Raw genomic sequence first — 41,393 nt, forward strand, 5'->3', positions numbered from 1 at the left:
CTAGGGGCATAGTTTAAAGGTAGAACAAAGGTCTCCAAAACCTTTGGTGTGGGTTCAATTCCTGCTGCCCCTGCCACTTTTTCTCTCTTGATAAACTTTATATTATGGCGGTCGTGGCGAAGGGGTTAACGCACCGGATTGTGGCTCCGGCATTCGTGGGTTCAAGTCCCATCGATCGCCCCATTTCTTTCTCAATCAAATATAGTGGGGATTAGCCAAGCGGTAAGGCAACGGACTTTGACTCCGTCATGCATAGGTTCGAATCCTATATCCCCAGTTTAAGCGGACGTGGCTCAGCGGTAGAGCATCGCCTTGCCAAGGCGAGGGTCGCGGGTTCGATTCCCGTCGTCCGCTCCATTCTATATTATGGCGCCATAGCCAAGTGGTAAGGCACAGCTCTGCAAAAGCTTTATCCCCAGTTCGAATCTGGGTGGCGCCTCCATTGATAATTCGCGGGAGTGGCGGAATCGGCAGACGCACAGGACTTAAAATCCTGCGGTAGGTGACTACCGTACCAGTTCAAGTCTGGTCTTCCGCACTTTTAATTCATTTTATATGTGCCGGTGTGGCGGAATTGGCAGACGCGCGCGACTCAAAATCGTGAGGGAAACCGTGGGGGTTCGAGTCCCTTCACCGGCATTACAATTAACAGAACAGTTCATTAGATCCAAGATCTAGTGAACTGTTTTTATTTTGCACTTGTAATCCTCTTCCTTGACAGCCTAGAGGCAGAATCAACAAATTTGGAGCTAACGGTGGTTCAACCTTAGTTTTGAAAAAAAGCCCATCCCACGTCTCTTGTTCAGACATTGTGTGATGGGCTGATTCATTACCTTAAGGAACAAGTTAGTTTGAAGCACTCCGATACTTGTTTAAGAACTCCTGCACTTTCGCTGGATCCGCGACCAACTCGTTGCCGGTCTTCACCAGCGGGCTAACCGTAGAGGTCGCTTTGATCTTATTGCCATTGTAGAAGGCTAGAATTTCATCCTGGTTGATGGAATAAAGCACGGCCTTACGCAGATCTTCGCTTTCGGCAACAGGACGTCCTTTGGTATTAAAGAGCAGGTAAGTCACACCGTTACTTTCGATAGTTTGCAGCTGCAGTTTACTGTCGCCTTTAACAATGTCATACTTCGTTTCCGGTACGCCGTAATACAGATGGATTTCGCTGTTGCGCAGTGCGGACAGGGCGCTGTCGGCATCGGCGATAAAGCGAACTTTTACCGTAGAGATTTTAGGCTCATATTCGCTGCCTTTCCGATATCCCGGATTTTTATAGAAGGTGGCCTCGTAGTCGTTCTTGGATGATAAAATGTACGGTCCGCTGGCATACAAAGTGTTGTTGTATTGAGGGCCTTCCGTCACAGTGTTCTGATCCCCGTATGGAACGTCCTTGTTCACGTCGAAGGTAGCTACGTCATACGTATTGATGCTCTCGACTTGTTTCTTGGACACGATCCCTGCCGACTGGTGACCCAAGTAGTTCAGAACTTGCGGGAATGGCTCTGTGGTGGTCAGTTTGACGACCTGGTATTTTCCAGCTTTATTGTCAGCTTGGTTCTTATCAGCAACGAGCTCTTTGATTTTCGTTTCCAATCCAGCCTCGAGCGCTTCTCTGACACTTCCGCCGCCGCCGGCTTGTTGGATCTTATCTAGGGAAGACAAGTCCGTGACGATCTCTACGTTCTTGATATGTTCATGTAAGCTGTAAGTGCGATGATCGGGTACCGAATTTTTGTCTTTTGCTCGCAGCAAGGAGAAGACGACGTCGTCAGCGCCTACACGCTCGCCTGTGTCGACGGCCTTTTTGTCTTCGATCTTCGCAAAATTAATGTCATCCCGAAGCAGGAAATAGTATTCCGAGTTCCCTTCGGCGATGGTGTGGTTATGGGACAGGGAACCTTCGGAAGTGATTTGATCATCGTCGGTTAAATTGATCAGGCGAACGTACATATTGGTGTTCAGTTGGTTAATGGAACCATCGTTGCCTTTGATGGGATCCAGGGATGTTAACACGGAAGCCGCTTGCGTAAGCAGCAGCGGTTCTTTATCGCGTTTGGATGTATCGTTGAAGTCGATGCTCTCCCAGGCCAGGGCACGGGATTTAGACAATCTAACGCTAGCTGGATTCAGAATGTTTTTGTTAATGGCTTGGCTCTTCAAAGAAATGTAAAGTGGTGCGATATAGGCTTTGTCAAAGACCAGCCGTTGTTCAAATTGCTTATAAGTCTCTTTGTATTGCTCCGGTGTCTCGGTTGCAGCTTTGTCGATCAATTGATCAATTTCCGGATCGGCTAAGATGCTGTAATCACCGCCGGTCTTGAACAGCGATCTCACGGCGTAATCAGGGTTGCCAGTTACAGTCGTCCAGCTGGACAAAGCGATGTCAAAGTTGCCGGCATCTTGTTGGGCTTTAAAGCTGCCGTAATCCGGTTGAAGGTTCAGTTTCACGTTAAAGCCGTTTTTGGTCAACTGGTCCCGGATGATGTTAACATCCGATTCGCTGGAGCTGGAAGCAAGGAGCTCGATCTCTACTGGAGTTTGATCTACCGCGTTTTCTGCCTCCGCTTTTGGGGTACTTTGGTTGCCGGCTACATCCGATTTGGTCTTCACAGAGCATCCGCTGGCTACCAAAATCAAAGCGATCAGCAAGATAAGTAATGGTTTTCTCTTCATTCTATAATTCCTCCCTCAATCAAGTAAAAAATAATATGTTCATTCATTTTCCGCGGACGAAAAACGAAAGGATAACCACACCAAAAAAGTGTAAATGACGTTAGCCAAGTTTAGGATCTAACGCATCCCTGAGCCCGTCGCCCAAGAAGTTAAAGGACAAGACCAGCGCAATGATGGCAAGCCCAGGATAAACGGCTAAGTAGGAATGGGATTCGAGATACGTGCTTCCCAGCTTCAGAATATTACCCCATTCCGGTATATGCGGCTCCACGCCAAGCCCAAGAAAGCTGAGACTGCTGGTCGAGATGACGGCGGTGCCAATCGTTAAGGTTGACTTGACAATCATCGGTGCCAGCGCTCCCGGAACGATATGTTTGAAAATGATCGCGGCGTTGGAAGTTCCCAATGCCCGGGCGGCTTCCACAAACTCAAAAGTGGATACGAGCAGCACGTTAGCCCGCATCGTTCTCGCATAGGTTGGAATCGCACCGACACTCAGCGCTAAAATAAGGTTCACCGTATTAGCACCAAAGGCCGCGATGATTGCAATCGCCAGCAAAATCCCTGGGATGGCGTAAAGAATGTCTAATAACCGCATGATGATATTGTCGGTATGCCGTCCGTAGTATCCGGATATCGCCCCCAGCGCACCGCCGACTATGAATGGCAGAACGGTCGAAAGGAAGCCAACAACTAATGATATCCGAGCGCCAAACACGATTCGTGAAAACAGACATCGGCCGAAATTATCCGTACCAAGCGGATAGGCCAAACTTGGGCGTTGCAGGATGGCACTGTAGTTGTTTTCGGTTGCCATCGCATAGTCAAACGTAAAAAAGCTGCATACCGAAAGCGAAAATAAAAAGATGATGAAGAACAGTCCAAGCATGGATGGTGTGCTTCGGGTTAGCTTGCTCCAAACTTCCTCCCACTTGTAGGTCCCTGGATTCCCATGATTCCGTAGTTTGATCAGCAGATTCACCCCAAGCAGTAAAGCAAATAGATTGCCTGTCACAGAGGCTAAAATCAAGAAGACCGCGATCCAGACTAATCCAGGAGCTGCGCTACGGTCATCGGTATACCGGGCTACGAGCACAAGCGCAATCAAGTGAAACAACGCGATGAGCATTAGCACGATCATTGATGGAAGGAAAGTGTCTGAAACATAGGGTTTGAACAAGTTCAGGGCGGACAGCGCAATCACAAACACATCTGTGAACAGGGTGTACACTGCGAGCTTCACTTCGGTGTTAAATTTTCGGGTTGAGGAAAAAAGGGCTTTGGCCATATCTCATTTGCACCTGCTTCAGTATTGTTTCATTTTCGTCCGAATTCGCGGATCGAAGAAAGCGTACAGAACGTCAACAATTACATTGATGATCGAGATCGTTATCGCGGTATAGACCACGCCGCCCATGATACTGGGGATATCCGGTACAAACTGCTTATCTACGATGTAACTGCCGATGCCGCTGATATTAAACACCTTCTCCGTCACGGCCGAACCGCCTAACATTCCGCCAAATTGCAAGCCGATTACGGTTACGATCGGAATGAGGGCATTACGCACTGCATGTTTGAGCAACACCTGCCGCTTGTTTAATCCCTTCGCTCTGGCGGTAAGGATGTAGTCCTCGCCAATGACTTCCAGTGTAGAGGACCTCGTCATCCTGGCGATCGCCGCTGTGAGTCCGGTACCCAAGACAAGGGTGGGCATGATGATCGACAACGCGTTTTGCGGATTGAAGGTCGCCGGCAACCAGTGGAGCTTGATCGAGAAATTCAAAATGAAGATCAGCCCCTGCCAAAAGCTCGGAATCGATAAACCAATTAGCGCGATGAACATCAATGTATAGTCCCACAGTGAATTGCGTTTGACGGCGGACAGGATCCCCGCAGGAATGGCGATCAGAATGGCCAGCGACAACGAGATTGTAGTTAACGTCAGTGTAATCGGAAATTTACGGGCAATCGTCTCCGTCACCTGTTCATTGCCGGCGAACGATTTGCCAAGGTCAAAGGTCGCGATCCCTTTGATCGTGTTCCATAATTGCACGAGGTAGGATTGGTCGAGTCCATAGATTTTGTTGAACTGTGCAATCTGCTCTTCCGTTGCCGTCTCTCCAAGAATATTGGCGGCAGGATTCATCGGCGACAAATAAAGGATCGTGAAGACCACGATGGATACGCCCACAATAACGAACAGGGCCATGACACATCGCTCAAATATGTATTTCAGATAAGGACTGCTATAGAAAAACATCAACAAATACATCAGGATGCCGGGAATAAACGAAAGGGCAAGAAACCAGGAGCGTTCGGCCAAGTCCTGAAACGTCCCAACGAAATCGGTTCGTACCAGCTGCAGTTGGATTCTTTTTTGCTCTGCGGCATCATGAACGGCTTCCTGAAATTTACCCTCTGCTTCTTTCACTGCGAGCAGCTCTGTTTTTTTCGGTGATACGGCTGCCCCGAAGAAACGCTGCTTCTGACGCAGTTGCTCCAGAATTTCCGCTTTCAGCTCATCCTTGTACCCGGAAGCAAGCAGTTCCTTTCTCGTATCCGCTAGCAGCAGCCGGTAAGCATCATTACGCTTCCGGAGCCAGTACACGAAGAAGACGAAGAGATTTACCGGAGCTCCTAAGAGAAGCAAGAAATATTTATAGGAGGAATCTAACATCATTTTGGCATAAATGGACCCGACTCTCCGATTGAAACGGGGCTTTGCATTCACTGGTTCAGCATTAGCGGCTCTCGCCGCGGGTGCGGCTTCCATGGATGATCCACCTTTCTTATTCACAAATTGCATTATTCCGATCGTTATAGTATATATTATTTTAGGAGTTATTTGATGTCAACGGTAGATTTCACAGAGATGGACGGGAGGAAGTTGTAAAGATGGAGACGATACTGCGGGTAGGCAATTTATCCGTATCCTTTCGGACACGGGACCAGGAAGTTGAAGCTGTTAAGGGGGTTAGTTTCGAGGTTAGAAAAGGGGAGACGCTTGGCATCGTCGGCGAATCCGGCAGCGGGAAGAGCGTAACAGCCCGCGCAATCATGCGTCTGTTGCCTACTCCACCTGCGGATATTAAAGAGGGCGAAATCTTTTTTCTAGGGAATAAGATAGCAAATTATTCGGAGAAAGAGATGGAGAGCATCCGCGGCCGGGATATCGGGATGATCTTCCAGGATCCAATGACTTCACTGAACCCCACGATGAAGATCGGGGAACAAATTGCCGAAGGGCTGATCAAACATCAGAAGCTGTCCAAGAAAGAGGCTAAATTTCAAGCGCTTGAAATGTTGAAGTTGGTTGGAATTCGAAACAGCGAGCTGCGGTATAACCAATATCCCCATGAGTTCTCCGGAGGGATGCGCCAGCGCGTGATGATCGCTATTGCCTTGGCTTGTCGGCCTGCTTTACTCATTGCCGATGAACCTACGACAGCACTCGATGTCACCATTCAAGCGCAAATTCTTAGCTTGATGAAACAAATGCAGGAGCGTTTTGGCACCTCCATCATTCTGATCACCCATGACTTAGGAGTGGTTGCCGGGATGTGTGATCGGGTTGTGGTGATGAAGGAAGGCGCCATTGTGGAGAGCGGGACAACGGAAGAGATCTTTGCGAATCCGCAGCATCCATATACCCTCAAGTTGCTAAACGCCTTACCGCGTTTGGATGAACCCAAAAGGGCAAAACCCGCATCATTAATTCTGAACAACTCGAATTTAGAGCGTCCGCTGATCGAAGTGAAGTCTTTGAAACAGTATTTTGATTTGGGGAAGGGAAATATTTTGAAAGCTGTCAACGATATCAGCTTTCACATTCGCGAAGGGGAGACCCTGGGGTTAGTAGGAGAATCGGGAAGCGGGAAATCCACAACCGGCCGCGCCATCCTGCGCCTTCATCAACCAACGGGAGGGGACGTCCTTTATCAAGGGATTGCGGTTAATCGATTATCTGCACAAGAAATGAAAACGATGCGCCGGTACATGCAAATGATCTTTCAAGATCCTTATGCCTCTCTGAATCCACGCCTTCGAGTCGCAGATATTATCGGGGAAGCCCTGGATGTGCACCGTTTGGTCAGCAGCGGGACGGAAAGGAAGAAGCGGATCGAAGAGTTGCTCGATATGGTGGGGCTAGAACCGGCTTTCGCGGAACGATATCCTCATGAGTTCTCCGGAGGTCAGCGTCAACGAATCGGCATTGCCCGGGCGCTTGCGGTGGACCCGAAGTTTATTGTATGTGATGAGCCGCTTTCTGCTTTAGATGTATCGATTCAGGCCCAGGTGGTTCAATTGCTAGAAGAGCTTCAGCAGCGATTAGGACTGACTTATTTGTTTATTGCGCATGATCTATCGATGGTAAAGCATATTAGCGATCGTGTTGCCGTCATGTACATGGGGAAAATCGTTGAGCTTGCCGAAAGCGAAGAACTGTACGCCAATCCGCAGCATGAGTACACCAAATCGCTGCTCGCTGCGGTTCCGGTTCCAGATCCGAAGGTTGAGTCGCAGAAGAGGCGGACTATCGTGGAAGAATCCACGGAAGTGGACAAGTATGATCTGGAGAACTCCCAACTGGTCGAAGTGTCCAAGGGGCACTGGGTGGCTTTGCCAACGGAAGGCAAGAAGGTTGCGATTTAATAATTTGGAGAAAATCAAAAGGTCTGCATATCAGCTGACATCAGCTGGCTATGCAGACCTTTTTGAGGTTTAAAAATTATTGTACCGCAGCTGGCTCTTCGTCCATTTCCAGCGAATGCGGCTTCACGGACAACCCGTTAGACTGACGAATGAGGGTGAAGTAATGATCGCCTCGTACCACTTCAAATTCCGGTCCGAGGGCTTCCGTCATGGCGACCACATCCGAAGGCGTCAGGCTCCAAGCCAGCAACCCCAGCGATACGAACAGCGGGGACTTACCGTCCCAATTCGCTTTCGCTTGTTCCAGGACGCGCAGGCCGTCTTGGACGGTACTGATGCCTTGAATCGTGGATACCGGCAGAGAACCGTTAACGATTTCCACGCCGTGGCGATCCTCCCAACTCAGGAACAAGCCAGGGGCTTTGTAGTAGCGCTCATAGGCGTTCGCATAAGAGGAACCCAGTGGCACGTTATTGCTGTCAATCCGGTTCAAGACATAGGTGAGAGTCATGCCGGATTTCTGTAAGTATTTATAGGACTTCTTCAAGAATTCAGCAAACGTCGCTTCCGGCCAAGCCTCCGGATAGAAGTATCCGGCACCGGACGGTCCGGCAATGATCAGATCGTTATCGGTGGCCGACTGGCGATAATAGTTCAGCATTGCTGGAGCGGCATCGTACAGCAGCGGGCTGGACGTCCAGTTGATTGGCACCTGACCGCGGGCCGGATCATCCCACAGAATCCGCATCCGGTGCTGGTTATATTGGAAGTTGTCGCCCTCGCTGAAGGTGTACGTGACATAGATTTTATTTTCTAATGGCGGAGCAGCAGGGGCTTTGGTTTTAACCTGCTTCGCTTGGGTGCCGGAGAAAACGGTCAAGTTGCTGAACCAATCGGCAGCCAAGACGTAAACACCATGGTTCGAGGTCACTTCGACAGAGCTGAACTCACCTGCAACGTCGTTGCTGAACCATCCGAGATAAGGGGTTCCGGGCTCGACGTCCGATAAGATTTTCTCAAACAGTTCTCTTTGCTCCGGATCATTAACTTCCAACCAGAACACCATCGCTTTGTTCGCGACGGCATAATCCCGCAGGTAACCGTAAGGCTCCTTCTGTTCGGAGGAGAGCGGTTGAACGTTGCCGGCAGAGACCTTGAACTGGTTCCACATAACCACAGAGGCTGTCAGCTCTTGCGTACCTGCAGGAGGAACGAAGCGATAGACGAAATAGCGCCCGTTGTCGGCAAACCGGTGCCCGCCGTCACCCGCAGAAATTTGCGAATCCTGCCGATCGTATAAAAATTCTTCTTCTTCCGGTGTACCCGGAATGAACTGAGCGATCGTTTGACCATCGGCCTTGATCACGACTTCATGTACGGCGGAGCCCCAGCCGTCTTGGATAAACGCATCATCAAACCGCAAATAGACGGCATCTCCCCCTAGAAACGACGTCAAATCTAGCTCGTAGGTGCCTTTGTTGCTGGCATCACGAATCTGCCGGGTCTCTTCGGCGATCACCTCAAACGATTCGGGGAGTCCCGGAGGGATTTTGATGGAGACGCTGGGACTAAGCCCGATCAGCATACGATGCGTCGTTTCTTTCCACAGATGTTCATATTGCCATGTATAAGCATCCATCCGATCCTCGAACCGGCCGCGCAAATCCTCAAGCACCTTCAAGCGATAAGGAGCAGCTTGGAGTTGCGGAGCGAGGTCCGGACTGACGACCATCCCGTTTTTAAGCCCGGCTAAGGTGGTCGCGACATTAATCGAATCGGGAACCTCCGGATCGTAGATGATGATACCTTTCACTTCATTTTTGTACTTCTTCACAAGATCCCAAGCTTCATTATGCAGTTGATAAGGAACCTTGAGATCATTAAGCCAAGTCAGCTTGCCTTCTTCTTCATTCTCCAGCAAATAAATGCGCGGCTCCGAACGGTTGACCACACCTTGCAGCGTAGCCAGCATGATGCGAATGTCGCCCGGCGCTTTGGCGACGTCGGCCACATCCAGCCGTTTCACTTTTCCGAAGCTTGGAAGCGCTTGCGATTTAGGCCAGCTGATCGTATTCTTTGACGCCGTTTCCACTGAGGATGTTGCCGATGCAGAGGTGGTACCTGAGGATAAGGACATGGTGCAGAATAAAATGAGACAAGTCATCGTTATTTTGCGAAGCAAATGCGTTCACCTCGTATCTGCATATTAGGGCTATCGCTCATCGACAGGCTCTCTGAAACGCTGGATTCACAAATTCCCTCCTTTTTATGAAATGTGTAAAGAAAACGATAGCACCTGTATAATATGTTTAATATATCCAATAGTGAATGTCAAGGGAGCGAATGACTTGAAATGGATTGACGAAATGCTATAAATGATATAATGTGAATATATGGAGAGAAATAAGATAGGAGAAGCCTTATGCAAAACGAACGTAAACCGTTGTATATGCAGATTCAACAGCACTTCAAAGAAATGATCCTGCAGGGGAAGCTGCGGGAGAACGATAAGATCCCATCAGAAAAAGAGTTAATGGAACAGTTCGACGTCAGCCGAATAACGGTAGCCAATGCCTTGATGCAGCTGGCGAAGGACGGGTGGATCTACCGGATCCCTGGACGTGGAAGCTTCGTCAGCGAGGGGATTGGCGAGCTATTGCAACGCCATCAAGGCTCTCTGGCAGAGGGGGGCGGATTATGGCCTGTGCTGGACGGAAATTCGGGGGCACAAGTCCACCCCGGAGCGTTAAACGGAGGGGGAACGGATCCTTCGCTGGGAGCGATTGAAGCAGCATCCCATATTCCGGGGCGCACCACGATCGGGCTCATTATGCCAATGATGGTAGACTATTTTGCCATCCGCCTGCTTCAAGGAATTACGAACATTCTTGAAGACAGTCCATACAGCCTGCAAATCGTCTTGACGTACAATTCCATTGAAAGAGAGAAGGAAGCGATCAACGATCTGATTCGCAAAGGAGCCGCTGGTCTGATTATTTTCCCAAGTGATGCGGAAACGTACAACGAGGAAATTTTAGCCCTGAAGATGCGGGGTTACCCGTTTGTGCTGCTCGATCGGTATTTGCCGGGAGTGGCGACGAACTTGTCGCGCAGCGACGGATTAATCGGCGGACAGCTTGCTGTTGATTATCTGTGGGGTCTGGGGCATCGCGATATCGCCATCTGCTCCGATTCCCCGTTGCCCACCATTACGGTAGAGGAACGGATTAACGGATATATGGAGGCGCTCAAACAGAAGGGCGCGATGATTAATCCGGCACTGATCCTCACGGATTTCAATGTGGATTACAGCGAGATTGACAAGAAGCACCCTTTGTACCGGTTTATCAAAAACCAGATCGCTACCGCTTATATCACACTGAACGGACGGCTTGGCCTGCACATCTATTCAATTTGTAAAGAACTAGGGCTTCGGGTACCGGAGGACATCTCGATCTTGACGTTTGACGATCCTTCGCCGGGGCTGCATGAATGGGGATTCTTCTCGCATATTTCGCAATCGGAAATTGAGATGGGAGAAGCCGCAGCTCGGATATTGCGGGACATTCTCGAGAAGCCTGAGCAGAAAGATGCGGGGTACACGAAAGTGATCCTCGAGCCAAAATTAATTGAAAGTCAATCTACGGGCCCACTTGCGAAACGAGTAAAGTAAATAGATTGACAGGGCACCTGCTTGCCCTTGCAAGCTAGGTGTCTTTTTTATAGCAAATTAGCATTAAATGATATATCTAATACTTGACATAAATGATATAGTGAAATATATTTAATATTGCAAATAGATAATACAACTTAGAACAAAAAAGCTTTAACAGTGCACTTCACAGTAAGGAGGGTTGCTTGGACGATGGAAACCGCGGGATTACAGAAGCGAAAGGCAATGCAGCGCAGGTTAGGGAAGCGTAAAGATGCTTTGATCGCCGCCGTTATCCTCGTGCCGATGTTTTTGGCATGGTTGGTGGTTTCGGGTTTCCCCACTTTGTTCGGGTTCGTGCTAGGGTTCTTCGAATGGGTGGGATTGGCAGATACACCTAATTTCATCTGGTTTGATAACTTCGTTAGCTTCTTTAACAACCCGGTATACACGGATGCATTGTGGAGGTCGATCTGGCTGGGTGGACTGGTCACGGTCATTACGCTGGGAGCAGGCTTTTTTGCTGCGCTGCTGATGAACCTGCCGCTGTTCGGCAAAGGATTTTATCGTTCCATTTGGTACATCCCCGCCATCACGGCAACGGTAGCGACCACGCAAGTATTCAACATTTTTCTCGATTCAAACAATGGGGTCATCAACAACCTGCTGAAAGCGATGGGGAAGGAACCTATCGTATGGCAGTACTCTGTCGGATGGGGCATCTTCTGGATTGTGGTCTATTCGGTCTGGAAAGGGGTTGGCGGTGCCGCTTTAATCTGGTTGGCCGGTCTGCAATCCGTAGATTTGTCCTTGTACGAGGCGGCGGAAATGGATGGTGCAGGACGGTGGCATAAGCTGCGGTATGTTACGTTGCCAGGGTTAAAACCTATCGCGACGTATATCGTGATTACGAACTTGATCGCAGCGATCCAGATTTACGAGCAGGTCTTATTCATTACGAACGGCGGGCCTTACGGGCAAACCGAAGTGCTGGTGTTCCGGATCTACCGGGACGGCTTCTGGGACTTTAATTTGGGGATGGCTGGCGCCTCCTCGCTCATCATGGCCATGATCGTGATCGTCGTGACGGTGCTGTATTACAACTGGTCAACGAAATCCGATCGTCGGACAACCATTCCGATCAAGCCCGTCAAATCTGCGAAAAAGGAGGCGCTCCCGCATGCCCAGTCCTTTGAACGCTAAAGTTAGCAAACAGTTTAAGCCCGTTCATTTACTGGGACATCTTATCCTGCTTGGCGTTGGGCTCATTTTGCTTTACCCGTTGATCTTCATGGTGCTTGCTGGTTTTTTCAACAAGACGGAATTCTCCTCAACGGTGTTAGGCATCTTCCCCATTCCGAAAGCGCCCACGCTGGAGAACTTCAAGGCGCTGATCGTCGGGTCCACGGATGCCGCCGTAGCCACTTATATGAAGAACTCGCTGATTCGTACCGCTTACAACACGTTTTGGGCGATTTTGACTTCATTTTTGGCGGGATACGTGTTCGCACGGTTGCGGTTTAAAGGACGGGATACGATCTTCTTGATCATGCTTGCTACGCAGATGATTCCCGGGACGCTCGCGATCATTCCGACTTACCTTGAATTTGCCCGCTTCCCGTTTGCCGGGGGAAACGATATCTTTACCGGCGGGACTGGGATTCTGAACTCCTGGTGGGTTTACTTGATCGGCGGACCTAGCATCAACATTATGGGGACGTTTCTGGTGAAGCAGTCGCTGGAAAAAGTACCGCTGGAAATCGACGAAGCTGCAATTGTGGATGGGGCCGGGACGTTACGACTGATCTTCCAGATCCTCTTCCCGCTGCAGTTGCCGATTATGGCGTTTATCGCGATTACGACAGCGCTTGGAACGTGGAACGATTTTATTACCCCGTTCTTCTATACAACAGACGACAGTTTGCAAACGCTTCCTGCGGCGATCACGCGGATTTCCTCCGTTGGGGCAAGCCCTGGCGCCGTCATCAACTATCCGATGATTATTACCCTGAGCCTTGGCATTACGATTCCAGCGCTACTGATCTTTGCCTTCTTCCAGAAGTATATTGTGCAGGGCTTGGCAAACACAGGGATCAAAGGTTAGGAAGGCCGGGAACTCATTTTTTTATGTCGAAGTTGCACTACCGGTCCGTTATGGATCGAATCGATGAAAACAGTTCAACACCCGTATTGAAAACTTGACTTAATGGACACTCACGCTGAATAAAATGACTTTTGGAGGGGTTCAAGCATGTTGTTGAAAAAGTTCCACGTCATGTTTCTATCGCTGTTACTCATCACCTTACTAGCGGCTTGCGGATCTGGAGGGGGTAACACTGGAGGTAACCAGGCTGCGAACGACCCAGGGACTAATGGAGCATCAGGGAATCAAGGTTCGTCCTCTTCTGAAGGCGCTACCATTACCGTATTAAATGAAGGAGCCGTAGCGGTTGGCGTCGGGGTGCTGAGCGAACTGCTGGAGAAACACAAAGAAAGACAAATCGCTGACGAGACGCTGAATCCCCGGATTACAGCAGAGGATTTCAACTATACGCCGGGTCAACCGCTGAAGAAAGCAGGCGTCTTCCCGTACTATTATCAATCGATCATCAATGAGAAAATGCAAAGCAAGAACATTACGGTGAAAACCGAGGACTGGGGCTGGGGGGAGCCGCTGATCCAGAAGCAAACGGCGGGATTCCTGGCGAAGAACATGCCTGATATCATCGTTGGGGAAACGCAAATGCCTGGGTTTGCCCAACAGGGATTGCTTGAACCGTTCCCAGATGACATGGCTCAAGAAATTCGTGAAAAAGTAGCACCGGCTGCCTGGAAGCCGATGGAGTATGACGGCAAGATTTACGGTTTTGCTTCGCAACCTGGCGTAAGCAGCTTGTTCTGGAACAAGAAGCTGGTGCAGGAAGCAGGTCTGGACCCGGACAAAGCGCCGGAAACGTGGGATGAGCTGCTGGCGAACGTGAAGAAGGTCACAGAAGCAGGAAAAGGCAAGTTCTACGGCGGCGGGGTCTATGCTGGACCGAATGCCGGGGGGTATTTGCGGTATGGGACTTTGCTTGTCATCAATGGCGGAGGATTTGCGGATGATCAAGGTCAACCTGTCTTTAACTCCGATGCTAACGTAGAAACGGTACAGTTCTTAAAAGAGCTGAACGCCAACCATCCAGCTGGATTGATGGTCAACACCAATGAGGGAACGTATTTCGATGCGTTTAAGAAAGGACAGATCGCTTACCTGATCGACGGTCCGTGGCGTGCGATCGAGAGCGCGCAAATCGGTATCGAGTACGGCATGTCGCAAATCCCGCTGTCCCCGGACGGCAAAGCCGGCAATATCACCATCGGCGCTGCGTTCCATGCCGTACCGAAGGATGCCAAAAACAAGGAAGCTGCATTTGAGTATATTCGCGCAATGTACAGCGAAGAGATTCAACAGCTGATCGCCGATACGGGTGTCCGGTCTCCAGTGTTGAAATCGGTGGCTGAAACCGATGCATATAAAGAGGCGCATCCGGAAATGTACCAGCACTATCTGGCGATGGCCGGCAATGTGCAAGGGTTGCCAACGTTTGCGAATGCAGACTCCAAGGTATGGCAAATCTTTGGTGAATCGGTGACGAAAGCGTTAATGACCAAGGAGGATATTCAGTCGATTCTGGATGATGCACAGAAGAAAGCGGAGGCCTATACCAAAAAGTAAATTTAAATTGAAAGAGTGATGCAGCATGCCGTATGAAACGAACCACATTATGATCCAAAAGGCAAAGCAAAGGCTTGCCAAACTACAGGAATTCATTTACCGCCCGATTGCCGGGTTGGAGGTTGAAGCTTGGGTGACGAAAGAGCCGGTCCCTTACGCCGAGCGAATGAGCGGCCGGCACATACGGCTTCATCCCGGTGATAAATGGGGAGAGCTGTGGGATTGCGCCTGGTTCCATTTTCAAGGAACCGTACCGGAAACGGCCGCTGGCCAAAAAGTCGTTCTGTTGATCGATATTAATGGAGAATTATGTCTCGTAGATGAAGCGGGAACCCCGCGGCAAGGCTTAACGAACGTTAGCTCCGAATTCGACTACAGCCTAGGTCGGCCGGGTAAGCGGGTGGTGGACGTGAGTACCGCCGCCCGAGGCGGGGAAACGATCAATCTGTGGGGAGACGGCGGCTGCAATGACCTATTTGGACATTATCGCAGCGGAACGCTGAAGGAAGCGGATATCGCCATTTGCCATGAGGAAGCTCGGCAATTGGCTTACGATCTGGAAGTGCTCATCGAGCTGGTTGAGCAGCTGCCGGATTCCAGCGCCAGAAAAGCTCAGGTGCTGCAATCTGTCTATGAAGCAGCTCTTCAGCTGTCGGAGATCAATGATGAAACGGTACGCTTGGCGAAAGCGCATGTGGCCCGCGAACTGGCGAAGAAAGGCGGGGATCCTGTCCTGACGATCAGCGCTATTGGCCACGCGCATATCGATCTGGCCTGGCTGTGGCCGATTCGCGAGACGATTCGCAAGGGAGCCCGTACTTTTGCTACGGCGCTGCGGAACATGGAGAAGTATCCGAGTTACGTGTTTGGCGCAAGCCAGCCGCAGCTGTACCAGTGGATGAAGGAGTACTATCCGCAGCTGTACGCCGAAGTGAAGGAGCGGATCCGCGAAGGACGCTGGGAAGCGCAAGGCGCGATGTGGGTTGAACCGGACACGAACATCTCCGGTGGCGAAGCGCTAGTGCGGCAAATCCTGTATGGCAAGAGGTTCTTCCGGGAGGAGTTCGGCAAGGATATGAAGGTGTTGTGGTTGCCTGACGTGTTTGGATATACGGGCAGTCTGCCGCAGCTGCTGAAGAAGTCTGGTGTCGATTACATGATGACGCAGAAGCTCTCCTGGAGCACCTATAATACGCATCCGCACCACAGCTTCATGTGGGAAGGCATCGACGGGACGAAGGTGCTGACGCACCTGCCGCCGGAGGATACCTATAACAGCCCGGCGGCTCCGCGGTCGCTGACCAAGATCGAACGGGACTATCTCGATCGGAACGTCTCGGAGCATGCGCTGATGCTGTTTGGAATCGGCGACGGCGGCGGCGGACCAGGGGAAGAGCACCTGGAGCGGCTTGAGCGAGAGGTGAACCTGCTGGGACTTCCACCGGTCGTTCAGGAGCCGGCGATCGACTTCTTCAAGCGATTGGAACAAGAGGCTTCGCGATTCCAAACGTACCGCGGCGAATTGTATTTGGAGAAGCACCAAGGGACGTTAACGACGCAAGCGCGCAACAAGTGGTATAACCGCAAGCTGGAAAAGGCGCTGCGTGAGCTTGAATTCGCGGCTTCGCTGCAGATTGCTCTAGGCGCAAGCCCGGCAGAGTACCCGGCGGCCCAGCTCGAGAAGATCTGGAAGGAAGTGCTCTTATATCAATTCCATGATATTTTGCCAGGATCCTCGATCACCCGGGTGTACGACGAGTCGTTAGAGCGCTACGCCAAGCTGCTGGAGGAAGTCCAAGCGATGATTACGGAAGCTTATGGACGAATCGCTGGCTTGTCCGGGGCTGCTGCCGGTGAACTTGTGCTGTTCAACTCCTTGCCTTGGGACCGTCAGGAATGGGTAGAGCTTGGCGGAAGCTGGAAGTACGTGCAGGTACCGGCGATGAGCTGGCGCAAGCTCACGGAGGCTGCAGTAGAACCAGCGGCTTCGGAACATGCATTCATTGCCGAGGACTTCCGGCTGGAGAATGAACGGCTTGCGGTTCGGTTTGCCGAGAACGGCAGCATCGTGTCGCTGTACGATAAAGCCGCCGGGCGGGAAGCGATTCAGCCGGGCGCTGAGGCTAACGTATTTACGGTTTACCATGATGACGGTGATGCCTGGGACTTCCCGCGCGACTATCGCGATACGATTGCCGGAACGATGACGCTGGAAAGCCGGCGCGCTTACGTCTCGGGGCCGCAGGCGGTGGTCGAGCAAGTTTACCGTTTCGGGGAATCAACGTTAAAGCAAACGATCCGCTTGCTGCAAGGCGATGATGTACTGCGCTTCGAAACGGAAGCCGATTGGCGGGAAACCGGTAAAATGCTCCGGGTTGCTTTCCCGGTGGCAGTTGTCAGCGATCAGGTAAATTGCGAAATTCAGTTTGGAGTGTTAAAACGGGCAACAACGCGCAATAATGCGATCGAATTTGCCCGCGATGAAATTTGCGCTCACCATTACCTCGATCTGTCGCAGCCGGATTACGGCGTAGCGTTGCTTAACGACTGCAAATACGGGCACAGTGCAGAAGGCAACGTGCTGGATTTGAACTTGCTGCGCAGCCCGGGATATCCAGATCCGCAGGCCGATCGGGCGAAACATCGCTTCACTTATGCGCTGTATCCGCATGCGGGTGACTTTATCCAAGCCGGCGTATACCGCAAAGGTTATGAGCTGAACGTTCCGATTGCATCCGCTGCGGCCATCCCGGTGCCGCCTCAAGGCGGCGGGACGCCTCGCAGCAGTTCCTTGCACGGGAAGCCCTTCCTCACGATTGATCATCCTAACGTGATGATTGAAGCGGTGAAGAAGGCCGAGGACAGCGATCATCTGATCGTTCGTCTGTACGAAACGGCAGGAGCTGGAGCGGACGGTGAGCTAAGCTTTGGACCGGCTTGCCGGACCATTGAAGAAGTGAATCTGCTGGAGGAGCCGATGGGGCTGCTGGCCGAAAATACGGATCGGATTCGCTTGCAGTTTACGCCGTTTGAGATCAAATCGATTCGCATTCAGTTAGCTTAATGACGGATCGAGTGCAGCAGAGGTTTTAAGATAGCTGTAAATGAGGTTGGCTGTGAACGAACTCTAAGTTACAAAGGGAGGGCTTAGGAGTGACGGGAAGAGCAAGGGCGGAAGAACGGACCGGATTTCAGGAAAGCGGTGCTTATCATGCGGCCTACGATATGCAGACGGATTTTGTGATGGTGTATGGCATTGGGGAAACGATGCCCCAGCGCATTCGCGAATGGGCGGAGCGGGGCTACCATGTGCATCTCATGACCGGAGTGTCCTGGGGCGGTTACCAGGACTATCTGAACGGCCAAGTTGACGGGCGCTCCCATTGGGACGAAGCCCAAAAGTATCAAGATGGCGAGACGATCATCCATGGAACCTCGGTAGATATTCCTTATATGGTACCAACCATCAGTTATGCAAATTTTCTTATCGAGCGAATTCGTCCGGCGGTGGATGCCGGGGTGGAGGCCATTCACCTGGAGGAACCGGAATTCTGGGTGGAGGGCGGATACTCGGAGGCGTTCAAACGCGAATGGCGCAATTACTATAACGAGCCTTGGCAACCGCCCCACACTTCGGAGGACGCGCAATACCGAGCGTCCAAGCTGAAGGCTTATCTGTACACGCGTTGTTTGGACCGCATCTGTTCGGCGTTGAAGGAATATTCGCTGGTCCGGTATAATCGACCGCTGCGTTTTTTTGTACCCACTCACAGCCTGATTAACTATACCCAATGGCGGATCGTCAGTCCGGAATCCCGGCTGCTCGATTTGCCGGCGATTGACGGTTATATCGCCCAAATCTGGACGGGGACGTCGCGCACAGCGAACGTATACGAAGGGAAACGGGCGGAGCGGACATTCGAGACGGCGTTCCTGGAATATGGTATCATGCAGGAACTGGTGCGCGGGACGCACCGCCGCATGTGGTTCCTGCACGATCCGATCGAGGACGATCCGACACGGACGTGGATCGATTACCGCGAGAACTACACGAAGACGTTGATCGCTTCGCTGTTGCACCCGGCGGTTTCCCGCTATGAGGTCGCCCCTTGGCCCCGCCGGATTTTTAAGGGGCAATATCCTTCCGCTGATGGCAACGGCAAAGAGGGAATTCCGACCGATTACGCGACAGTGCTGCTGAACGTGATGCATACGCTTGGCAATATGGATCAGGAAGAGGTCCAGGTGCACGGCAATACCGCTGTCACCGGCGTGCTCCTCGCCGATTCAGCCATGTTCCAGCGGAAACGGATTGGGACGCGAACGTCCGGCTTTATGCAGAAATACGACGGGACGAACGAGGTGGAGCTGAGCGATGAATCGGCGGTGGAACTGCTGAATTTCTCGCCTTTCTACGGGCTGACGCTTCCGCTCGTTAAGCATGGACTGCCGGTACGGCCAGTGCAGCTGGATAACGTTCGGCGGTTCCCGGGATATTTGGATGACTACCGCGTTTTGGTCCTAAGCTATGAGTTTATGAAGCCGGAGTACCCGGATTTGCATAACGCTTTGGCACAATGGGTGCGGGAAGGCGGAGCGCTGATATATGTTGGCGATGACAGCGATCCGTATCATCAGGTCCGGGAATGGTGGAACCAGGGGCGGCGGCGCTACGATTCACCCCGGGCCCATCTGTTCGAATGCCTCGGCTTGCCAAGCGCGACGGGAGCAGCGGCAGAAGGCGTCACCCGAGTTGGCGCCGGCCTGGTCAGTTATTTGCCGCTGCGACCAAACAAAATCGCGGAAAGTGCGGAGGCGGCGGAACGGTATCGCACCGCCGTACGGGAAGCGATGGAGCTGCTCGGCCGCGGAGAAGCATCTGCGGCGTCAGGCGCGTCAGGGGATTCATCTGCAGCGCAGACAGGGGCGGGAGGTTCCGCAGAAGGAAAGCCGGCTCCAACGTCAGCGGACGCGCTCCGTTGGGAACCAGTCAACTATTTTCATCTCCGCCGCGGTCCGTATGTGATCGCTTCCGTCATGACCGAGTCAGTCAGCGATGCGCCGCTGGAGCTCGAAGGACTTTTCGTTGACTTGCTTGATCCCGGTTTGCCGGTCAAAGAGCAAGTTGCGGTGCAACCCGGACACCAGGCCTTACTTTATGATTTAGCCTACCCCGGGCCGGACAGCCACAGCCTCGACTCTGAACCTGGCTTTAGAGTGATTGCCGCCTCCTCCCGGATTGAGGATTATCGCGAGGAGGAGAATGCCATTACGTTTACGGCTAAGGGGCCTCGTCCGCTGCAAGCCGTGGCGCGGATTCGCTGTGATGCGAAACCAACGGCGGTGACGGCAGAAGTGTTGGGACTGCAGCAGGAAGACGGCTCGGCTTCGGCGTCAAACGTCACTCTGCCGTTCGAATGGGACGCGAAGTCACACACGCTGCTGCTTCATTACGAGCACGGAGATGGAGGAACCCGCATCACCGTGACAAAATAGGAAACGAAATGGAACAGATAAAAACGATTGGACAAATCGCATGATCCAGATAGGAGGCAGATTTCGAATGAGTACAAAATTGCGTCCACCGGCAGTACCTTTGGTTACTATTGATCCCTTTTTCAGCGTCTGGTCGATGGCGGATTCATTAACCGACGATTTCACCCGCCATTGGACCGGGCGTCGGCAAGCGTTCACCGGCTTGGCTTATATCGACGGCGTAGCCTGGCGGTTTGCCGGACGCGTTGAATCTAACCCGGAACGGTATTATACAGAGCCGGAGGCGATGAACCAAACTGGACTTGAAGTCACACCGCTCTCCACCCGCTATCAGTTCGAGGCCGGAGGCGTTGGGCTGGACGTGACTTTTACGAGTCCGCTGCTGCCGGACGATCTGGAGCTGCTGTCGCGGCCGGCTTCCTATGTCGCGTTCCGCGTGCATTCCCTTGACGGAAAGCCCCACCAAGTGCGGGTCTATGTCGACGTAACCGGGGAATGGTGCGTTAATGAAACCGATCAGGCGATCACTTGGCAACAAGACGTGCAGGGAGACCTCACCGTGCTGCAGGTTCGTCATGTTGAGCAGAACCCGCTTCATCGCTCGGGTGATGACCAGCGCATCGATTGGGGCACCTTCATGCTGGCCGTCAAGCAGGCATCGGATGTCGAAACCTATCTGGATCGGGCACAGATTCGCAAGCAATTCGTTCGCGAAGGTGAGGTTCGTCTTCAGGAAGGCGCGGCTCCGCTATCCCAACCACAGCCCGTTCGCGAGGCTGAGCTTGTGATGGCTTCGGTATGGAATGCCGGTGAAGTCAGCGGAACGGATGAGAAGACGCATCTCCTCGTTCTTGCTTATGATGACGTGTATGCGATTGAGTATTTTGGTCAGCCTTTGGAGGCGTATTGGAGAAAAGACGGAAAAACCTTCCCGACTTTGCTCCACGAAGCGTTCCGGGATTATTCGGATGTTCTTGCCCGCTGCGATTCTTTTGATGCCAAGCTTCGCGAGGACGCAATCCGTGCCGGCGGGGAGAAATATGCCGATGTCCTGTCCTTATCCTACCGACAGGCGATTGCAGCACACAAACTGGTTCTGGATCCTGACGGACAGGTGCTGTTCATGTCGAAGGAATGCTTCAGTAACGGCTGTATAGCGACGGTGGACGTGAGCTATCCTTCGATTCCGCTGTTCTTGCTGTACCAGCCTGAGCTGGTTCGCGGTATGATGCGCCCAATCTTCAAATACGCTGCCAGCGACGCCTGGACATTTGAATTTGCCCCGCATGACGTAGGTCAATATCCGCTGGCTAACGGTCAGGTATACGGCGAGAATAAGCTCGAAGGGCAAATGCCGGTGGAAGAGTGCGGCAATATGTTGGTCATGGCGGCCGCAGTTACGCTGGCTGACGGGAATACGAGCTTCGTCGAGGAACATCGAGAGTTGCTCGCCCAATGGGCCAACTATCTGTTGAAGCATGGGCTGGACCCGGAACATCAATTATGTACCGACGATTTCGCCGGACATTTAGCGCGCAATGCGAACCTGTCGGCGAAAGCCGTGATGGGCGTTGCCAGCTATGGGCTGTTATGCGAACTGCTGGGCGATCAGGAACAAGCGGAGCGTTACCGCAAAGCCTCTGCCGAAATGGCGCGCCAGTGGGAAGTGCTCGCCGCCGATCCGAGCGATGAGAACCATACACTGCTCGCCTTTGGTCAGCCGGGGACCTGGAGTCTAAAATATAACCTCGTCTGGGACGGCATCTTCGGAACTGGCTTGTTCAATCAGGAAATCATCCGCCGTGAAGTGGCATGGTATCAGAAGAAACAGGAACGGTATGGCACACCGCTGGATAATCGAGCAGCCTATACGAAGGCCGATTGGCTCGTCTGGGCCGGGACGCTCGCGGAAACGCGCGAAGACTTCCAGCGGATCGTTGAGCCGCTCTGGGTATTCCTGAACGAGACGCCGGACCGCGTACCGTTCACGGATTGGTACGACACGAAGACGGCGCGGCAGATTGGCTTCCAACATCGGACGGTAGTTGGCGGCTTGTTCATCAAGCTGCTGAAGGATCGCGGATGGGATCGTGCGTAAAATCTGAATTGATCCGTAGTTTCATATACACTCCGCAGAAATCGCCGCATTTGGCGATTTCTGTTCGTTTTTTCATATCAATTGAATTATGATATTCTGAAAGAGTACTTATCCGAAAGGAGTGTTCAGCTTGGGTCATATCATTCCAGAAATTACGCTAAATGACGGTTTGAAACTGCCGGTAGTCGGGCTCGGAACCTACACGCTCCGCGGCAGCGAAGGCGTGCAGTCGATTGTACATGCGATCCACTCCGGTTATCGTTTGCTAGATTCCGCGTATAACTACGAGAACGAGGGAACGGTAGGTGAGGCGGTAAGGCGTTCTGCCGTGCCGAGGGAAGAGCTGATCATCACCTCCAAACTGCCCGGGCGTTACCACACCTACGATAAAGCGGTCAAAGCGATTCAGGAATCGCTGTACCGGGCACAGCTCGACTACTACGATCTGTATCTGATTCATTGGCCTAATCCGAAGCAAGGGCATTATGTGGAAGCGTGGCAAGCTCTCATCGACGCCCAAAAATGGGGACTGATCCGTTCTATCGGTGTCAGCAATTTCTTGCCGGACCATCTGGACCGCCTCATCGAGCAAACGGGCGTGACGCCAAGCGTTAACCAAATTGAGCTGCATCCGTTCTATAATCAGGCCGAGCAGCGCAAATATCATGCAGAGCATGGAATCGTCACGGAATCCTGGAGCCCGTTGGCCCATGGCAATGAGGTGCTGCAGCACGAGACGCTCCAGCAAATCGCGAAGCGGCACGGCAAGTCGGTGTCTCAAATTATTTTGCGTTGGCATCACCAGCTGGGCGCTGTATCCATCCCGAAATCGGCCTCTGCGGCTCGGCAAATCGAGAACCTCTCGATCTTCGACTTTGCGCTAGACGAGGAAGAAATGAAGCAGATCAACGGCTTGTCCCGTCCAGACGGGCGGATTCGAAACCAGGATCCTGCCGTTTACGAAGAATTTTAAATTGGGCCCACGATAGAAAATAAAGAGCCGCAGGATTTACTCCTGCGGCTCATTACGTTTATTTCCTTGGAAGAAACGTAATTTCACTCTCGCGGTCACATTGATGAACGATGGAAATCAAGCGGGACCGCTCCAGCCGATGGCAGTGGATTTCCAAAATGCCCATCCCTTCCTCGTCCCCAGTTACTTCGGGATCCAGCCGATAAACAGCCGAACGGTTCAGGTATCGCAACAGTTCCCTCTGGATCGCAGCACAATGGCGACTTTTAATTCGTACCGTTTGGGTGAAAATCCCGCCTTGGACCAGAAGCTTGACGGCTTCAAAGGCGGACAGGTAGGCGATCACCGAATAGAGGGCCTGGAGAAAGCCGAAATGAAAGCCCGCACCAATCAGGATTAGGCAGTTCAGCATCAGCAAAATCCGCTCAGGGGACAATCTGCCATATTGAAGTTGGTTCACGGCTTTCTCCGCAATATCCAATGCCCCTCCAAAACGCAGGGCTAAACCCAGCCCAATTCCCAAGGATAATCCCCCGATCAACGCCGCCAGGAGCGGCTCGTCGATCAGGGAAGGATAAGGATGGAGCACAAGCGTCCCCAATGAAAATACCAATACGCCAAGCACTGTGAAGATCCCGTAGGACCAGTGGATATTTTTCCGATAAAGAAAGAGCAAGGGCAGATTCAGCAAGAACAAGAACAATCCAAGCCGCATCTCCGTCTTTAACGCCAACAATGCGGATAATCCGGTCATTCCTCCAACGACAATGCTATGGGGCATCAGGAACAGCTCTAAGCCGACCGATGCAAGCAATGCGCCGGCGATGACGCCGGCAGCATGGCCAAACGTCGGAATTAGTGTCTTGAAGCCGCCGCGGGTCTTCCGGGAGGAATGAATTCTTAACTGGTGTTTCAAACCGACCCCTCCTTACTGGATAAACCCATCATCAAGGGCAGGCGGTTCTTATACCAAGCAACGGATAGATCGCGGACAGTAGACCATTTCCTCGCCGCGATCCGGGTGAAGGACAAACCGCCTTCAGCATGAGATGATCCAATGAATTATTTTCCGCTCAATAGGATCTGTCTGATTTGTTGTTGATGGAGCCGTTCGCCAAGCACGACCACCGTTGCCTCGGAGGTCAGCATCAGATCAGGTCCGGGATTGATGTGTTTCTTGTGGTTCTTCTCGATTACGGCGATGATCGTCGCTCCAGAACGCTGACGAATTTTCAACTCGCCGATGGTTTTGCCAATCGCTTTATAGTTCGAATCTAATTTATACCACTCAATGATCAGATCGCCTAAAGCCACTTCAATGTTCTCCATTGCTGTTGGCTTATATGTCGCACCGCTAATAATGGCAGAGATATATCTCGCCTCATCGTCATCCAAAGTGACCATGGAAACGCTGTTGTCTGGATCATCTTCATCGAAATGAGATAATTCGCGCCGTCCATCATTATGAATAACGATCGAGAGTTTGTCGCCGCTGCGGGCCTGGACCACGAATTGTTTACCGATTCCGGGCAGATCTGTTTCTTTGAGATTCATTTGAGTCAAGCCTCCAGTTTTTAAAGTCATTTTTCCATTTTGGGTAATACCAAATAAGCCTCATGCGATTTCGTTTGAAAAAACGTGAAAGTCCTGCAGGAGACTGGATCAAAAAAACGATACAACTTCGGTTAAGCCACGAACATGCTCGTAAATTTGATGGGCATAAGCAGACGCCGCTTTAACAGCAGGCAGAATAACGGTCGGAAACACGCCCATGGCGCCAGCAGCATAAAGCTGATCAAGGCCGGGACGGTATCCAGTTGATGCGGGGTTCTGTCGATAAACAGCTTGCCGTAAGACGGTGTACTATTGAGGCGAAGTGATACCTTGTGCTGCACATGGCCATAATCGGTCTCTAGCGTCTCTTCCCCGCGGGACTCTGCATGAACGGGGGATGAAATAAAGGAAGGGAGGGACAAAGCCAGGACCAACGTCAATACCACCACAGCTAACCAACGAAGCCTTAGTTGTTGCGTTGTCATGCGTCATCCCTCCCCTCGACATCTATTTACTTACTATTAAGGATAGCATATCGACGTCATTCTTTCCAAAGAAAGAGTGGACTTGGATGGACCTCTATTAGATTAGGAAATACCGAATCAGAATATACGCGCTTGCGAAGATGATCGACAGAATCATCAGCAGGAAGCCATATTTCATGTAGCGGACAAATGTAATTGGCTCCCCTTCCTTGGCAGACATGCCTGCAGCAATCAAATTGGCGCTGGCCCCGATCAGGGTTCCGTTGCCGCCAAGACATGCACCCAGGGCCAGACTCCACCACAGCGGCTGCAAGTTGCTGATTCCCATCGCGCCCATGTCCTGAATCATTGGAATCATCGTAGCGACGAACGGAATATTATCCAGGAAGGAAGAGGCGATCGCGCTTAGCCAGAGAATCAACATGGAAGTTGTGAGCGGGTCTCCTCCGGTTAAGTCGATGGACCATTCCGCTAACCGCTTGATCGTACCGGTGTCAATCAAACCGCCGACCAGGACGAACAATCCAATAAAGAAGAAGATGGTTGGCCATTCGACGGAACGGAACGCTCTCTCCATCACGTGCTCGCCTGTGAGCAGCAACAACAGGAAGGCTCCAGCGAGCGCCACGGTCGCCGATTCCAGATGGAATGTCTGGTGCAGGAAGAAGCCAAGCAGCGTCAAGCCCAAAATGATTAGACATTTAATCAGCAGCTTCTTATCCGTAATCAAGCCGTCCAAGCTGATGTTCATGATGTTCTTCTGATTCTCCGGCGTGGACTGGATTTGCTTCCGGAAGATCAGCACAAGAAGCGGCAGGGTAACAGCCAGGACCACGACCACGAGGGGCGCCAAGTGCTGCAGGAAAGCGATGAAGGTCAATTCCTTGACGGCGCTGCCGATCATAATATTAGGCGGATCCCCGATTAATGTGGCCGTTCCTCCGATATTTGAGGCTATGACCATCGAGAAGATGAAAGGAAATGCCTTGACCTTCAACTGCCGGGTAATGCTAAAGGCAACCGGTACCATCAGAATAATTGTGGTTACATTGTCCAAAAATGCGGAAGCAACCGCTGTAATTAACGCCAGGAGCCATAGGATGGTCACGGGTTTCCCTTTGGCGATCCGAGCCGTCCAAATCCCGATATATTTGAATAACCCTGTTTCTGCCGTGGTGTTCACGATGATCATCATACCGATCAAGAGACCTAGCGTATTAAAATCGATGTGATGAATCGCAGACTCCTGATCCACGATGCCGAGGATGATCATCAGAACGGCACCGACCATTGCCAGCAGCGTCCGATGGATTTTCTCCGAAATGATGAGTGCATAAGTTAGTAGAAAAATGACGATGGCCCAAATTGCTTGTTGCTCCATATGAACTCTCCTCTCCATGATGCGTAACCTGAGGTAACTTTAGCTTGCCATGCTGGGGCTGAATTATGCCATTCCCGGTCAAAAAAAGGCAAAAAGAGCCCGCAAAATGGCAGGCTCCTCCGATAACTCTCATTTTCTATTGTTTAGTCATGCTGAGTTCATTATAGACTGACTTGTTTGGATTGTAAAGCACTTGCAGAGAAACTCTCCCTTCCCCATAAACCCTCGGGCTGAGCGTATCCTCGACTTAGGTCTAGGTTGAAAAACCGTCCCCAGTCCGTTTTGGATAACCCGTAATCATCCTAGAATAGAGACATAAGGTTGATCAAATGAGAGGCGGTGAAATATTCAATGAGAACCAATCGACCGAATGTATTCGCTTTTGTACTGATTGCCCTTGGCGCACTGATTCTGCTGGGCAAATTAACTCCTTTCCTGGGCAGCCTGTTCGGACTGGTGATTGCGATTGTCATGATCGGTCTCGGCTATTACGGGATTCGACGGGGGAACGCCTTCTTCGGATGGCTGGTGTTGATTTTCGGGGTCATTTCCTTGATCTCCAAGCTGGCCTGGCTGATCGTTCCGCTCTTAGGTATTGGATTAATCGTTTACGGTATCTCTTCCTTAAGAAGCAAACGGAGTTACTGATTGATTAAATACATGCAGATGAACTTGAATGTGAACCGAAAGGTTAGGAGGGAAGGATGTCATGAGTGTATTTCGTCGAGTACGAGATATTACGGTAGCTACTCTAAATGAGAAGTTGGAACAATCGCAGGATCCGGTTCGCTTGATCGACCAATTTCTGATAGAAACGCGTCAGGAAATTGCGGAAGCCGAGAAGCTTCATTATCAATACAGCGGACATGCGAAGCAATTGAAGCAGCAGGTCGATCAAGCCAAGGTGATGCGCGACAAACGTGAGGAACAAGCGCTGCTTGCTTTGAAAGCAGGCGAGGAGCACTTGGCGAAGCTGGCCCTGCAGGAGAAGATGCTGTACGAGGAAAAGGTTGAGCAATACACCGAGCTGTACACGCAAAGCATGGAATCGCTGCAGGAGCTTGAAGCTCAACTCAACGAATTGAAGACCGAATATCAAGTCGTATACAACAAACGGCAGTACTACTACGCAAGAATGGAGACGCTTCGTTTACAGCAGCGGATGAACCAGCGGATGAACGGTTACGGCATGCAGGATGTGCCGAAGATGTTCCATCGCTTGGAGGACCGGGTATCCGATATGGAATGGGAAGCCCGCAGCCTGCGCGAATTGCGGAGAGCAGGTTCGGATTTCTTGAACCAAGCCGGTTCCGCTGTTCAATCATCTCTGGAACAGGAGCTCTCCCGCTTGAAGCAGAAGCTAAATAACCAGCGAGAGGAGTAAGAATCGATGGGAAGACCCTTATACCGATCCAGACGAGATCGCTGGATCAGCGGTTTGATCGGAGGGCTCGGAGAATATTTCGGAATTAACGTCGGTGTGCTCCGGTTGATCGCTTTTCTCAGCATATTTTTTACCGGCGGGACAACGATCTTCATTTACTTCATCGCTACCTTGGTAATATCCAAGGAGCCTTATCAGCCCCACGATCCGTACTATCATGGCGGATGGCCGGGCAGCGGCCCGCATCCGGGTTACGGCGGTAAACGCCGGGACTTCTACGAGGATCAACGCTTTGGTCCCCGTCCACCGTACGGTAATCCAACCGGTAATACTTACGGAACCCAGCCGCCGCAATACGGCGCAAGTGCTTCGGGAGCCGGCTTCCAGTCCGCTCCGGGTGCATCCAGTCTGGATTCCATGATGGAAGATATTGAGAAGAAAGCCTTGAAAAAAGAGTTGGAAGAGCTGCGCAAGAAGCTCTCCGAATACGAGAAGGGAGAAGTGTAAACGATGGGAGTATTCAAAAGAATTAAAGATATTACGAAAGCGTCTGTAAATGATTTGCTGGATAAGGTGGAAGACCCGATTGTCATGCTGAACCAATACCTGCGCGATATGGAGGCTGAAATTCGCGACGCCGAAGTGACTGTTGCGAAGCAAATGGCCAACGAGCGCCGGATGAAGCAACGTCTGGATGAAGCGATCCGTATCGCTGCACAACGGGAGGCTCAAGCTGAGCTGGCCCTCCGCAATGGGCAGGAGGAAGTTGCCCGCAAAATGCTGGAGGAGAAAATCCATTACGACCAGAAGCAAACGGAATTCGCCGAGCTGCACGCGCAAGCTGAAGCACATGCTGCCGAGCTCAAACAGCAGCTGCACGATATGAAAGACGAGTTCTATAAACTGCGCAACAAACGGAACGAGCTGGTAAGCCGTGCGCAAATGGCGAAAGCCAGAAAGCAAATGTCGCAAATCAGCACGCTGCATACGATCGAAAGCGGCAACGCTTCACTCGGATTCCACCGGATGGAAGAGAAGATCATGCAACTGGAAGCAGAAGCTGAAGTTGCGGGCATGGTTTATCGTGGATCCTCGTCTTCCCCTTACATCAGCCCGGCCGATGCCGAGAAGCAGTTGAAAGTGGATGCGCAGCTTGAAGCGCTGAAAGCAAAATTGAACCCGTCCGCAGCTCGCGAAGAAGACAAGGAATAGCTACACGTCCGCTGGACATTGTGATATTCTAAATACTGGTGAAGCCATACGGTATGGGAGGCCATGCCGTTATGGCTTTTTACAACTCTATGAACCTGCTGGGAGGTGCGGCACATGGATACAAGGAAAAGGTTCTTAGCCATCGGCTTAATCGGATTTGGCTTACTGTTGATTTTCGGGAAATGGCTGAGTTTCTTTACCATTGTCGCCCTCTTTTTGCTCGGGTTCGGTATATATAAAATCCGGCAGGGGGAACAGGTCAAGACCGGCTATATCTTAATGGCGATCGGCGGCGGACTCATACTGCTGGATCATTTCATGCTGATCTTGGCGATTCTGATGATCTCGCTGGGGTACTACTACGCGAAAGTTCGCAAAACCCAACCGCAAGGCAATTACGTGCAGAAGCAAAACATCACCTCCAGCGTCCGTTGGGATCGCGATCCGTGGAACTTGCGGAACACAAGCATGTGGCATGTGCTTGGCGAGCTTGACATCGATTTATCGCTGGCGATGATGGAAGGCGGGCATAACGTCCTCATGTTTCAAGGGATTGTCGGGGATGTGGATTTAGTGATTCCGGAAGATTACGGCGTGGAGATCGAAGCGTTCGTCCTGTTCGGGCAAATCGATTTCAGCCACGATAAAGAGACGGGCATGCTCAATCGGCTGTATTGGAAGTCGCCGAATTACGAGACCCGTGACCAAAAAGTGAAAATCATCATTTCCTATCTTGTAGGAGATGTCGATATACGATTACTTTAAGACAGGAGGAAACGTCCCGCATGAAATCGAAAAAGCCAAGCAACATGGTCTCCCGCAGCATGCGCGGAGGGATTCTCCTGTCTATTATTACGATGGCAGCCACCATTTATGTGATGTATACATATGGGTATTTTCAGCCTCAACCGTCCTGGGCGACGGCCATTAAAGCCGGCACGATGCTGCTCTCACTGCTTCTTATCATCGGCGCAGCTCACGGGTTCTTTCTAGGGTATCGCCCCAAACGACAGATTGACGGTTTGCGTGAAGCTTTGTTGCAATGGGAGAAGGGCAATCAGACTGGGAGCGTACCTAAGCTTGGCGAAGACGAACTGGGCCGACTGGCAGAGCAGCTGGAACGGATCGGCAAACGCTGGGAGGAGCAGGTGTCCTCGCTCCAGCGGTTGTCCACGCACAACGCCCAGTTGGCCGAGCAGGCCCGGGTATCGGCGATTGTGGAGGAGCGGCAGCGGCTGGCCCGGGAATTGCATGACGCCGTATCCCAGCAACTGTTCGCTATCTCGATGACGGCTACGGCCGTGGGGCGTACGCTGGAGAAGGATTTTGATAAAGCGCAGCGCCAGGTCGAGCTCATTGAGGAGATGGCTTCGGTGGCGCAGTCCGAAATGCGCGCGCTGCTGTTGCATTTGCGTCCGGTCTATCTCGAAGGCAAGGAATTGTCGCAGGGCTTAAGCGATTTGGTTAAAGAGCTGAAGACGAAGGTGCCGATGGATTTAACCTTGGAGATCGACGAGGATTTGAATTTAGGCAAAGGAATTGAAAACCATCTGTTCCGCATCATCCAGGAAGCGATGTCCAATACGCTGCGCCACGCCAAGGCGGACAAGATGGAGATACGAATTCACCGCCGAGGCGAAGCGGTCAAGGTGACGCTGCGCGACAACGGGATCGGCTTCGAGTTGGATGACAAGAAGCAAGCATCCTACGGCTTGTCAACGATGCAGGAACGCATTCACGAGATCGGCGGATCGATTCAATTTATCACTGCGCCCGGTAAAGGGACGCGCATTGAGATATCCGTTCCACTAATTCATGAAGAAAGCGGGGATGAGGGCAGTCATGGAGATGGAAGACAAGGAGATTAAAGTACTGCTTGTGGATGATCATGAGATGGTCAGAATTGGTCTGGCGGCGGTGCTGGGCACGGAAGAAGGAATCGAGGTCGTTGGCGAGGCCAGCAGCGGCGAGGAAGGAATTCGCCTGGCGCAGGAGTACCGGCCCGATGTCGTGCTGATGGACTTGGTGATGGAAGGCATGGACGGCATCGAAGCGACTCGTCAGCTGCTTGCGTTGCATCCGGACTGTAAAGTCATCGTGCTCACCAGCTATCTTGATGACGAGAAGATGTATCCTGTGATCGAAGCCGGGGCGTTTAGCTATTTGTTGAAGACGTCACGCGCATCCGAGATCGCCGAGGCAATTCGCGCTGCGGCCCGCGGTCAATCGGTATTGGAGTCACAGGTTGCTTCCAAAATGATGAATCGGTTCCGCCAACCCAAGGTGGAGGCACCGGCTCACGAAGAGCTGACAGAACGCGAAATGGACGTTCTGCGTTTGCTGGCTCAAGGAAAATCCAATCAGGATATCGCCGACGAGCTGATCATCGGGATTAAGACGGTGAAGTTCCATGTCACCAATATTTTGGCGAAGCTTGGCGTCGAGGACCGCACGCAGGCGGCCATTTACGCATACAAAAACGGGTTGGCGGAGTGAATCTCTGCCGACCCGTTTTTATTGTTTCAACACTTTATGAGAGGAGGAGTGGATTAGGTTGACCTCGACATGGACTTGATCCAATTCCATGATAGAAATTAGAGGCTTTCCTTGGGAACGAAGCTTCTTCCAACGCTCCTGATCATGGCGGTAGATTATTTCTTCCAGATTGTATAGATCGATCTGCTTTGCCTTCGCTGCGTCGAAGGAACGCCTGATTTCGCGTTCAATCGTCTCTGCGGCCGCAGCACGGAGGCGTGCGGATGTTATTCCGCTGTCCGCCGCTAATTCTGTGATATAGGCCTTAGCACGCACATTCAAATTAACTCGAATCGGGTCGTTTTCCGGACCGATTTGAATGTCCGGATCGCGATGAGCGATATTGATCGTTACCGGGGCTCCTTCATCTAGAACTAAGGGCAAGGGGAAGCTGATCATTCGTCGGAACTTCACGTATCTAGCCCCCTGAAGCATTTCCGAATCAACCAGTCCCCGGTTTTTGCCCTGCGCGATGGCATATGCACCGACAAGCTTGACTTGAGGAGTAGGTTCGCCATCCCCCTTCCAGACCCCTTCGGTCCAGCTGACCAAGGGTAACAGCTTTGTCACTGCTGGCTCCTTCACGCCGTCCATTAGTTTGATTAGTCGGAGGGGCTCGACGTAAGAATAAAGTTTAAATAATTCTTCCGGGTCCAGCAGTGCTGAGTTGAGCACCGACTCATTCAGCAGGGAGATGCTCTTGAGTATGTCAGGTAATTTCTGGTCGGTACCAAACACCCAAGGCGTGTACCGAAGATCGCGGGTTTGGATCAAGCCGTTGACAGCTTCGGGCAGATGCTTGTCCAACAGCGCTTTGGAGAAGATGATCGTTCGCACATGTGTCCAGGATGTTCGTTGCTGGGAGGCGGGATAGAGCGAAATCAAAGCCTCGTCGATCGTCCTTCCTTCGCTTTTTCCGATCCAAACCTCCCCATGTCCCGTTTCAACTGCTCCCTCTTGCTTCGCGATATCGGAAAAGTCCAGCAGTTGGGCATAGATGACGAAACGGCCATTCTCATAATCGACACCCAATGCGGTGATAAAGTTGATATTTTGCGCCTCCTTCATATCCCAACAGCCTGTCAGCAGCAGGATCAGCGCAAGGAACACGGGAATCACTCTCAAGGTTTGTCCCTCCTTGCGGTTTGATCCCGAGGCCGCAGAATCCGGGGGCGGTGCTTCACTGAATTCGACGGCTTCTTCAGAACCGCCTCAGCAAAGTCTTTTTTCACGAACGGAGAGAATGGTGACAGATAAGGCACCCCATAAGACTCTAATGAGGCAAGGTAAAGGATCAGACCGATAAAGCCGATCAGAAATCCGAACATCCCAAAAATGGAGGACAACAACAAAATCAAGATACGCAGTTGGGATGTGGTTCCGCTTAAGGTCTGATTCTCTAAGGTGGAGCTGGCTACGATAGAGATGGCCGCAGTAACGATAATGGTCGGTGAGGTAATCCCGGCGCGGATGACAGCATCTCCGATAATCAGGCCGCCGACAACCGTGATTGTCTGCCCCATGGCTTGGGGGAGTCTTTTGCCTGCCTCATTAAATATCTCGAACAAAAATAACATCATGAAGGTTTCAAACGGGACCGGAAACGGTAAGCCATGCCGCGACTTGCTGATGGTGGCCAGCAGCGGGACGGGAATTTGCTCCAGATTAAAACTGGTTAACGCGACATAGAAGCCCGGGAGAAACAGTCCGATCGCGAGCCCGATGAGTCTGAGCACTTTTTGCACGGACACAATGTAGTAAGGGTTGTTGGCATCTTCCGGTGAAATCAACAGATTCATCATGGTTACGGGAGCCACGATCGCAATGGGGTTCCCGTCCGCCAACACGGCGAATCGGCCCGCCAGCAAGGCATCGGCAACGTAGTCCGGTCTCCCTGAGTAATCGGTCAGCGGGAATATAGCTCGTTTATGCGCGCCTTTGACGATGGATTCGAGATACGAGGTGCCAATAATCGCATCGGTGTCTATCTCATTCAATCGCTTTCGAGCCTCTTCGAGAATATCCGGATTGATGACATCTCGAATATAGAACAGCGCGATGCGCGTTTCGCCCCGCGTCCCTTTGATAATCTCCTCGACACCCAGGGAAGCGGTCCGCAGCCGTTTTCGAATTAATCCGATGTTGGTCGATAAGTTCTCGGTAAAGCCATCACGGGCTCCTTTGACGGCCGATTCTGTGCTGGCTTCTTCGGGGGAACGGCCAGGTGGATTCGAGATATTGCAGCTGAAGAAGGTCTGGTTATGTTCAAAATAAAGAACCAGTCTTCCGGAGTAAACTTGAAGAGTAAGATGATGCAGCAAGTCCGATTCTTCGATCCGATTTAACGGTAAATAGGGATTACGTCCAAGTGCGTCAATCTCGAGGTTGGCCTGGTCCCGACACAGATCAGCAAGCCGGGGATAGATCACCTCGTTTAGCTGTTTCAAATCCGTCATTGGCTCACAATAGATTAACGTGATCGCATGCCCTGACCCCATTTCGGCAGCAAACGGGCGAAGCTTGACATCGGAAGAAGGCTGGAAATAATTGATCAGGTACGGAATGTCGATCTTGTTTGATGGTTGACCGGATGGTCGATCGCTGGCATTCATGTGGATCCTCCTTTCCTGTGTGTTCTGAATAAAGCGGCAGCAGTAATGAAGAGCGTCATGAACAGCAGGAAACAGGCGTTAATCGGGAATATGTAACGAATCATCAGATGCTGAAACAGGATGTCGGTCATGGTGTAACAGCTAAGTAGAATCAGGATGACCGTGAGGACGGCGAGTAACGTAGGTCTCCAGCGGGGATTTTGCTTCTTCCACATGTCTGCGATGACGATCAGCGCAAAGGAAATGCGGATCACGGTGCCGGACAGCCATTGATAAATCGAGAAGAAATCGGTTTGCGATACGTATTTGCCAAACCCGGCAATTCTCCACTCCTCATACGCTGGATAACGTTGGACCGCCGCCTCAAACGGATTAAACTCGACAATCGCGCCGGTCAGGGGTCCCAGCGTCAAACCAAACAGGATCAGACTGAACACAATGAGCTGAATTCGGGTTAACGGGGCCTTTAGGTAGGGTTGAAGAAAAAAGACAAAGAAGATCTCGAACAACCCGGCACAGGCGTACCATACTCCTTTAAAAACCGGAATCCATCCTTGTTCCAAAAGAGGGAACAGCAGACTGTAATCTTTAAATTCGATGTTGACGATCGCGACATAGAAGCCGAGCAGGACGACAAGCGGCAGCAAGATACCGGAGGTCACCGCGATCGTTTTCATGCCCTTCAATGCTCCAACGAAACATAGCAGCATCAAGATCGACGAACTGGCTATAACCGGAGTGTAGGGCAGAAACGTCACCTTCATCCACATGACGGTATCGTATAAACTGAACCACGCCGTAGCGAAGAAGAAGACGGTGATCACCCAGCGAAATCCAAAAGCAGGAATTCGGCCCAGTCGATGGCGAATCCAATCGGGGAGAGGTTGGGTTCCAATCCGGGACGAAGCGTAGTAAGTAAGCCAAACTACAATTGCAAATGGCACGGCGGACAGTATCACGGAAAACCAAGCATCCCGTTTGGCGATTTGCAGCAAGGCCGGTATGATGAAGACATGGTTCGTGATCCCGATGGCCAGCATCAACGTCATGATAGCCTGCAGGTTCGTAGCTTTCGGTGAGCGGATCATAAGCTTCTCCCATCCTGATAGATTCTGGCTCTACTCATTGAGTTATTATTCGCAGAGGAGGCGCGTGACATGCAAAACCGCAAGATATGGAGTATCGGGGTGTTGATCCTCGTGTGCGCGATGCTGCTGGTCGGCTTGCAACGGATCCAATCGATCGAGACGAGCGAAATAGCCGAGATGACCGAGCCAGAAGCGGATGCCTTAGATCCACTGAAAGACGCGGAGCAGCAGTTGGACGCGCTGGTTGCGATAGGAGAGGCCGTAACGTCGAATCCGTTTCGTATCACCGTAAAATGGCAGGGGGATTGGGACTCGCTGCTCTCCTCAGAGGAAGCGGCGGGGGTATTAGCCACCCGACTGGGGCTGTCGAGTCCAGAGTCGGGAATGGTTCAAGGGAGAACCGTGTATCAGTCACAAGGTCAGATCGAAGGAATTCACGCCGAGCTAGATTTGGTCACGCTGGAAGAGGGCAAGCATTACGCGATGCTTCGACTGGAAGCGGCCGGTGAGGATCCGGCGCTATGGAAGCAACTTCAAGAAGCCCAACGGATGGCAGGGGAATCACTGGCGGATGAAGGCGTCGATCCAAGATGGAATGCAGCGATACAGGGGATGGCCTGGCCTGCATCCGTGAAAGAGGAGGGGGAAGGCTCCGGCGATTCTGTGCTGGCTGCGACGCTTGACCGCTTGGAATCGCAAATCAAGCGATCCGCCAAATTGAAGTTGAAGCAAGTTGAAGCGTTTGGGGACGAAGGAACGGCCAGCCGTACGTATCGGGTGGATGCCTTGCCAATCACGATCCTCAGCGGGGAGCATCACGTGGCGTTGCAGGTGGCGGTTCATCGCAACAGCGGCACCGGGATGGATGAGATTACGATCGGTACGCCGCTGCTCACGGTAGAATATTAGAGAGATCATTAAAAGGAGGAACGGAGATTCGTGCAACGTCTGTTGCTGCATCAGCAAAGCTGCTCGGAAATCTTCGTCTATGAAACGGACGAGCTATATGGCGAGCGAGGGACGTTTCGCGTCCTTCAGTTCGCCAGCGAGGCGGTACAAGGCGCGATGGATATGATCCGACCCGAACGGATCATACTAGAGTATCCGCGGGCGATGTTGTATTTGCTTCAGCGCCATGTTTCCGATCCCGGACGGGTGTTCATCATCGGTCAAGGCACAGGAACGATCGCCAGCCATTTGAGCGGTTGCGACGTGATTATAGCGGAGATTGATCCGCTGGTGGCGGAAATTAGCCGCCGCTTTTTCGGTTATACGGGGGATTCGGTGCGTATCGGGGACGGGCGGACTTTGCTTGAACAAGAGAAGCCCAAATCCCTCGACAGCATTATCGTGGATGCGTTCTCCGAACAGGGAACGCCGAGCCATTTGACGTCGCTTGGTTTTTTTCAGTTGGCGGCGGAAAGACTGGATGAGGAAGGGATCCTGCTGCTCAATCTATTCGGACGCGGGGCTGAGGACGCTTGGATTGCGGCGCTTACTGCCACGTTACGAGAAGTGATGGAGGATGTCCGGGTGTTTACGCTGCCGGCAACGGAGCCTCACGAACCCCGGAATATGCTGCTCGCGGGCAGCCGTAAGCCGATCCAGTATCAAGCCCACGGCATGGCCGGATTTGTAGAGGTCGAGCCTCCAGCGGGGTATATCATTTATGACCCTGTCTCATTATAGATAGATGATGGAATCCGTCTGGCGAATGTGCTAAAATGGCATCACATCCCGTGATGCCTTGTAAAGAGATGTCATTGATCGGGAATGAAGTTTAAAAATTACCAATCTTACATAGAAAGAATGAGGAGCTATGGCTGACAATTTCTCACAACCCACAGTTCAGCCCCCAGGGGCGGTATTTTTTATTTTCGGAGCTACCGGAGATTTAGCGCGCCGTAAGCTCTTCCCGGCTATCTATTCCTTGTATCGTGAAGGGAAACTGGCCGAGGATTTCGCCGTCATCGGTGTAGCCCGTCGTCCGCGCACGGACGAAGAATTTAAGGAGGATCTGTATCGGTCAATTGAGGAATTTTGCCGGTACAAGATCGACGACCAGGAGCATTGGGGGCGCTTCGCGCAGCATTTCTCCTATAAATCGCTCGACATCAATAACGTTGACGGTTATCACGAATTGAGAGAACTGACCGAGTCTGTGGAAGCACGGTTTGGGATTCCCGGAAATCGTCTGTTCTACTTGGCATTGGCACCGGAGCTGTTTGGCAGCGTCTCTTTTAACCTGCAGAAGGGCGGCATGTTAGATACGAGCGGCTGGCACCGGTTGGTAATCGAGAAGCCGTTTGGCTATGATCTGCAGTCTGCTCAGAAGCTGAATGAAGAGCTGAGCCAGGTGTTTAAAGAAGAGGAAATTTACCGGATCGATCACTATCTCGGCAAGGAAATGGTGCAGAACATTGAAGTGATTCGCTTTGCGAATGCGTTCTTCGAACCGCTCTGGAACAACAAGCATATTGCCAATGTGCAAATTACGCTCAGCGAGACGGTTGGCGTGGAAGAACGCGGCGGATATTACGATCATGCCGGTGCATTGCGTGACATGGGGCAGAACCATATGCTGCAAATGCTCACGATGATCGCCATGGAGCCGCCTAGCCGCTTGTATGCGGAGGATATCCGCGACGAGAAGGTGAAGGTGCTGCGCTCGTTGCGTCCGTATGAGTCGGTGCAAGAAGTGAAGGAGAACGTGGTACGCGGGCAATATATCGCTGGGGAAGCGAGAGGCAAGAAACTGCCGGGTTATCGTGAGGAGGACAAGGTTGATCCGAACTCCAATACCGAGACGTATTTTGCAGCCAAAGTGTTCGTCGACAACTTCCGTTGGGCCGGCGTACCGTTCTATATTCGCACCGGGAAGCGGCTTCCAGTCAAAACGACGGAAGTCGTGGTGGAATTTAAGGCGATGCCAACGAATGTCTACCTCGGTCAAAAGCACACGCTGGAGCCGAACCTGCTCGTGATTCGCGTCAATCCGATGGAGGGCATTTACATCAAGATTAATGCCAAGAAGCCGGGTTCGGAATCGCAAATCCAGCCGCTTGCGATGGACTTTTGCCAAAGCTGTCTGGTGGGGATCAACTCGCCGGAAGCTTACGAGCGCTTGATCTACGATGCAGCTCAAGGGGATTCGACGTATTTCACCCGTTGGGACGAAGTAGCGGCGGCGTGGGCCTTTGTGGATCGAATTGCTGCGGCTTGGCAGCAAAATCCGTCCGACATCAGTACGTATCCTGCCGGCTCTTGGGGGCCGAAGGAAGCGGACGAGCTGCTGGCGAAAGACGGCTTCCACTGGTGGCCGGTGAACGGCCAAGAGGAAGACAATGTCATTTGGATCAACCCGAATTAATGCTGTGTTGACCGTGAACGATCCGGCCTATGGGCGAATAGAATAGGTTGAGCTGGAAACACCTTCATGTCCTGTCAGGGCGTAAGGTGTTTTTGCTTAACGGAAGGACAAAATATGTTACAATAGAGAACGTGAATTTGTGGACGAGAGGAAAGTGAGCATGAGCAAAGCATTGGACCAAGTGCTGCAGCAGGAAGTGGACAAACGGCGTACGTTTGCAATCATTTCCCACCCGGACGCCGGGAAAACGACGCTGACCGAAAAACTGCTGCTGTTCGGCGGCGCAATTCGCCTCGCCGGATCGGTCAAGGCGCGCAAAGCGAGCAAACACGCGACAAGTGACTGGATGGAAATCGAGAAGCAGCGGGGGATTTCCGTTACTTCTTCCGTCATGCAGTTTGATTATAACGGGCATCGAGTGAACATTTTGGATACACCGGGCCACCAAGACTTCTCGGAGGATACGTACCGGACGCTGACTGCTGCAGACAGCGCCGTCATGTTGATCGACGTGGCGAAGGGCGTGGAGGCACAGACGATCAAGCTGTTCCAGGTCTGCGCGAAACGGGGGATTCCGATATTCACCTTCATTAACAAGCTCGACCGGGAAGGTCGGAACCCGTTTGAATTGATGGAGGAAATCGAGCAGGTGCTGGGCATCCGCTCCGTGCCGATGAACTGGCCGATTGGGATGGGCCGCGAGCTGTCGGGGGTCTATGACCGGATGAAGAATCAAGTGGAGCTGTTCCAAGGAGACGACCACTCCACGATTCAGGTGAAGAAGGTGGAGGGGTATACGGATCCGGTGATCCGCGAAATCGCTGGTGAATATCTCCATGACCAGCTGTGCCAGGACCTGGAGCTGTTGGACGTCGCCGGGGACCCGTTTGATTATGAGAAGGTTCGCAACGGTGAATTAACGCCAGTGTTTTTTGGCAGTGCGGTTAATAATTTTGGCGTGCAGACGTTCCTGGAGAACTTCCTGCAGCTGGCTCCTAAGCCAACGCCGCGGCGCAGTACCGAAGGTCTAGTTGAACCTACGAACGAGAAGTTCTCGGGGTACGTGTTCAAAATCCAGGCGAACATGAACCCGGCGCACCGCGACCGGATCGCCTTCCTGCGTATTGTTTCAGGCAAGTTCGAACGCGGCATGACCGTGAAGCATGTGCGGGCGGGCAAGGAGATCAAGCTGTCTCAACCGCAGCAATTCCTGGCTCAAGATCGGGATATCGTCAGCGAAGCGTACCCTGGGGATATTGTTGGGTTGTTTGACCCGGGGATTTTCCGGATTGGGGATTCGCTAAGCCAAGGCAGCGAAATCGTATTTGACGAGCTGCCGACGTTCTCGCCGGAGATTTTCGCCAAGGTGACGGTCAAGAACGCGCTGAAGCATAAGCAATACCAGAAGGGGATTGACCAACTGACCGAGGAGGGCACCATTCAGGTATTCACCACGGTTGGATTCGAAGATACACTGCTCGGCGTGGTTGGGCAGCTGCAGTTCGAAGTGTTCGAGTACCGGATGAAAAATGAATATGGTGTGGAAGTTCAACTGCAACGGATGCCGTATCAGTTCGCACGCTGGATTGTGGGCGACAAAATCGACCCTTCCAAGTTCCGGATCAATTCCACGCTGGTGAAGGATAAGAAAGGCAACTATGTCGCGCTGTTCGAAAATGAATACGCGATGCGGACGGCGATGGAGAAAAATCCGGATGCGAAGTTCCTGGAGACCGCACCTTAAGATGTGAAGGTTCGCCGCCTTTCGGACAGAGGAAAGACCGCCCTGGGATAGGGCGGTCTTTTTGGGTTGTAGCGGGCAGTTCTATTTCAATGGTTTGAGGCTAGCCTGATCCACTTGCTGCTTGAGCACGGATACCAGTTCATTCTGTTTGGACGTATCGATATGCTTCCAGATCGTTTCGAAGACGACGCCAAGACCCGGCAGTGCGGCTTCCTGAGCGTCGATCGATCCCTCGATCATCTCCCGCAGCCCTTGCTCGTCTTTGCCGTGAATTTTGTGCATAATCGCTTGACGCAGGTCGAGTGTAATGGATGGCACGTAGTTTCCCTCCTTGAAATATGTGACTTGCCCGGTGTTAATTTGCCCGATTGAACCGGGGAAAATGCGTGGATACGGGGAAAGGTAAATCGTTCGTGCCGTGGTCTGGACGTGGAGTGAACGTGATCTGGACATGGTCTGCGTGCAAATGTGATCTGGACGTGGTCTGCATGTGATATGCGTGTGATCTGCATGTGATCTACGTGCGATCTGCATTCGATGTGCAAGCGATCTGTATGTGATCTTAACGTGCTCGTGATGTAACGGACCGTAACGACGTTATTTGTTCATTTCCCGGATATTTCCCGTTGTAACGGACTACAGGGCTCTTATTGGGCTCTTTTGGCGAGGATTACACTGGTTTGGTCTGAAATAAGGTCTTCTCGGTCCGTAAGAATCAGGGAAATCGGCTAAGCTAATAAATAACGCCCCTGGTGT

The 41,393-nt window shown here is 51.9% G+C and carries 31 protein-coding genes, 7 tRNA genes and 1 pseudogene; 27 read left to right on the forward strand and 12 right to left on the reverse strand.

What is annotated here, in order from left to right; all coding sequences use genetic code 11:
- The first annotated feature begins 2 nt into the window (after window positions 1-2).
- The 7 genes from PBA01S_RS15630 (at window position 3) to PBA01S_RS15660 (ending at window position 639) form a co-directional block, all read left to right on the forward strand.
- Window positions 3-76: transfer RNA gene (locus PBA01S_RS15630), tRNA-Trp, on the forward strand.
- Window positions 77-107: 31 nt separating this feature from the next.
- Window positions 108-183, forward strand: a tRNA-His gene (locus PBA01S_RS15635).
- Window positions 184-205: 22 nt separating this feature from the next.
- A tRNA-Gln gene (locus tag PBA01S_RS15640) sits at window positions 206-277 on the forward strand.
- A 5-nt stretch (window positions 278-282) separates the two neighbouring features.
- A tRNA-Gly gene (locus PBA01S_RS15645) sits at window positions 283-357 on the forward strand.
- Between the two features lie 11 nt (window positions 358-368).
- Window positions 369-442 (forward strand) — tRNA-Cys (locus tag PBA01S_RS15650).
- Between the two features lie 10 nt (window positions 443-452).
- Window positions 453-538 (forward strand) — tRNA-Leu (locus tag PBA01S_RS15655).
- 21 nt (window positions 539-559) lie between these two features.
- Window positions 560-639 (forward strand) — tRNA-Leu (locus PBA01S_RS15660).
- A 207-nt stretch (window positions 640-846) separates the two neighbouring features.
- Here PBA01S_RS15660 and PBA01S_RS15665 read toward each other — a convergent pair.
- From PBA01S_RS15665 to PBA01S_RS15675, 3 genes are all read right to left on the reverse strand, one after another.
- Complete coding sequence (locus tag PBA01S_RS15665; protein ID WP_085170642.1) at window positions 847-2,679, reverse strand: ABC transporter substrate-binding protein; 1,833 nt, start codon at window positions 2,677-2,679, stop codon at window positions 847-849.
- A gap of 100 nt (window positions 2,680-2,779) precedes the next feature.
- Window positions 2,780-3,967 (reverse strand): ABC transporter permease, encoded by a 1,188-nt coding sequence (locus PBA01S_RS15670; RefSeq protein ID WP_127576307.1) that lies wholly within the window; start codon window positions 3,965-3,967, stop codon window positions 2,780-2,782.
- An 18-nt stretch (window positions 3,968-3,985) separates the two neighbouring features.
- On the reverse strand, window positions 3,986-5,455 hold the full coding sequence (locus PBA01S_RS15675; RefSeq protein WP_127576308.1) for an ABC transporter permease: 1,470 nt from the start codon (window positions 5,453-5,455) through the stop codon (window positions 3,986-3,988).
- A gap of 119 nt (window positions 5,456-5,574) precedes the next feature.
- Between PBA01S_RS15675 and PBA01S_RS23245 the strand changes: the two are divergent.
- Window positions 5,575-7,335: pseudogene (locus PBA01S_RS23245) on the forward strand (ABC transporter ATP-binding protein); the annotation flags it as partial.
- Window positions 7,336-7,411: 76 nt separating this feature from the next.
- Here PBA01S_RS23245 and PBA01S_RS15685 read toward each other — a convergent pair.
- Entirely contained in the window at window positions 7,412-9,427 is a 2,016-nt protein-coding gene (locus tag PBA01S_RS15685; RefSeq protein ID WP_255315373.1) for a GxGYxYP domain-containing protein, read from the reverse strand.
- Between the two features lie 330 nt (window positions 9,428-9,757).
- Here PBA01S_RS15685 and PBA01S_RS15690 point away from each other — a divergent pair, with 330 nt between their 5' ends.
- The 8 genes from PBA01S_RS15690 (at window position 9,758) to PBA01S_RS15725 (ending at window position 23,272) form a co-directional block, all read left to right on the forward strand.
- Entirely contained in the window at window positions 9,758-11,008 is a 1,251-nt protein-coding gene (locus PBA01S_RS15690) for a GntR family transcriptional regulator (protein WP_009224692.1), read from the forward strand.
- Between the two features lie 192 nt (window positions 11,009-11,200).
- Complete coding sequence (locus PBA01S_RS15695) at window positions 11,201-12,190, forward strand: carbohydrate ABC transporter permease (RefSeq protein WP_009224693.1); 990 nt, start codon at window positions 11,201-11,203, stop codon at window positions 12,188-12,190.
- Window positions 12,168-13,091: a carbohydrate ABC transporter permease gene (locus PBA01S_RS15700; protein WP_009224694.1), complete on the forward strand. Its 924-nt coding sequence runs from the start codon at window positions 12,168-12,170 to the stop codon at window positions 13,089-13,091. Before PBA01S_RS15695 ends, PBA01S_RS15700 begins: the two co-directional genes overlap by 23 nt.
- A 147-nt stretch (window positions 13,092-13,238) precedes the next feature.
- The gene (locus PBA01S_RS15705; protein ID WP_028538819.1) at window positions 13,239-14,705 is read left to right on the forward strand and encodes an extracellular solute-binding protein; all 1,467 of its coding nucleotides are present in this window, start codon (window positions 13,239-13,241) and stop codon (window positions 14,703-14,705) included.
- 25 nt (window positions 14,706-14,730) lie between these two features.
- Entirely contained in the window at window positions 14,731-17,769 is a 3,039-nt protein-coding gene (locus tag PBA01S_RS15710) for an alpha-mannosidase (RefSeq protein WP_127576310.1), read from the forward strand.
- An 89-nt stretch (window positions 17,770-17,858) separates the two neighbouring features.
- Window positions 17,859-20,201, forward strand: a complete 2,343-nt coding sequence (locus PBA01S_RS15715) for a hypothetical protein (RefSeq protein WP_127576311.1) — start codon at window positions 17,859-17,861, stop codon at window positions 20,199-20,201.
- Window positions 20,202-20,268: 67 nt separating this feature from the next.
- Window positions 20,269-22,299, forward strand: a complete 2,031-nt coding sequence (locus PBA01S_RS15720) for a glutaminase family protein (RefSeq protein WP_028538816.1) — start codon at window positions 20,269-20,271, stop codon at window positions 22,297-22,299.
- Between the two features lie 130 nt (window positions 22,300-22,429).
- The gene (locus PBA01S_RS15725) at window positions 22,430-23,272 is read left to right on the forward strand and encodes an aldo/keto reductase (RefSeq protein ID WP_028538815.1); all 843 of its coding nucleotides are present in this window, start codon (window positions 22,430-22,432) and stop codon (window positions 23,270-23,272) included.
- A 58-nt stretch (window positions 23,273-23,330) separates the two neighbouring features.
- Here the strand turns inward: PBA01S_RS15725 and PBA01S_RS15730 are convergent, their stop codons facing one another.
- From PBA01S_RS15730 to PBA01S_RS15745, 4 genes are all read right to left on the reverse strand, one after another.
- Complete coding sequence (locus tag PBA01S_RS15730; RefSeq protein WP_051416912.1) at window positions 23,331-24,188, reverse strand: YitT family protein; 858 nt, start codon at window positions 24,186-24,188, stop codon at window positions 23,331-23,333.
- Window positions 24,189-24,334: 146 nt separating this feature from the next.
- Window positions 24,335-24,826: a cation:proton antiporter regulatory subunit gene (locus tag PBA01S_RS15735; protein WP_009224701.1), complete on the reverse strand. Its 492-nt coding sequence runs from the start codon at window positions 24,824-24,826 to the stop codon at window positions 24,335-24,337.
- A gap of 131 nt (window positions 24,827-24,957) precedes the next feature.
- Window positions 24,958-25,311, reverse strand: coding sequence for a hypothetical protein (locus PBA01S_RS15740; protein ID WP_028538814.1), 354 nt, complete (start codon window positions 25,309-25,311; stop codon window positions 24,958-24,960).
- A 97-nt stretch (window positions 25,312-25,408) separates the two neighbouring features.
- Window positions 25,409-26,692, reverse strand: a complete 1,284-nt coding sequence (locus PBA01S_RS15745) for an ArsB/NhaD family transporter (RefSeq protein WP_028538813.1) — start codon at window positions 26,690-26,692, stop codon at window positions 25,409-25,411.
- 351 nt (window positions 26,693-27,043) lie between these two features.
- Between PBA01S_RS15745 and PBA01S_RS15750 the strand changes: the two genes are divergently transcribed.
- The 7 genes from PBA01S_RS15750 to PBA01S_RS15780 all read left to right on the forward strand — a co-directional run bounded on the left by PBA01S_RS15750 (window position 27,044) and on the right by PBA01S_RS15780 (window position 31,784).
- Window positions 27,044-27,340 (forward strand): hypothetical protein, encoded by a 297-nt coding sequence (locus tag PBA01S_RS15750; RefSeq protein ID WP_127576312.1) that lies wholly within the window; start codon window positions 27,044-27,046, stop codon window positions 27,338-27,340.
- 61 nt (window positions 27,341-27,401) lie between these two features.
- Window positions 27,402-28,076, forward strand: coding sequence for a PspA/IM30 family protein (locus PBA01S_RS15755; RefSeq protein ID WP_127576313.1), 675 nt, complete (start codon window positions 27,402-27,404; stop codon window positions 28,074-28,076).
- A 6-nt stretch (window positions 28,077-28,082) separates the two neighbouring features.
- Window positions 28,083-28,583 (forward strand): PspC domain-containing protein, encoded by a 501-nt coding sequence (locus PBA01S_RS15760; RefSeq protein WP_127576314.1) that lies wholly within the window; start codon window positions 28,083-28,085, stop codon window positions 28,581-28,583.
- A 3-nt stretch (window positions 28,584-28,586) separates the two neighbouring features.
- Complete coding sequence (locus PBA01S_RS15765; RefSeq protein ID WP_085170631.1) at window positions 28,587-29,288, forward strand: PspA/IM30 family protein; 702 nt, start codon at window positions 28,587-28,589, stop codon at window positions 29,286-29,288.
- A 114-nt stretch (window positions 29,289-29,402) separates the two neighbouring features.
- Window positions 29,403-30,053, forward strand: a complete 651-nt coding sequence (gene liaF / locus PBA01S_RS15770; protein ID WP_028538811.1) for a cell wall-active antibiotics response protein LiaF — start codon at window positions 29,403-29,405, stop codon at window positions 30,051-30,053.
- A 20-nt stretch (window positions 30,054-30,073) separates the two neighbouring features.
- Window positions 30,074-31,156, forward strand: a complete 1,083-nt coding sequence (locus PBA01S_RS15775) for a sensor histidine kinase (RefSeq protein WP_016310895.1) — start codon at window positions 30,074-30,076, stop codon at window positions 31,154-31,156.
- Complete coding sequence (locus tag PBA01S_RS15780) at window positions 31,131-31,784, forward strand: response regulator transcription factor (RefSeq protein WP_028538810.1); 654 nt, start codon at window positions 31,131-31,133, stop codon at window positions 31,782-31,784. The genes PBA01S_RS15775 and PBA01S_RS15780 overlap by 26 nt, the downstream gene beginning before the upstream one ends.
- 18 nt (window positions 31,785-31,802) lie before the next feature.
- Here PBA01S_RS15780 and PBA01S_RS15785 read toward each other — a convergent pair whose 3' ends face one another.
- From PBA01S_RS15785 to PBA01S_RS15795, 3 genes are read right to left on the reverse strand one after another with little or no spacing between them, the layout of a single operon-like run.
- Window positions 31,803-32,942, reverse strand: a complete 1,140-nt coding sequence (locus PBA01S_RS15785) for a Ger(x)C family spore germination protein (protein ID WP_255315377.1) — start codon at window positions 32,940-32,942, stop codon at window positions 31,803-31,805.
- Between the two features lie 2 nt (window positions 32,943-32,944).
- On the reverse strand, window positions 32,945-34,435 hold the full coding sequence (locus PBA01S_RS15790; RefSeq protein WP_255315374.1) for a spore germination protein: 1,491 nt from the start codon (window positions 34,433-34,435) through the stop codon (window positions 32,945-32,947).
- Window positions 34,432-35,523, reverse strand: coding sequence for an endospore germination permease (locus PBA01S_RS15795; protein WP_127576316.1), 1,092 nt, complete (start codon window positions 35,521-35,523; stop codon window positions 34,432-34,434). Before PBA01S_RS15795 ends, PBA01S_RS15790 begins: the two co-directional genes overlap by 4 nt.
- Window positions 35,524-35,592: 69 nt before the next feature.
- Between PBA01S_RS15795 and PBA01S_RS15800 the strand changes: the two genes are divergently transcribed.
- The 4 genes from PBA01S_RS15800 to PBA01S_RS15815 all read left to right on the forward strand — a co-directional run bounded on the left by PBA01S_RS15800 (window position 35,593) and on the right by PBA01S_RS15815 (window position 40,637).
- A complete protein-coding gene (locus tag PBA01S_RS15800; protein WP_028538807.1) occupies window positions 35,593-36,432 on the forward strand; it encodes a YwmB family TATA-box binding protein in 840 nt (279 codons plus the stop codon).
- Window positions 36,433-36,462: 30 nt separating this feature from the next.
- Window positions 36,463-37,212: a spermidine synthase gene (locus tag PBA01S_RS15805; protein ID WP_085170630.1), complete on the forward strand. Its 750-nt coding sequence runs from the start codon at window positions 36,463-36,465 to the stop codon at window positions 37,210-37,212.
- 130 nt (window positions 37,213-37,342) lie between these two features.
- The gene (gene zwf / locus PBA01S_RS15810; RefSeq protein WP_085170629.1) at window positions 37,343-38,893 is read left to right on the forward strand and encodes a glucose-6-phosphate dehydrogenase; all 1,551 of its coding nucleotides are present in this window, start codon (window positions 37,343-37,345) and stop codon (window positions 38,891-38,893) included.
- A 160-nt stretch (window positions 38,894-39,053) separates the two neighbouring features.
- A complete protein-coding gene (locus PBA01S_RS15815; RefSeq protein WP_085170628.1) occupies window positions 39,054-40,637 on the forward strand; it encodes a peptide chain release factor 3 in 1,584 nt (527 codons plus the stop codon).
- 81 nt (window positions 40,638-40,718) lie between these two features.
- On the opposite strand, the gene sspI is transcribed toward PBA01S_RS15815, so the two are convergent.
- The gene (sspI, locus tag PBA01S_RS23190) at window positions 40,719-40,955 is read right to left on the reverse strand and encodes a small acid-soluble spore protein SspI (RefSeq protein WP_009224726.1); all 237 of its coding nucleotides are present in this window, start codon (window positions 40,953-40,955) and stop codon (window positions 40,719-40,721) included.
- Window positions 40,956-41,393 lie beyond the last annotated feature (438 nt).

This window comes from Paenibacillus barengoltzii NBRC 101215, from assembly GCF_004000745.1.
GTDB lineage: Bacteria > Bacillota > Bacilli > Paenibacillales > Paenibacillaceae > Fontibacillus > Fontibacillus barengoltzii.

What these genes read in the sequence shown, in the direction of transcription:
- PBA01S_RS15780 (WP_028538810.1), top strand. Translation starts at nt 31,131, where the DNA reads ATGGAGATGGAAGACAAGGAGATTAAAGTACTGCTTGTGGATGATCAT.
- PBA01S_RS15710 (WP_127576310.1), top strand. Translation starts at nt 14,731, where the DNA reads ATGCCGTATGAAACGAACCACATTATGATCCAAAAGGCAAAGCAAAGG.
- PBA01S_RS15700 (WP_009224694.1), top strand. Translation starts at nt 12,168, where the DNA reads ATGCCCAGTCCTTTGAACGCTAAAGTTAGCAAACAGTTTAAGCCCGTT.
- PBA01S_RS15760 (WP_127576314.1), top strand. Translation starts at nt 28,083, where the DNA reads ATGGGAAGACCCTTATACCGATCCAGACGAGATCGCTGGATCAGCGGT.
- zwf (WP_085170629.1), top strand. Translation starts at nt 37,343, where the DNA reads ATGGCTGACAATTTCTCACAACCCACAGTTCAGCCCCCAGGGGCGGTA.
- PBA01S_RS15755 (WP_127576313.1), top strand. Translation starts at nt 27,402, where the DNA reads ATGAGTGTATTTCGTCGAGTACGAGATATTACGGTAGCTACTCTAAAT.
- PBA01S_RS15740 (WP_028538814.1), bottom strand. Translation starts at nt 25,311, where the DNA reads ATGACAACGCAACAACTAAGGCTTCGTTGGTTAGCTGTGGTGGTATTG.
- PBA01S_RS15690 (WP_009224692.1), top strand. Translation starts at nt 9,758, where the DNA reads ATGCAAAACGAACGTAAACCGTTGTATATGCAGATTCAACAGCACTTC.
- PBA01S_RS15790 (WP_255315374.1), bottom strand. Translation starts at nt 34,435, where the DNA reads ATGAATGCCAGCGATCGACCATCCGGTCAACCATCAAACAAGATCGAC.
- PBA01S_RS15705 (WP_028538819.1), top strand. Translation starts at nt 13,239, where the DNA reads ATGTTGTTGAAAAAGTTCCACGTCATGTTTCTATCGCTGTTACTCATC.
- liaF (WP_028538811.1), top strand. Translation starts at nt 29,403, where the DNA reads ATGGATACAAGGAAAAGGTTCTTAGCCATCGGCTTAATCGGATTTGGC.
- PBA01S_RS15745 (WP_028538813.1), bottom strand. Translation starts at nt 26,692, where the DNA reads ATGGAGCAACAAGCAATTTGGGCCATCGTCATTTTTCTACTAACTTAT.
- PBA01S_RS15695 (WP_009224693.1), top strand. Translation starts at nt 11,201, where the DNA reads ATGGAAACCGCGGGATTACAGAAGCGAAAGGCAATGCAGCGCAGGTTA.
- PBA01S_RS15735 (WP_009224701.1), bottom strand. Translation starts at nt 24,826, where the DNA reads ATGAATCTCAAAGAAACAGATCTGCCCGGAATCGGTAAACAATTCGTG.
- PBA01S_RS15720 (WP_028538816.1), top strand. Translation starts at nt 20,269, where the DNA reads ATGAGTACAAAATTGCGTCCACCGGCAGTACCTTTGGTTACTATTGAT.
- PBA01S_RS15750 (WP_127576312.1), top strand. Translation starts at nt 27,044, where the DNA reads ATGAGAACCAATCGACCGAATGTATTCGCTTTTGTACTGATTGCCCTT.
- PBA01S_RS15815 (WP_085170628.1), top strand. Translation starts at nt 39,054, where the DNA reads ATGAGCAAAGCATTGGACCAAGTGCTGCAGCAGGAAGTGGACAAACGG.
- PBA01S_RS15795 (WP_127576316.1), bottom strand. Translation starts at nt 35,523, where the DNA reads ATGATCCGCTCACCGAAAGCTACGAACCTGCAGGCTATCATGACGTTG.
- PBA01S_RS15665 (WP_085170642.1), bottom strand. Translation starts at nt 2,679, where the DNA reads ATGAAGAGAAAACCATTACTTATCTTGCTGATCGCTTTGATTTTGGTA.
- PBA01S_RS15675 (WP_127576308.1), bottom strand. Translation starts at nt 5,455, where the DNA reads ATGGAAGCCGCACCCGCGGCGAGAGCCGCTAATGCTGAACCAGTGAAT.
- PBA01S_RS15775 (WP_016310895.1), top strand. Translation starts at nt 30,074, where the DNA reads ATGAAATCGAAAAAGCCAAGCAACATGGTCTCCCGCAGCATGCGCGGA.
- PBA01S_RS15670 (WP_127576307.1), bottom strand. Translation starts at nt 3,967, where the DNA reads ATGGCCAAAGCCCTTTTTTCCTCAACCCGAAAATTTAACACCGAAGTG.
- PBA01S_RS15765 (WP_085170631.1), top strand. Translation starts at nt 28,587, where the DNA reads ATGGGAGTATTCAAAAGAATTAAAGATATTACGAAAGCGTCTGTAAAT.
- PBA01S_RS15800 (WP_028538807.1), top strand. Translation starts at nt 35,593, where the DNA reads ATGCAAAACCGCAAGATATGGAGTATCGGGGTGTTGATCCTCGTGTGC.